The following is a 57671-nucleotide window of genomic DNA, read 5'->3' as shown; positions in this document are numbered from 1 at the left end:
ATTTTTTTCGTATTGATTTTTTCCGTATTATAAAGTAGGAGATGGTTTTTTTGAAAAGAGGAGTATTTGCAGTAATCAGTGTTGTTATTTTGTCATTTGGAATTGGAACAGCAGCTTATGCTGCCGGGTTTGCTCCAAGCACTTTTAAAGAGATGTTGCCCTTTATGAAAGAAAGACATCCTAACTTAGGTGATTCCGAGCTAGAACAAATGTATAAGAGCTGTCATCAACAAGAGGGCATTTCTAGTACTCGTGGAATGATGTAAGGCTATGCTGATATAGTGTCAACTATAAACAACGCCTTTTAAAAAGAACCCTTTGTTGCATACAACAAAGGGTTCTTTTTTTAACTTTATCATCCCATAAGTATCCTATTACAATCTTAAGTTACCGGGTTCAATGCTCCTTGATACTCATACATTAAATTGTCGATAATCTGCTGTACGGACAATATCTCTTTAATCTCATGAACTCTGGACCCGGCAAACACTAATCCGTTCTTAACATCTCCTCTAAGCGAAGTTAGCAGGGATTCCATGGTACAGAAGCGATGCGAACATACCTTTAGACAATTAGAGCATTTTGCTATTTTTAATTTGGCATCATCACTAATACGTTCTGTGAATTCATTACGAATCGCTCTGCCATCTAGCCCAACTGTAGACTTAATTAGAATAGTATCACCTTGCTGAGCATCTACATATTTTTGTTTAAAGGCCAAAGGAGCATCACATTCATGGCTCGCCACGAAACGAGTCCCCATCTGAACACCAGAAGCGCCAATCCGAAGGGCTTTTGCGATATCATTTCCCGTCAGAATCCCACCAGCAGCAATAACCGGAATCGAAACGGCTTCTACAACCTCAGGAAGAATTTCGAACATGGATCTCTCTGTGCCCAAATGGCCTCCGGCTTCAAATCCTTCCACTACGACTGCAGAGGCACCAAGTCTTTCGGATATTCTGGCTAATTTGGCGGAGGAAACAATAGACACCACAGGAGTACCATACTCTTTACCCCAAGCATAAATATCTCTGGAAATCCCGGCTCCAGAAATAATAAAGTCCACTTTTTCTTCCAAAGCGACCTTCATTTTATCAGCAAAATCCTTCATCGCGAATAGAACATTCACACCGATATATCCAATCCCTTTTGAGAGCTCTCTTGTTTTGCGAATATGCATTCTCAGTTCATCAGTGGTGATTCCTGTACCGGAAATGGTGCCGATCCCGCCTGCATTGGCTACAGCAGCAGCTAAGCCACTTAAGGATATGCCTACGCCCATACCCCCTTGAATTACAGGAACCTTGGATTTAATATGCCCAAATTGGATTGTTGGCAGTTTCATATACGCACCTCTTTCACTAGTTGTAGACCGTTATAAAATGTCTACTGGAGTAACAGTTATAAAGGTATCACAGTTAAATCTTTGCAGATGTGACTGTGCGCATGCTCAAACTATGTTAAATATCATGTTCATATTATAGGAGGGAGAAATATAGAAATCCGTTTATGATACAATAAATAGCAATATTATAAGGAGAGAAGGACTATGTATGGAGTTTGAATATTTGCTTCGTGTAGTTGGAGCTGGAATTTGTGGTGTTTTAGTTGGCTTTGAACGAAAAAGTCGGATGAAAGAAGCGGGAGTTAGAACGCATTTTATTGTTGCTTTAGGTGCTGCACTTATGATGATCATTTCAAAATATGGATTTCAGGATCAAGCTGATTGGTCCTATGTTAAGCTCGATCCCGCACGTATAGCTGCCCAGGTAGTAAGTGGAGTGGGATTTCTTGGTGCAGGAATGATTTTCATGCATAGACACACTGTGAAGGGCCTGACAACTGCAGCGGGGATTTGGGCAACGGCGGGACTAGGGCTGGCGATTGGATCGGGCCTATATATTCTTGGTGGAGGAGCAACAATTATTATCTTACTTGGACAAAAGATTTTGCATGGCCGATACAGTTGGCTGGCCTCACCGAAAACGCAACAGATTGTGATCTGTCTGACTAATTCAGAAGGAGCCGTGAGTAGAATTCAACAGCTCCTTGAAGAAAAAAATATTACCATTTTAAGCTTTCACGCTGAAAATAATAGTCTTGCCTCCGAATTGAATTTAGAAATTATCGTAAAATTTCCTGAATCGTTTAATGCTGTGAAATTGTTGTCACTGATACAAGAGGACGCGTCTGTTAAGGCAGTAGAGTTTCAATAATTTTTTTAACATTCCGCATCAAAAGTTGGTTTCTATATGAAGAACTTACTTTTGATGCGGGTGCAATTTCCATTTCACTATCAATCCGCGCACGATTCTACCTTTTTTCCAATATTCAGATCCACAAAACTTCTGCATCGACCCCAAACCTCTTTTGTTTTTAAGATATTTCCTCCACCTCTAAATTAAGTTTTTCCTATTTATAGTTTCCGCTCGGTCTATTATGAGAGCGGTTTTGGTCTTTTATGTTATGTTTGTGTTATGTATTTATTGGAGATTGTTATAAAAATCACATATTAAACGCTTTCATTTATTTCGAATAAAAAAATATGTCATTTATATTGACATACAATCAATGAGCCTTTATTATTAATCCCATCACTGGAGAAACTAAACTGAAATTTAATCAAATAATACATTAGCGTAGCTTAATTGGCAAATTTTTTCTTATTTTTATAGTTTTATTAGTTTGATTAATGCACTGAAGAAAATAATTAGGAGAATGTCTGTGAAAAAGCACGATCAGGATTTTATGAAGCGGCAAAATCGTTTGACGGTCTTCGAAATCATAAAAAATCAACAACCAATTTCTCGCGCTTCCATCGCCAAACAAACGGGTATGAGTCCTACAACTGTAAGTCGAATTGTTGGGGAATTAACTGAACAGGGCTATCTACTGGATTCGGATCAGGTATCGTCAGGATTAGGTCGGAAATCAACGTTGCTAGCTATGGTTGACGCTTCTGTATTGTCGGTTGGGGTTGAGCTGGATCGCAGTCTTATGATTGTAGGTATCGTAGATTTGCAAGGTAAGCTTCTCTGCAGCAGGCAATACCCGCGTACTCCGGACGAGAGTCCAGACAAGACACTGGAACGAATCAATGAAGCGATTGAACAACTGACGCAGCAGCATGTGATTGACAGAACGCGTATCGTCGGTATTGGCGTTGGACTTCCTGGAATTGTGAATAACGAAGAAGGTATTGTTGTCTTCTCTGTTCAGCTTGGATGGAAGAATGTTGCCTTAGCAAAACGCCTAAAGGAACTAACCGGTTTTGAAATTGCTGTAGATAATGAGTTGAAAGTTAGAGCTCTTGCTGAACACCTCAAAGGCGCTGCTGTTGGATCTGTCCGTACCGCACTATTGGGCTTCGGGCAAGGCGTTGGCTCGGCGATGATCCTTGAGGGAGAGATTTATCGCGGGGTGATGAACAGTGCTGGTGAAATAGGGCATACGACAGTGGATCCTAACGGAATGATGTGCGAGTGCGGTAAGGCGGGTTGCTTACAGACCTATATAAATATCAGTTCATTGTTGTTGGAAGCCAATCGGATTCGTCCGATTCGCACGATCGAGGAGTTATTTGAAGCAAAGGATGCAGGAGAGCATTGGGCGGTTCATTTGATCGAGCGTGCGCTCATGTATATGGCGATTACAATCAACAATGTCGTATGCATGTATAACCCCGATAGTGTGATCCTGAGTGGAGAACTCGTAGACAAATTTCCGGATATTTATGAAGCAGTCGAGAATCTATATCTTTCACGCTTCACATGGGAACCCCTTCGTGGGTCTTTCTCCATTCATCGTTCGATGTTGAACGAGAATGGTGTAATTATCGGATCTGGATTACTATCGCAAAATCGTTTTTTCGCATTGGATTAAAATAATTACATCGAAGGAGGTTGTACAGATGGGGTTTACAACATTAGTAGAAGAATATCGCGGTGGCTTACTGGAGAATGTCCATTATGGTGCAGTTAGTGTGGTCGATGAGAAAGGTAATATTTTGTATAAAGCAGGTAATCCGGAGCATATGACCTATCTTCGTTCAGCTGCTAAACCATTCCAAGCTTTACCGGTTATGAAGCGTCGGATCGATGAGGTTTACGGTTTGACAAGTAAGGAAGCCTCACTCTTTACTGCTTCGCATCGGGGAGAGGCCTTTCATATTGAAGCGCTTGAATCTCTTTTTCAGAAAATGGGATTAAAAGAAGAGGGACTTCATTGTTGTTCTACATACCCACTGAATGAGGAAGCCAAGGCAGAACGCTATCGGGCGAATGAGCCCACTCGTAAAATCTTTCATAATTGCTCAGGTAAACATGCAGGGTTAATGGGCCTTAGCAAATATATGGGTTGGGATATAGATACTTATTATGATCCTAACCATCCCGTGCAACAGGAGATCATTGATATCATGGCTTATATCGCAGAAGTATCGAAGGAATCCATTCCTCAAGGGATTGATGGTTGTGGTCTTCCTATCTTCGCACTCCCTCTTCATAAAATCGCTTATTCATATTTAAAGCTAGCCTGTCCTGATTTGATTGAGAATACGGAAATACGTAACGCAGCTGCTGCGACTGCAAAGCTTATGAACGATAATCCGGTGATGATTGCAGATACGAAATTCGTCTGCTCAGAGCTTCTAAAGGATGATAATCTGACGGCAAAGGGCGGCGCTAAAGGTGTATATGGGATTGGACTCCGAAAGGAACGAATCGGTATCTCGCTAAAAGTATCCGATGGCTCCGAGCAAGTATGGCCTTGTATCATCGCATCGATTCTGGAACGTTTAGGCTATAGCAATCAAGATACGATTGATCGTTTATATGCACTCGTGCCGAACACTATTGTTAATGATGGCGGCACAGTTGTAGGCGAACGCCGTGCTGTATTCCAATGGGAAGTCTGATTATAAAGATCGAGAATAATCTTCAAGTCTCATGAATAATTGGACTGGGAGCTTTTCTAATACATCGTTTCTAAAGGGGAGTGTATAACATGAAAGCAAAAGGAAAAGTATGGTCAATGTTCATGCTGCTGCTTATTACAGTAGTAGTGACTGCAGGGTGCGGCAACAAAGCGAACAACGAGGGACAAGGCGGCAATACCGCTGGTGGAACGGAAACTAGCACCCCAACTACAAAAAATGATAAAGACATTGTAATTGCCATCAATGCTAACTTTATTACGCTGGACCCTCATAACGCAAGCGATACACATTCAATCAGCGCTGCCAGAACGATGTACGAAGGTCTAATGGGTTTTGATGAGAATATGAACGTAGTTCCTGTCCTTGCTGCTAGCCATTCCATAAGTGAAGACGGGTTGGTCTACACGTTCAACTTACAAGAGAACGTTAAATTCCAAGACGGTACTGACTTCAATGCTGAAGCGGTTAAAGTAAACATCGCCCGTATTCAAGATGAGAAGAATAATCTGAGACTGCGCAAAAGCTTTGCAAAGGTAGCAAAAGTGGAGACTCCTGATGCCAAAACCGTGGTTATTACACTCAGCGAGCCATACAACGCATTTTTAAATAAAGTTGCTATGGCACCTATTATTAGCCCGAAAGCTTTAGAAGAAAACGGAGCTGATATTTCGAAAAAACCTGTAGGAACGGGTCCGTTTAAGTTCAAAGAATGGGTGCAAGGTGATCGTCTAGTTGTTGAGAAGAATACGGATTACTGGCAAAAGGACTTGCCGAAAGTGGATAGTATAACCTTTAGACCCGTACCAGAAAATGGATCACGGATTGCGATGCTGAAGACTGGTGAGGCTGATTTCATTTATCCAATGCCTACCGAGCAAGTATCCGAGGTTGAAGGCCTTGAAGGAATTACTATAGATACCATCGATTCAACCATTGTTCGTTATGTTACTTTGAATACGATGAAGAAACCTTTCGATGATGTAAAGGTACGTCAAGCCATTAACTATGCTATCAACAAAGATGCGTATATCAAGGTGGTGAAATCGGGTCTTGGCGCTAAGCTTGATTCCACGATGTCATCCAAAACACAATATTATTCCCCACAAACAGGTTATGACTATGACATTGAAAAAGCTAAACAATTGCTTGCTGAAGCGGGATATCCTGACGGATTCGAAACCGAAATTTGGGGTGAGAATGAATCTGAAACTATGAAGGGTATGCAATTTATCCAACAACAGCTAGCGCTTGTAGGCATTAAAGTAGAAGTGAAGTCCATGGAAGGCGGTACTTTATCCGACCAAATTAACGCTGCTAAAACACCTGAAGAAGCAAAAATTCAAATGTGGTATGTCAGCTGGTCTCCATCCTCCGGTGATGCAGATGGTGCTACTAGAGGTTTGTTCAGTAGTGAAATGTTCCCACCAGCTGGCTCGAATACAGCTTATTATAAAAATGAAAATGTAGATAAATGGATTGCTGAAGCAAACAAATCTGTTGATCCGGAAGCGGCTAAATCCATTTATGCAAATATTCAAAAAACAGTATGGGAAGATGCTCCGTGGGCATTCATGGGCGTTGACCAAATCATCTCAGGCAAACGATCGAATCTGGAAGGTGTCAAAGTCTTCCCGGATGGTTCCATTAATGTCCTAAATGCAGAAGTGAAATAATTCAAGTCAAACGCAAGATTTAATTTCCCAAGAATTGAACGAGGCCGCTTCTTAAGAATGGTAGGAAGCGGCCTCAACTAAATCATTTGTCGATACTGAAGGGGGCTTATGAGTTGGGTAGATATGCTTTACAAAGACTCCTCGGGGTTATTCCGTTGCTATTCATTGTATCGGTATTAGTCTTTCTGTTTATTCACTTAATTCCGGGCGATCCGGCCCGGCTTATTGCGGGTAAAGACGCCACACTTGAAGAGATTCATGGCATTCAAGAGCAACTAGGTCTCAATCTACCGCTGTGGAATCAATACATAAACTACATGAGCGATCTACTAAGTGGTAATCTGGGCAATTCGATTCGATCAGGGATTCCAGTAACCGATATGCTAGAAAGTAGAATAATGCCTACCTTGTGGTTAACGTTTCTCAGCATGGCTTGGGCGCTTGTCATTGGTCTTCTAATTGGTGTTATTTCAGCGGTTTATCGTAATAGATGGCCTGATCACTTAGGCACATTGACAGCCATTTCGGGGATGTCGATTCCTGGATTCTGGTTAGGTTTGGTACTCATTCAAATTTTCTCGGTAGAGCTTGGATGGTTTCCGACCGGTGGTGTAGATTCCTGGAAGTCGTATATTCTTCCTTCCATTACACTTGGAATGGGAATTATGTCGATGCTGGCTCGTTACTCACGGTCATCGATGCTAGAAACGTTACGGGAGGATTATATCCGTACTGGACGTGCGAAAGGCTTACGCGAGTATGTTGTTATTAGCAGGCATGCGCTGCGCAATTCTCTTATACAGGTCGTTACTGTAGCTGGACTTCAATTTGGATTCTTGCTTGGTGGATCGGTTATGGTTGAGACAGTTTTCAGTATTCCTGGTCTGGGTAGACTGCTGGTGGATTCCATTTTGTTCCGGGATTATACAGTTATTCAAGCTTTGCTGCTGCTGTTTTCAACACAATTTATTCTTATCAATTTAATTGTAGATTTATTGTATGGCGTACTCAATCCGAAAATCAGGTTTTCTCAGTAAGCTAGAGTAACTGAGAGGCAGAATTACGATAGTTTTCTATAGGGTGAATATAGGATTAGGAGGGATATCATGAGCGACAATTCGGCGGTAATGGGAACCAATTCTCCTATACCCGGAGAGGTAATAGCCCCGGAGAAAACAAAAGGCCGCGCGGGTGTTTTTATTCGCAAGTTCAGCAAACAAAAGATGCCCCTTGTGGCTGCATTTTTTATCATATTGCTTTTTTTAATTGCCATTTTCGGGCCATTTCTGACCCCTTATAATCCTGATGAACCGAACTATGATGCGCTAATGCAGGGTCCGTCTGCCAAGCATTGGGCGGGAACGGATGAATACGGCCGTGATATTCTAAGTCGCTTAATTGATGGTACAAGGTTGACTTTGGCGGTCAGTCTGAGCTCCGTATTGATAGCAGGTGTACTTGGAACCATCCTTGGTCTTGTCAGTGGATATTATGGCGGTTGGCTGGATCGGATTATTATGCGTGGCAGTGACGTATTGTTCTCATTCCCTGATTTACTGCTTGCCATTGGGATCGTCGCTATACTTGGGCCTGGTTTATCCAACGTTGTGATTGCCGTTGCAGTCTTCGGTACACCCTCGTTCGCCCGCATTATTCGGAGCGTAACATTGTCTGCGAAGGAAACATTGTTTGTTGAAGCTGCCCGTTCAATGGGTGCAAAGAATCGTCGAATCATTTGGCGACATATTTTTCCTGAAACAGTCCCTAGTATCATCGTTAATCTATCCATGAAAATTGGTGGGGCAATCTTAGCCGCTGCGTCACTGAGCTTTCTTGGAATGGGTGCGAAGCCAACGGAGCCCGATTGGGGGGCAATGTTAAGCATGGGGCGCGATTATTTAAGTATAGCTCCACATATCGTTTATTTTCCGGGTTTAGCTATATTTTTGACAGTACTTGCATTTAACCTGGTCGGGGACGGACTGCGCGATGCTCTTGATCCCAAAATGAAAAACTAAGGAGGGACAAGACATGACTCAAAATTTGCTGGAAGTACAAGGGCTGAAAACGGAGTTTAAACGCGGCGATGGAAGTATAACGGCAGTTGCAGGTGTTGACTTTGTGATTAAGAAAGGTGAAGTGCTGGGTCTAGTTGGAGAATCCGGCTGTGGCAAAAGCGTTACCTCACTGTCGATTATGCGGCTCCTTAAGGATACGCCAGGCAGAATTTCTGGCGGTTCTGTTCGTTTCGAGGGAACGGATCTGACAAAGGTTACGGACAAAGAGATGCGCCAGATACGGGGAAATGAAATGGCGATGATTTTTCAGGAGCCGATGACTTCACTTAATCCTGTGCTGAAGATTGGTTTGCAATTGATGGAGCCGATCATGTTGCATTTGGGTTATGGTCGGAAGAAGGCTCGTGAACATGCCATTCATATGTTGCGGTTAGTTGGTATACCACGTGCGGAAGACTTGGTGGATGAATATCCGCATCAGCTCTCTGGCGGTATGAGGCAGCGTGTAATGATTGCGATGGCGATGTCTTGCCACCCGAAACTACTGATTGCAGATGAACCAACAACGGCGCTTGATGTAACGATTCAAGCTCAAATCCTTGATCTAATGAAGCACCTGAAAGAAGAACAGGATATGGGAATGCTGCTCATAACCCATGACCTTGGTGTAGTAGCAGAACTATGCGACCGTGTAGTCGTTATGTATGCTGGTCGTGTAGTGGAGGAAGCTTCCGTTCATGAGCTATTTGCAAGACCGCAGCATCCATATACGAAGGGATTAATTCAATCCGTTCCTAAGCTGCGTCAAAACGTACGTCGCTTGGATTCCATTAAAGGGAATGTACCTGATCTATCACAAATGCCAGCAGGTTGTAAGTTTGCGCCACGCTGCGATTATGTCACAGAGCGTTGTCTCTCGCAGGAGCCAGAGTTACTCCCTATTGAGGGACTAGAGCGAAAGAGTCGTTGTTGGCTTACACAGCAGGAGAACACGGAAGGAGGGGAACGTTTGTGAAGGAGACTCCACTCATTGAAGTTAAAAGTCTGAAGAAGTTTTTTTCGGTGAAAAAGGGCTTTTTCGGAACTACTAGATATTTGCACGCAGTTGATGGGATCTCATTCGCTATACGTAAAGGAGAAACGTTCAGCCTTGTGGGTGAAAGTGGCTGTGGTAAATCTACTACGGGTAGATTAGTGACTCGCTTGCTGGAGCCGAATGACGGTGAAGTGTGGTTTAAGGGTCAAAATATTAGCCATATCTCAGACAATCAAATGCGGCCTATTCGTAAAGATATACAAATGGTGTTCCAAGACCCTTATGCTTCGCTTAATCCACGGATGAAGGTGAAGGATCTTGTGGCTGAACCTCTGCTCATTCATACAAAGCTCTCGTCCAAAGAACGGGATAAACTAGCATGCGAGTTACTAGAGACAGTAGGATTGAATAGTATCCACGCCGAGCGCTACGCTTTTGAATTCAGCGGTGGGCAGCGACAGCGGATTGGAATCGCCCGGGCGTTGTCTGTTCGCCCAAGCTTAATCGTAGCAGATGAGCCTGTGTCAGCACTGGATGTTTCGATTCAGTCACAAGTGCTAAATCTGTTGCAGGATCTGCAGGAAGAGTATGGCCTGACATATTTATTCATTTCACATGATCTAAGTGTTGTTGAGCATATTAGTGATCGAATTGGAGTTATGTATCTTGGTTCGCTCGTAGAGACGGCGGATAAGGATACCTTGTATGATCGTCCAATGCATCCATACACACAAGCACTGCTATCTTCTGTACCTGTACCCGATCCTACCTTAAAGAAGGAGCGCATTATTCTGAAGGGAGATCTTCCAAGTCCGGTTGACCCACCGTCGGGATGCCGTTTTCATACAAGATGTCCCTCCTGCATGGAAATCTGTAAGCAGCATGTACCGATATTCCGAGAAGTCGAACCAGGTCATGAGGTTGCGTGTCATTTATTTGATGAAGAAATGCTGAAATTAGAGCGGTAGCTGAAATTGTGAGATAACTTTACGGAAAAGAAGGGACAACGATGAATATCTTATTCGATTCCGCTAATGTGGCGGATACTATTGTCTATTTAGCTTATGACGAGGAGTCTTTTCCTTTTAAGCTGGGATCGCCCCACAAACAGTGCAGCAGTGTGACTTGGTTACATGCTCGCACTGAGGAAGAGTCTGATGTGTTAGCGGTAGGAATGGGAAAGCGCAAGGATATTACGCTTGAGAGGATTCGCCGAGCGGGTGGAGCTGCTGCTCGTGCAATTCTGAAGGAAGGACGCAGTAGTGCTTCGCTTGTTCGCTTAGCATCGGAGGCTATAAATAGGAATAAGGATATTACTGCTGCTGATGAATTACAAGCTTGGATGGAAGGCTGGATTCTCGGCTTGTACCGTTTCCAAACTTATCGGGGAACTACCAAGGTGGAAGGCTCTGTTGAATTACAGCTTCAATCGATAGATTGGCCTGAGCTGTCATCGATTGAATTGGAAGCTGTACGGGTTTCTGCGCAGATACGCGCTGAAGGAGCCGTAGTTGCTCGCGATCTTGTGAATGAGGTACCTGGGACACTGAACCCTGATCGTTTTGCGGAATGGATGGCAGAATTTTTCGACCGTGATGATGCTGCTTTGAAAGTCCATATCTATCGAGGACAGGAGCTCGTGGAACTTCAGATGAATGGATTGCTCGCAGTTGGAGCGGGGAGTAAGCACGCTCCAGCCCTAGTTGAAATTCGTTACAAGAGTAACCCTGAATTACCGATGTTAGCACTGGTAGGTAAAGGTGTAACCTTTGACTTAGGCGGCATGAATGTGAAGACGGCTAGCGATATCAGCGATGCACGCATGGATATGGGCGGTGCGGCTGCTGTTATTGGGGCTATGGATATTTTGATACGGAAGCGTGCAAATGTAAATGTGACCGCACTTATTCCAGTCGTTGATAATGTGCCAGATGCTGAGGCGATGTTACCTTCGTCTGTTATCCGCTACCCTAACGGGCTAACCGTTCAGGTTGCGAATACGGATGGCGAGGGTCGACTTATCATAGCGGATGCGCTTATTCATGCCGCGAATATCGGAGCAACCCAAGCTATTGATATCGCTACCTTAACTGGAAATGTCGGTGCGGCGCTCGGATTAGGCATCGCGGGCATATGGGGCGATGCAGATATAACGCAGAGTCTAGTTGAGATTGGTGAGCGCAATGGAGAACGACTGTGGCCCATGCCGTTAATGGATGAATATGAAGCAGATCTTCGGAGTAATTACGCCGATCTCCGCAATGTTAGTACTTCCCCTTTTGCAGGTGCGATTACAGCAGCCCTATTTATTCGGCGCTTTGTAGCAGAATCTATGAGCTGGGTTCATATTGATATGGCTGGGACGGTACAGTACAAACAGGATGTGGGGTACTCTGAAGCTGGAGCGACGGGATATGGTGCACGTCTGCTCGCCGATTATGTCATGAAGCAAGTGCATCATTAACAACTGGAAGAGTGGGTGAAAGTTATGAGATTGGAAATCATCGCTACTTGTATGGATGATGCTCTGACGGCTGAGGCGAATGGCGCAGATCGTCTTGAGCTTATTACTGCCATTACGGAAGGTGGATTAACACCAGGAATAGGGTTGGTGGAGCAGGTAGCCAAATCGGTTAGCATTCCTGTCTTTGTTATGGTCCGTCCGCACAGTCGATCATTTAACTATTCCAAGGATGATATTTTGACCATGGCTGCAGAGATCAGGCAGATTGCAGCCAGTGGTGCTTCGGGAGTTGTTCTTGGCGCATTAACACCGGAAAAAAAGATCGATGAGCATGCGCTTGAAATATTATTGCCATTGACAGATGGCTTACAAGTAACCTTCCATCGTGCTTTTGATGAGCTGGAGGACCAAATTGCAGGTTATCGGACGCTTTGTAATTACCCGCAAATCACTCGTATACTTACCTCTGCTGGACCAGGTCCGGCACCTGAAGCCATTCCCGCTATGCGTAGGCTAGTAGAGGAATCAAGAGGTAGTTCGATAAGTATTTTGGCTGGAAGTGGTTTGAAGCCAGAAGGTATTACATCGTTTATTCAACAGACCGGAGTCACAGAAGTACATTTTGGATCGGCTGTTCGTCATGGCAAAGATGCTTTGTCGCCAATCGATCCAGTAGCCCTGCGGGCGTTAGCTAAGAATATTCATTCGAACGGCTAATAATAGATAGTGAAAAGGTGAATGGTTATGCATAAGGCTGAGAGCTATGTAGTAGGAATTGATTTAGGCGGAACAAAAATTGCCGCAGCATTATTCGATTCAAAGGGTACCATGTTGAATCGGGAATTAATGGAGACAGCTGGCGCGCGCACCGCTGAAGAGGTGGTGCAGCGAATGATCGGAATGATCCGCTCTGTATCCGAAGGGCGACCGCTGATTGGAGTCGGACTGGCTTCACCTGGAGCTGTGAATAGCCAGGATGGAATCGTAATTCACGGTACCAATCTTCCTGAATGGGATAATGTTCCACTGAAACATTGGATGGAGTCAGAACTTGGCATAGAAGTGAAGGTGGTAAACGATGCGAACGCTGCGGCTTGGGGCGAGTATGTAAGAGGGGCTGGTAAAGGCTCGAACAACATGGTGTATGTTACCTTCAGCACAGGAATTGGAGCTGGAATTGTTATGGATGGTGAGCTACTGCTCGGAACGAACTCATTTGCAGGAGAACTCGGTCATAATATTATTGACCCGAACGGAACGGAATGTAGCTGTGGAAGATATGGATGCTGGGAAGTATTTGCTTCGGGTACAGCGATTCGGGATATGGCACTGCGGAGTATGGAGAGCAGAACGTCGATGATTACAGAGCTGGCTAGTAGAAGTGGTGAAAAGATTAATTCTCGACACGTCTTCGAAGCGATGGCACTAAAAGATCCGGTGGCTGTCGAGGTGATTGAGCGAACGATTCATTATATGGCGATTGGATTAGCTAACGCGGTACATACGTTTAATCCTGATCGTATTGTAATTGGTGGAGGCGTAAGCAAAGCTGGTGAACTACTGTTTCCAGCGCTGAGAGAGAAAACAGAGGAACTTGTCATGAAGCCGTATAAAGGAACTTATACTATTGAATCAGCAGGTCTGAGGGATGATGTAGGTCTTATAGGCGCTGCAGCATTATTTCATACCGTCTAGACTATCTGAACTATTTATCAAAGCTAGCGAAAACGGAGGGGCTGAAGAGATGGGTGCAAGAGAAGAAAGAACGAGATGGTTCTTACAGGATAGATTCGGTATGTTCATTCATTGGGGATTATATTCCATTCCAGCACGAGGTGAGTGGATTCGTGGAAACGAGCGAATGAGTAGAGAGCATTATATGACGTATTTCGATGAATTTGACGCATCTCGATATGACCCGAAGAAGTGGGCCAGCGCAGCAAAAGCAGCGGGGCAGAAATATGCGGTTCTTACGACCAAGCACCACGACGGATTCTGCTTGTTTGATAGCAAGCTAACAGATTTTAAAGCGACTAACACGCCTGCTGGACGTGATCTCGTTCGAGAATATGTAGACGCTTTCCGGGCGGAAGGTATTGCTGTAGGTCTGTATTACTCTATTATTGATTGGCATCATGATGACTACCCTGGATATGGTGATAAAGCGCATCCTGATCGGGATAACGAAGCGGCTAAAGACAAGCCGATTGATTTTGATCGATACTTGGAGTATATGCATGGACAAGTGAAGGAACTGTTGACGAATTACGGCAAAATCGACATCATGTGGTTTGACTTCTCCTACGACAATATGACCGGAGAGAAATGGAAAGCAACGGAGCTAATCCGTATGATTCGCTCTATCCAGCCGGATATTATTATTGACAATCGTTTGGGGGGGGATATCCGCGCGGCCGAGCCAGAAGAATATGCTGGAGATTTCTTTTCTCCAGAGCAGATCATTCCTCCCGGTGGCATTGTTGACGTGAATGGTCAATCCATTCCATGGGAAGCATGCATTACGCTTAATGATAACTGGGGTTACCATTCCGAAGATAAAAATTATAAATCAACCCAGCAGGTCATTCGCTCAATGGTCGAATGTATCAGTAAGAATGGCAACCTCCTCCTTAATGTTGGACCAGATGCTAAGGGTGAAATGACACGGGAATCACTGGTTATCCTTGACGAAGTTGGGGAGTGGATGCGCCTTAATGGCGAAAGTATTTATGGATGCGGGAAGTCTTCGCTGCCTAAGCCAGAGTGGGGACGTTATACGCAAAAGGGCAACAAGTTGTATGCGCACGTCTACGACCGTGGAATTGGCCCGATCTATTTCCAAGGCTTGAAAGGGAAGATTAAAAAGGCTAGATTACTACGTGATGGTACCGAGCTAAAGGTGGAGGTGCCGTGGATGGCTGAGGAATATTCGGATGTTGACGGTGGAGCGTTTATTACATTAAAAGGGGCTAAGCTTCCCGACGAGATGGATACGGTTATTGAGCTTGAGCTTCTTTAATTAAACCAGATAGAGTGTCCCATAAGTCATGAATGGCTGCTGGGGCACTCTATTGTTTTTTGATTGATTCCTATAATAATTACGACATATACAAAGTACCTATCAAGCACAGATGACTCTAATCGAAGTATTATTGCATTTTGGGATGTTAACGGACCGGTGCTGACTGACACTGTGAAAGCTGTTGAAGCAGGCAGCCAACGAATCAGAATACAAAGCGGCGATTCTCCAAATAACAGGAGAATCGCCGCTTTGTGAATACTAAAGGCGAGCCTTGCGGAAGCCTTCATATATATTGAGGACCGCAATTAAAATCAAGACCGCTATTCCTCCACCTACTAGCCCCGTTTCAAACTGGTTAGCTGTAGTAGTTAATAAATTAGACATGTAGTTAATGAATTCTTGGTTAAATACATTCGGATTTATAAGGATAATAGCGAATACAATAAGCACAATGAGCTCGAGGGCCGTATTACATAATGCTAATTCTCTAGTCCATTGTCTCTTGATTAATTTATATATAGTTAATGCGACTTCTAATCCGATCACAATAAGAATAATAGGCCAATAATCAAGTAACACATGCTGATTAAAAGCTGGGGCTACGAAGTTAAGTGCGCCTTCACCGCCTCTATAGACTCTGATCAGGTGTTCAGCATTAAAATAAACAGTAGCCCAAATGGCAGTCCACAGTAAACTTCCGAACACTTCGAAGCTTGTAATTGCTTTTTTCTTATGGACAAGCGCGATATCCTTCAAATCATCAGGAGTCCATTTCCTTAATTTTGTAGTAAGTGGATGACCTTCCTTTCCTTTATCCGCCCGTTCGATAATAGCGAACACAACAGTTATCCAAAAAAAGACTTGGATTCCTACTTCAAGGAAGGTTCCAATTCCTCTACTTATAACTGCAGTAACAATATCCGCAACTGTTTTATCTCCGCTATAGCCAATCAAGTAATCAGCAACCAGAGCGATTAAAGAAACAACTACAGCGATTGGTATAATCATTTTTAACAACGTAACATATAAATCGAAATAGCGTGGGCCGATGAGATACATGGGCTGATCGCGATACTCACTAGCTAAAATAGCGGGATTGCCCAATTTTGTAAGGACGGCTTTTACCTCTTTTTCGTCATAATCATCCGGTAACATATCCTCGATGGTAGATCGTAATTCGAGAGCGATATCCTCCCGATTTTGTTCCGGTAACCTCCGAGTCACTTCATGAATGTAAATCTCAATTAGATTCATGGTCATCCTCCCCTTGTAATAGGCCGTAGAGCTCTTTCGAATTCTTAAGCCATTCTTCCTTTAGCTGTAAAAAAATTTCTACGCCATAGTCACTTAGAACATAATACTTACGGGGTCTGCTCTCGGATGTGTCCCAGCTGCTCGTCACTAATTCCTGTTTCTCTAATCGGCGAAGTAATGGATATAGGGTGCTTTGATCGATGATGATGCTGGATTCCTCCAACAATTGAACGAGCGAATATCCATACTGGGGTGTTCGTAATTGACTTAAAACGGCTAGTGTTAACGTACCTCTCCTAAGCTCTGTGATTAAAGAATTTAATAAAGTACTCATTCACCCACCTCATTATTTAAAATATAAGGATTTATAATTGCTTATAAATTGTTCTTATATTTTTGGTTTAAACGCTCGCTGTCCTTGAGAGGACGTCGAAGCCGCTTATACTTACTATGTGTCATACAGTATTTGATCTATACTATGCATCATACACTATTGTTGTTCTAACATCAATTGAATAAAATAATCTTCTAAGAAATAAATAAGAAAATTTTTCTATTTTGTGAAGCAGTTTGATTAAAAGGAGGTTGTGAAATGATTCCATTTTTTAGTGACATCCCGAATGCTTCTACACGGGAGGTAGTTAAACCGGTTCATAAGGGTTGGTCAAAGGGAAGTTACTAATATGCTGAGCCGAGCGGAGAGTGTTCTGGAGTAGTATGATGATTTTCAAACCTATATTCCGAAGTGGTATTTGGCAAGCGTGTAGGATTTCTACTGAGCTTGACTACTCGTCAGTTTACTAGTATACTCATATTAACAAATCAAATAACACATAAAATAAACAAACGATGGACGTGACCAAATGAGAAACAATGGATTCACTGAAGATAACCAATTAAGCTTATTGATCTGGTTGCGGCTGGTTAGGGTATATGAGAATAGTAACGATCTTTCCAATGAATTCTTGAAGCAATTTAATTTAACAGTTAATCAATTCGATACCTTGGTACAAATATTATTACATCAGCCTGTAACACAGATGGAAATTGCCGAGCATCTAACCATTACTAAAGGTGGGGTATCCCATATGCTTGGCAGATTAGAGAAGGAAGGATGGATTGAACGCAAACAGGATTGGAAAGTGAAGTACATTACTTTAACGGAAAAGGGCCAAACACTTATTGAGAAGGTACTGCCCTTGCAATCGGATTTCCAAGCCTCGTTATTCGATCCACTGACAGATGAGGAGAAGAAAGTGTTTTACAGCATGCTTAAAAAGATTCATCGCCATAGCCAAGATGAGAATCGACTCCCGCGAGGTGTTCAGTAGTGTCGCAAAAGCTTTATTGATAATAAAGCTTACTTTTTTCCTCATCAGTATACTAGTAAACTTAAATTCGACAAAACTCATTAGGAGGTTTTTAAAATGAAACAACAACCCATAAACGGACAACATCATGTGTCTATGCTTACTAAGGACGCTAAACAAAACTTATGGTTTTATACAGAGGTACTGGGACTGAGACTTGTAAAGAAAACGGTCAATCAAGATGATCCATCCATGTACCATCTATTTTATGGAAATCGTAATGGTGCTCCTGGAACCGAAGTATCTTTCTTTGAAATGCCAAATGCAGGTCAGACCCGCAAAGGGACGAACAGTATTAGCTCTTTCTCCCTTCTTGTTCCTAGCGATGAAGCCTTGTCGTATTGGGCTAGTCGATTAGATTCTTTTGAAGTTCCTCATGAAGCGATTGTAAGTATCGGGGAACGTAAGTCGCTTACTTTTTATGATAGAGATGAATTGACGGTCCATTTAGTATCGGCTGAAAAAGATAATGGTATCGAGCTAGTTGAACCGTGGATTACAGAAGACATCCCTCCAAAGTATGCCATCGTTGGGTTAGGACCCGTTGAATTGACTGTACGTGAGGCTGGCCGCACAAAGACGGTTTTGGAAGATATCTTGGGCTATACACAAGTTCGGACAGTACCATCGATGGATGATTCCAAGATTATGGTAGATATATATGAAACGGGGAAGGGTGGTTTATACACCGAGCTCCAGGTCAAAGAAGTAAATGACAAAGATCGGGAGAGACCGGGTAAAGGGAGCATCCATCATGTGGCTATAAGAGTGAAGGATATCGAAGAACTAACCGCATGGGCCGCCAAGATCACTGCTGCAGGCTTTAAAAATACAGGGGTCATTGATCGTTATTACTTCCATTCCTTGTATTTCCGGGATCCGAACCATATTCTTTTTGAGCTTGCTACAGATGGCCCGGGATTTGAGATTGATGAAACTTTTGACGCGCTAGGAGAGAATTTGACCTTACCTTCATTTCTGGAAGAACGTCGTGAAGAGATTGAATCGAAGCTTCATCCTATCCGCTAAACCTAATACAACTATGAAAAGAGGACATAATCATGATGGAACAATATAGAATCGATGAGAAAAAAGGGTTGGAGCTAGGTTTATACACGTTAGGTGATCACACCACAGACGCCTTAACAGGAAAAGCAATTAGTGAACGACAACGGATTCAAGAGATCGTAGCGGCTGCCAAATTAGCTGAGGATGCTGGATTAGATGTATTTGGGGTAGGCGAGAGTCATCAACCGAAATTCATTACCTCAGCTGCCTCGGTTGTCCTTGGAGCCATTGCAAATGCAACCGAACGTATAAAGCTTGTCAGTTCAGCAACTGTACTAAGTACAGCAGATCCTGTACGTGTATATGAGGACTTTGCAACATTGGATTTGTTATCAGGCGGTAGAGCAGAGATTGTTGCTGGACGTGGATCGCGTCTCGGGGCCTATGAACTTTTTGGTTATGACGTAAGAGATTATGAAGAATTGTTCGAAGAGAAAATTGAATTGCTCATGAAAATAAATGAGTCCGATCGTATAACGTGGGAAGGGAAATTCCGTCCTGCATTAAATGATATGGAAATCTTCCCTAAGCCCTTAAATGGAAAGTTGCCAATTTGGCGAGCGGTTGGGGGACCTCCAGCAAGTGCAATTAAGGCGGGAAGAATGGGGATCCCGATGATGCTGACCACCCTTGGTGGCCCGTCATCTGCCTTTAAGGGTTCTGTAGACGCGTATCGTATGGTTGCTGCAGAGTCAGGGTTTAATCCAGCAGACCTTCCCATCAGCACAACTTCTTTAATGTATATTGATCCGGACTCACAAAAAGCATTCCGCGATTATTATCCATATATCAATCACTTGATGAAAGAGATTCGTGGGTCTTACTATCCGAAAGAACAATTTGCGGAAGCGATGAGTGTGCGAAATGCACTGCTCGTGGGAAGCCCGCAACAAATTGTGGAGAAGATCCTCTATCAACATGAGATGTATGGTCATAATCGTTTTTTAGCTCAGATTGATGTCGGTGGGTTACCTTATGCTCAAGTGGAACAAATGATTGACCTGTTCGCATCTGAAGTAGCACCAGCCGTAAGACGTGCTACAGCTAAGAAATAAGAAAGAGGGGATAGTATGAAGATCATTGGGATTTCAGGATCCATTGTTGGATCGAAGACTAGAATTGCTGTACAGCAAGCACTTAACAACATCACAGAAAAGCATCCGGATTTCGACGTAGAACTAATTGATCTAGGAGATTATAGGCTGGAATTTAGTGATGGACGCAGCTACATGGATTATACAGGTGATACCAAAGTTGTTCTGGAGAAAATCATGGCCGCCGACGCGTATATCATTGGCACCCCAGTTTTTCAAGCTTCGATTCCAGGAACACTTAAGAATCTATTTGATTTACTCCCGGTTAATGGGTTTAAGGATAAAGTTATCGGTATTGTAGTAACTGCAGGTTCTTCAAAACATTACTTAGTGGCAGAACAACAACTGAAACCGATCCTCTCTTATATGAGAGCGGTGGTGGTTCCTAAGTATGTTTTTATTGAAGAGAAACAATATGACCGGAAAGTAATTGTGGATGATGATATTATTTTTAGACTGAATCGACTAGCTAATGAATTGGTGAATACCACGAATGCGATGCAGCAAGTGAAGCAAGCGGAAGAAGCAGCGTTTTTCTTTTAAAAAGAAGGGCTCTGTTTAAGAAAATACCTTCAGTCTGTAATATAAAAGGGTATTTTATCCCTAACGTTGTATTTCGTGCAACAGAATGGATCCAAAAGAAAGGGGATCTGAATTCTGTTGCATTTTTTACAATTAAATATAGGTTAAAACTCTTTTTTGAAGGTTTTCAGCAAATTCTAATGTACGAAGTGCAATAGAAACCTTTTTTTGAGGTCTGTATATGACTTTCTATTGCACATTATGCAATGGAATGGAGTTCATATTCTAATTTAATCTCGTATTTCAATAGAATCAATAGTAATATCGACATAGACATGAGCAAGGACTTAACCATTTTGTTAAATAACTGGAAGTATATAATTTGAGGATTCATTTCTGAAAAGGGGGAGTAGTGTGACGAATAACCTTATTGCAAATAGTAGGTTGTATAATCAAATGATTGCAGGCTCTTTACATCACACACCAGAGCAGGTCGTGAAAAAAATGGGGGCTATGCAAGCGCAAGACTATATGCAGGCGGTTTGGGCCATCGGACTACGTTCTCCTGCTACGAAATTAGCTGATATAGAGCGTGCAATCGCTGACCGTAAGATTATACTTACTTGGACGCTGCGAGGTACGCTTCATTTCGTCCCAGCAGAAGATGTAAAATGGATGCTACAGCTCTCTGCACCGCGTTTAGCATCACAAACGAAGCGGCGAATGGCTGAGCTTGGACTTGATGATCAGACACTGGAGCGCTGTAGAGAAATTATTGTGGATGCTCTAAAGGGCGGGAAGCACATGGATCGTTCGGTCCTACTTCAGCTAATAGAAGAGGAAGGCATCCACACGGGGAATCAACGCGGTTATCACATGCTCTGGAATAGTGCCTATCAAGGACTGATTTGTTTTGGTCCGATGAATGGTAAACAGCAAACGATTGTATTGTTAGAGGAATGGGTGCCAGATTGCCGTGAGCTATCTTACGAACAATCGTTGCAAGAACTCGCCTTGCGGTATTTTACAGCCCGTGGATTAGCGACCGTTCAGGACTTCGCTTGGTGGGCAGGCATAACCCTTACAGATGCCAGACGAGGGCTGGAATCTGTGAAAAAAGAACTTCAATCGACAGATATAAATGGCAATGAGAATTGGATGTCTAACCATCGAGTAGTTTCAGCGGAAGAAGAGTCAGGTATCTATTTACTTCCAGGTTTCGATGAGTACATTCTTGGTTATAAAGACCGGAGTGCTGTACTTGAACCTGAGACGACTCCTTTAATTGTTCCTGGCAACAACGGTGTTTTCATGCCTATGATTGTTGTTGGTGGCCAAGTTATAGGTACATGGAAACGTTCGATTAAGAAAAAAGGAATTGAGATAGTCATTCATCCATTTAGAGAACTTGGAAATGCTGAAGAAGCTGTGTTTAAAGCTGCTGAAAGATATGCTGCTTTTATCGGGCTGCCGATACTCAATTTTAGCGTGTCTTCTACATTGACATGAGAATGAAAATATCGTTCAGGGGTGAAGATCAAGTTCATGAATGAGGGCGAGTTAAGGTGCTTTATAGAAGACGAATACATATGGAACAGGTGCAGGCACTAACGCACTTATTAGCCCCTGAAAGTTGATTTTTCAGATAGTTCTGATAAGAACGTAACCCGGCAGGTGCGACCTGCCGGGTTTATTCATAAATCTAATTGACTATATGAACTAAATTCGTCTAGCTAATTCTGCACCCTCCCAAATAGCATTAAGCGCTCTGCGAGCTTGTACTGCATCCCCAATTACATGATAAGGAATGGAGCTGTCCTCCAAGAAGTTCTGAAGGGATTGCTTGTTTAGGGCGCGTGATCCTACTGCGATTACTACATAATCGGCTGGCAGGCTGAGAAGCTCCCCATCTTTTTCAACCATCACGCTATTCTTTTGGATCGTCATGCACTTGCTGTTGGTCATTAATCTAACACCGTGGCCATATAAGCTTTCCATTACACAGATTTTACGAAGGATACCCAGATCATTTGCTACATCGGCTTGCATTTCTACAACAGTGATTTGATTTCCGCGTTCGACCAGGAGCTCAGCGACCTCGAGACCGACCAAACCCCCTCCAATAATAACAACTCGACCTTCAGGATGAGCTGTTCCCCATAATACATCATGTGAATTTACTACATGACTACTCAGAACACCTTCTACTGGAGGAATAATCGGGGCTGATCCGATTGCAAGAATGACTTCATCCGGACTGATTTCTTGAATAAGCTCTGGAGTAACCTCCGTATTCATTCGGATTTCTACACCTTCACGTTTAGCCGTCTCTCCCATATTCAGAGCAGCCGTGGCCATTTCTTCTTTACGCGGTGCGGCACCAGCGATATAAAGCTGTCCGCCTAGAATGTCATTCTTTTCGCATAAGATTGGAGAATGCCCACGACGTTTCAGCGTGATTGCTGCTTCTAATCCGGCTGGCCCACCACCGGCTATAAGTACTTTTTTTGGTGTGCTCGCTCGCTGTAATTCATATTCACTTTCTCTTCCGGTAGCAGGATTAAATACACAGCTGATGAAAGGCACCTTCGGATTTACGAATCCATCGAAGCAACCTTGATCACAACCCACACATTTAACAATAGTGTCCGCGCGTCCAGCTAATGCTTTGTTACAGAATTCAGGATCTGCCAATTGAGCGCGGCCAATAGCTACGAAATCAGCCAGTCCTTCGGCAATAATTCGATTAGCAATAGCTGGATCATTAATACGTCCTACAGCTATAACTGGAATGTTAACCACGGATTTAATTTGTGCTGCGTTATCTACATTGAAGCCCACAGGTAGATCGATAGGTGGTACTTCATATTTAATAGCTGAGCCTGCTGGAACTCCGCGCGATACATTAATCGCATCAATACCAGCATCCTCAGCGAGCTTCGAGAAGAGCTTCATATCTTCCAGTGTAAGTCCGCCGGGAAGATCCTCGATAGCAGAGATTCTCATCAAGATAGGGAACCTAGGTCCAACGGCTTCTCGAATGGCACGGATACAAGCGAGCGGAAAGCGACAACGATTCTCCCAGGAACCGCCGTACTCATCCTGACGGAAGTTCATCGCTGGGCTTAGAAATTGTTGTGGCAAATAACCATGACCAGCATGGAATTCTACACTGTCAAATCCAGCTTTTTTCGCACGTGAAGCAGCATCTGCGTAAGCTTGAACCATCTCACTAACTTCGTGATTCTCCAGCTCTCGGGGGGTATGTGTTACACCCTCGAAAGGGACAGGGGAGGAGGAGACTTGAATCAGGTTGGGAGTTACTTTCCCTCCATGCCATAACTGAAGACAGCTTTTGCCGCCTGCATCACGAATAGCATGAGCCAATTGGGTCATACCAGGAATGAATTTATCATCAAATATGGCTGGAGCATCCTCAGAAGCAGCCGTTGGGTGAACGGTTGTTACTTCAACTGTATTTAAGCCGTTACCTCCTTTTGCGCGTGCTACATGGTAATCAATCAAGCGCTCGCTGACATACCCACCCGGAGCATTCATTTTTGTTCCCATGGCAGGCAAAATGACCCGGTTCTTAAGCTCCATATTTCCTATCGTACCTTTGCTGAACAAATGTGCGAATTCCATGCTATAACTTCCTCTCTATACATAGGTTAAAAATAACTAGGTTATTTTAACCTATACTATCGAACGGAACGATAAAAGTATGTGCATAAAATCACGAAGTATTTGGCACAAATGCAGTCCTTGAGGTAAGATAAGAAAATGACCGGAAATGAAGTCCGGTAGTTCGGAGGATGAATATGGATATTGAAGTCTTGATTCTGGCTCAATTAATGAAAGGGTCAAAACATGGTTATGAGATTAAAAAAAATATCATTTTCGTAATGAGTAACGATAAAATCGTTAATAATAATTCGCTGTATCCGAAGCTGAAATTGTTTGAAAAGCGAGGTTGGGTGATTAAAAAAACGGAAATGCAGGAAAACCGGCCTAAACGGTATGTGTATTCCATCACAGCCGAGGGTGAGGAGCGGTTTCATATCTGCTTGAACGAATTTTCACTGGAGACTATTCGTATTGATAATGAATGGTCTATTCGTCTTGCTTATTATGAGCTACTGGATCAGGAGGCCCGCCGAAGATTACTTGATTACAGAGAGACTTACATGAAAGAGAAGCTGGAACATTTACAACAGTTATCCCTAGTGGTTGGGAACGGTGAAGATTTGGATTACTCTGAAGAGCTATATTTTTATACCCGAAGTATGGTATTACATGAGCTAGAGTTAATCCATGAGCTTTCCCATAAACTGGGCGCCTTGGATATGCATTGATCCGTATCTCGCTGTCGATCATCATTGTAACTGAAATTAATGAAGAAGGGGGTTTTCCTTGAGAAAAGTATACTTATTAACCCTTGGTCTTGTACTCCTGTTTATTTTTTCAGCCTGCGATCAAGAACAGGCAAGTGATTCTGTAATTAAGGAAGTAACGGTTACAACCAAGGGGAGAGTCATTCAATCTGTCTTAAAGCCACTTGAAAGGAACACTAATTCAGAAGAAGTTAATGTATCTTTCCAAAGCCTTATGACTGAACCGGATGTTTCAATTCCCTATGTGAAGCTTGGAGAAATCATAGAAATCGAATTTAGCAATACAGCCCCAAACAGCTACAAATTGACAGATTATATTTTGAAAGATAATGGTACTTTAAAGTATAAAAAAGAAACAGCAGAGCCGGTAAATGTTGAATGGGCGGATAAGACAGCTACTTTTAAGCTCGATTCGAATATGGCGGCTTTTCTTAGTTCAGATAGTAAGGATTATGAATCAGGGGCAACTATACGGGGATTTCGACTGACAGGCGAGTGGCTAGACCAGACTAAGGAAATCACGTTTGTTATTCGAACAGATGCTAAGTAGGTATGGAGATCATCATAGTGAGAACCCGGGATTGCGATTCATCAATCAAAAAGACTAACCAGAAAGTCTGGTTAGTCTTTTATGTTGTTCGATCTTTTTATTTCACTTTAATGCCCATGGCTTGCGCAACCTTAGTGAATACTTCGGTATTTTCGTATACTCCTGTAAACAACTGAGCGTTTTTGCCCATGGCCGTAATTGGAATATCCACTGCTGTATGACCTGAAGTCGTCCAGTCTACAACGAAATTCTGTTTGGAGTTAGCGATGGCAAACGGACCATCTTCTTTGGAAATGCCGTCACCTGATTCATCTTCAGCGTCTACGGCTTCAATAGAGAATCCACCTGTTTCATGGTCGGCGAGAACTAGGACAAGGGTATCCGGATTCTTTTTAGCGAAATCTTTGGCAATCTGTACGGACTTATCTAACTCTTGTCCCGCTTTAATCGTCATCTTGGCATTGTTTTGGTGTGCAAATTCGTCAGTACCCTCTTCTTCAACCATCAGGAAAAATCCTTTTTTATTTGCTGCAAGCGTGTCTATCGCTTTTTTCGTCATTTCAGGCAGGGATACAACCGGGTTGTAGATATCTCCTTCACCCTCTGGCTTTTGCTGGAACATTTCCTCATTTGCAAATAACCCGAGAAGCTTGCCGCTTTTCGCCTTTTGCATATCGGTTTTGTTCGTTACGTAGGAGTATCCAAGCTGTTTAGCTTTGTCTACAAGGTTCCCTTGCGTTCCTTTGCTCTTCTCTGAAGGATCTTCAGCTGGCTCATCTGCGAATTTACCTGGATTCCCAGCAGGATACCAGAAGTCTTCGCCTCCACCGAGAAGAACGTCAACTTTGCTCTTGGTCAGAAGCTGCAGAGCGATATCACTTTGTTTGGAGCGATCTTCAACATGAGCACCAAAGGCGGCGCCTGTAGCATCAGTAACTTGGCTGGTAGTTACAACGCCTGTAGATTTCCCTGCTGATTTTGCATATTCCATAATGGTTTGTACGGACTTTTTATCTGCATTCATCCCAATGGCACCGTTATAAGTCTTGACTCCGCTGGCATAGGCTGTGGCTGAAGCAGCTGAATCTGTAACAGGGACAGTGGAGCTTGTATGAATTAGTCCAGCATATGGCATAGAATCCATCGCTAGATTTCCTTTTTCACCTACTGTAGCTAGGCGGATGGCATTGCGCTGGGCAGTACCCATTCCGTCACCGACAAACAGAATCACATTTCTTGTGTTTGATGAAGCTGCATTGGCCTGATTTGGTGCTTGTGTAGTGACTACGTTGGAAACGAAGAGAGCAGTTGCTGCAGTCGCTACAATTGCCGTCTTAACGCCGTACTTTTTCGGTGATTTCATAATTTCCCTCCTAATGTATGTTTACAACCTCATACTATAGTAATTACATTAAGAGAATGTTTTCGGATATTGTAAAAAATGTAAATTGTAGCGTGCTTGAAAGCATAGGATTTACAGTAGGCAAGATTTCAAAATAAAATATATCTAGGTGTATTATTACAATATTGAATATATTCATCTCCGAATACAGATTTTAAATGCTGCTCTTCCTGAAGAATAAGTAAATGAATGGCTACAATGTTAAGAAAGAATATAATTAGTGTTAATGAATTTGGATACATAAGATACAATCCAAGAAACATGAGATCAAAACCGACAAATGCGGCGTTTCTACTAAATTTATATATACCGTGCGTGATGAGTTTTGTTACAGTAGACTTATCAATCCCAACTCTCCACGAAGTACGCATGGCAATCATTGCTTGTATGAAAATGGAACATCCGAGGGCTACTACACCAACACCGATAAAGTGAATCGCCGGATGATTAAAATGTTCTCCTACTAGTGTAACTATGTATGACTCCGCTAAGGAAAACATAAACCACGCTGCTCCCCACACAAAAGTAGTAGTCTTAACGAACAGCTCGGTATAATGGATCATAGATCGTTTATTTCCTTTAGCTAATACGTTACCTTTAATGTGGTTCTTTTTGTAAAGTATAAGGAGCTTCAAAAGGTAAGAAATAAGGAATATGAAGAAAAGAATTAGGGATAGGATATTTTTTAGATTACTCATTGTAATTTCCTCCTCACTAATACATATGAATGATTGCTCATATGTTTGCTTATATCTTATTTCCTGATGCTGTGCATGTCAACTAAATATTGATTTAGGGGGATAATGTGAAAACGTCAACGTATAAAAGATGGTGGTTAGGGGTCCTGATTATTGCGGCTATTGCATTAGTAAGTGGAATCGGAATGCTGGTTAAGCCATCGGGGTTGTCAACATATACTTCAAAAGAGTATAAGGTCACTTTGAAGTATCCCTCCGAGTGGGAAGTAAATCCAGAATATGCTGAGAGGTATCAGGGGAACGACGGATTTTTTCAATTATCCGCTATTTCTGGAGAGGGGTTATCCATCGATGAAGTAGCAAACAAGGATGCATTTCATCAACTGAAGCCTTATGGCTCTGATCCACAAATCATTGAACTGACACTAGAGGGGTTAAAAGCGGAAGAGAAAGCACGATTGATTGTGCCTTCTGCTGATCAGGAAGAGGAATGGAATCATCAGGCTGCTATTATTTTGAAATATCCAGAAGCGGTGAAAATAGGAGATTCTTTGTTCAATTATTTTATTTTATGGGCGGATATAAAGCATGTGGAGGACATAGGTCAGACTGTTCGATTTACTGGAAAACCGTAAAGTGTTTGCACACGAAGAAAGTCTGCTGGCTTAATTACCGGTATTTCTAGGGAATATTCCAACTGCCATTTTTGTGTTTTTTGAGCTTGACGACTCGTGGGATTATCCCATGGGGGGTACACTCGTAGTGCTCTTTTGCCACCGTCACCTTTATTGGATAATATATCTTGTTTACCTAGCACAGCTTTTGGAAATACAAATTGACCAAAGTGATTCTCATTGCGCGTACTTATAACGAAGAGATCAGCAGGATCTGATATATCATAGGGTTGGATGGGGCCATCTCCAATTCTCTCCCATAACGTGACAAACTGCCCGATCTTTGTAGGTGTGATTTTTGCAACACGGAATCTAATGGATAGCACGTTTATATTAAATATATACGCCCCATAATCAGCATTGTGTGGTTCATGAATGAGGTCAGAGCAATCAAGATTGCACGGGTTATATACAAGCTCTTGGGTAGCAAGCAGATCACTATGAATGATACCTGAAAAGCTGTGATTCTTAAATTTCATCTGTTCAAATCTCCCGGTTGAGTTCCTTAGAAACTCCTAATGTTCTCTATCTTAATGCAAGAATAGGGAGTTCACAACCGTGAACAGAGCACCTTTCCCTTGAGACTGGAGGTAGTCGTATGAAATCCATACATAAATTAATTGAAATTTTTAAGCTGAGTGTTTTGAATATAGAGTCTGTTCCAGAGTCGTTTAGTTCTGAAGTGTATAAACTTACTCTTAATAATCTAGACAACGTATACGTGAAAATTCCATACTACAGGGATAAACTGGTTCGCGAATTTGAGATGCTTGAAAGACTAAAGGGTGTTATACCTGTTCCAAAAGTATTGGATTTCTGGGACGGAGATAATAGAAGTGTCGGTGCATTGCTTCTCTCCGCTATAGATGGGGTGCCTTGTACGAGTAACATTGATCAGAGTCTGGCGTTTCAAATCGGTAATTATCATGCCATGCTTCATAAAGTTACCATGCCAGCGTATGGATGTTATGGATCCGATGGTTTTCAGATGGTAGAGAACAATAGCTGGAGATTATACCTGAAAAATAATTTTGAAAAGTGGAAAGAACCTTGTAAGGAACTCCTTCATCCTGATTTATTTGAGGAATGTATTACTCACTTTGATAGCGTATATTCGGCGTTACCTGAACCTGATGGGCCTTGTGTTGTTCATATGGATTTTCGACCAGGCAATATATTAATAAAAGATAATGTAGTCGTTGGTATAATTGATTACGAGAGCGCTCGTGGTGGTTCCTCTGAAATTGATTTTACAAAAATAAACCGATACGTCTGGGAAGTAAACCCGCTAACACGGCTCCCTTATGTGCAAGGCTACGAATCGGTTCGTCCTTTACCTGATCTCGAAAATATTATACCGTTTTATAATTTTTATGATGCTTTTAGTGCGGTAGTTTGGTGTAAAACCAGAGGGATTGAGAACAATAAGGCATTTCTTCAGGAAAGTATAGAGGTATTGCAAAGATCTATAGAAGGAATGAATTGATGGGAAAAATTTGAAATGACTTCATTGCATGCTAGGAAGTGCTGTGCTTGCTTAATTTAATAATCCTATGCTTGGTAAGTAAATAGAAGTGAAATGTTTAATCGTATGGGGGAGTAGAAGCTTTGGAAATAAAAAATAAACAAGTTGAACAACGGTATTGTCCTTTATGTAAAGAATTAAATCATTGTGGTGCTAATAGTGATGATTGTTGGTGTTTTCATACGGAAATTCCTGCAGAACTACTAGAAAGGGTACCTTTGGAACTGAGTGGTAAAGCCTGTATCTGTCAAAGATGCGTAGAGGCGTTTAAAAAACATTAAATAGAAATTTAACTAACTCAAGACGAAAACAGTAATTATATTGTGTATACTTAAATAGTAATATAAAAAAACATATGGGGGACACAGATGAGAAAGCCTGTAATTGCAGTTGATATGGATGACACGATATGCCATCTAGTCAAACGAGCTATATACCATAACAACAATGATTTCCCCACTCATGTACTGAAGTACGAGGAGATGCTTGATTGGAATACGGATCATTTACGTCATCCAGATTGTACACAAGATGTATTCTATGGGCGGCCTGGTTTATATGAGGAGCTTGAATTATTCGACGAGCATGTTGTAGGTGAAATGGAGAAGCTGCACAATGCTTATGATGTTATTATTGTTACGGCGGCCCAGCCCAATGCAGTTGTTGAAAAATGGAACTGGCTGCAGAAGCATATGCCGTTTATTCCCATCGAAAATTTCTTCCCATGCAAACGAAAGAATCTTATTAATTATGATCTTCTGATCGATGACGGGGTTCACAACTTGGTTCCTGCATTGCAGGACGGAAGGAAAGTACTCTGTATTCCGCATCCATGGAATTTGAGAGCTCGTGAACAATATGGATTTCCATTATTGACCTCCTGGGAAGGTGCGAAAGAGAAGATTGATCAGATTTTTGAAAATTCAAGAGACTAACTGATTTGAGGAGAGTTGCTCACATAGAGCAATTCTCTTTTTTTATGCTTTTTAGATTTTTTTGCCTATTTTTTCGTAACTACTTCATCTGTCGTAGTAATTATGGTATACTGCAACTACTACGACAGATGAAGTAATCATAGGGGGTACCATTTTTGATCAGCAGTGATGTTATACGTGGTTACAATGATACGATGATCCTCTACATGCTGCTCGATGGGGAATCCTACGGGTACGAGATTTCTAAGAATATCAGGCAGCTGACTCAGGAGAAGTATGTCATGAAGGAAACAACGCTGTATTCCGCCTTTACCCGGCTGGAGAAGAACGGGTACATTGAATCCTTTTATCTGGATGAGAGTCTTGGCAAGCGGCGCACATATTACCGGATTACCCCGCTGGGTCTCGCCTATTACCGAGAAAAATGTGAGGAATGGAAGGTTACGCAGGAAGTTGTAAACCAATTTATCAAGGAGTGGTGATAGTGCATGGAGACGATCATAGTATATCTGGATAATATGTTTGCGGGTCTGCCGAAGACTCCGGAACTGGAGCATTTGAAGCAGGAGCTGCTGTCCGGGATGGAAGATAAGTACCTGGAGCTGAAGCGGGATGGCAAGTCTGAGAATGAGGCGATCGGTATCGTTATTTCGGAATTCGGCAATATTGAGGAGCTGACTGCTGAGCTAGGCATCCGTCCAACCGGACGGGAGAAGACTGTGCCCATGCTTAGTGAAGAAGAGGTTTATGCTTATGCGGCTGCTAAACGTAGCTCTGGATTATGGACCGGTCTCGGTGTTTTTCTCTGCGCATGCGGGGTGGCGCTGTTGATTACTCTTAGTACATTGTTTGAAAATAATGCTGATATGGCTGATAAAGGTTCGATGCTGGGGATGGTCGGAATGTTCGTGCTGGTCGCTGTGGCCGTTGGGATGTTCATTTATAGCGGCATGAAACTCGAGCGCTTCGAAAGTCTAGAGCAAGGCTTTCAGCTACCTTATGCGCTCAAAACGGCGCTTCAGCGCAGTCAAGCCCTTTATGCTCCGACTTATCGCCTTGCTTTGATTGTGGGCGTCTGTCTTTGTGTGCTGTCGCCGACCTTTATCTTCGCAACTTCGTATTTCAACGATGATTTCGCTGCTTATGGAGTTTCTGCCTTTCTGGTGATTGCAGCAACTGCGGTGTTCTTGTTCGTCTATTATGGAAATATCCAAGAAACTTATACGAAGCTACTGAATGAGCCACATATCGATGCAAAGTAGAAGGGAAAAGAACAATTTGTGAGAGGGCTGTGTTGTGGCCGTTGGCGACGGCGATTTTTCTGTTTACGGGCTTTGTCTATGGACGCTGGGACGTCAACTGGGCAGTATTTTCAATTACTGGAATCTTGTCCGGCATGTTCAGCAATGTGTATCATATTCTAAAGCGCAAAAATGTCTCCTGATTATACTGACTGCACATTAAGGTAACCTCATTGTTTGGAGGTTACCTTTTTTCTTTTGTCCAATTTGCTGGAACATCATTGACATGATGTATTAAATGTATTTAAATGGAATAGACCGACGGTCGGTCTATAAAAAGGAGGACTCAAAATAAATGAGAATTTCCAAAGAAGCGGAAGAACGCAGAAATGAAATATTAGATAAAGCAGAAATGCTTTTTTTTACGAAAGGTTATGCGAGAACTACAGTGAACGACATCTTGCAGGAGATCGGGATTGCCAAGGGCACGTTCTACTATTATTTCAAGTCGAAGGAGGAGGTTATGGAAGCAGTGGTCACACGATTCATCGATGCTGGAGTGGACATTGCGAAGATCATTGCTGCTGATTCAAAGCTCTCCGTACATGAAAAGCTACTACAAATCATAATGGCACAGAAACCTGATTCGGAGAGAAAAGGTCACATGATTGAACAGTTTCATCAAGCTGAGAATGCACTAATCCATCAGAAAAGCTTGGCTGAAACTATTTTGAAGCTAACACCTGTGTTGACAGAGGTGATTGAGCAGGGAATCGAGGAGAGCTTGTTCCACTGTCCTTATCCTAAAGAAACGATGGAATTTCTGTTGGTCGCCTCACAATTTCTATTGGATGAAGGGATTTTCAAGTGGCAACCGGAAGAGATCATTCTCAAAATTCAGAGCTTTATTTATATTATGGAGACTACGTTGGGAGCTGAAAAAGGAAGCTTTTCCTACGTAACGCAAATGTTTGAGTAAGGTCCGTGCAGGGAGGATGAATGAGACGTAGGGGAGAGATCGTCAATGCTGCTACAAATTGTGAAAAAAGATTTTCAAAGAAATAAAATCATAACGATCGTCTTATTTATTTTTATGATGTTATCGGCGTTGCTTGCTGCTTGTGCTTCTCAAGTCATTATGGAATTGTCCGGTTCTTTAAGTCATTTGCTGGATAAATCAAAGGCTCCCCATTTTGTTCAAATGCATGCTGGTCCAATAGATAACGCAGGTATTCAAAAATTTGCTTCTACAAATCCACTTGTTAAGAATCAACAAACAGTAGAAATGCTAAGGATAGATGGTTCGCAGATTGTCTTAGGTAACAGCAATAAGTCGGAAGAGAACAGCGTAATGGATATAGGTTTTGTTAAGCAGAACCCATCATTTGATTTGCTGCTGAATTTAGAGAATCAAGTGATTAGGGTAGCTGAAGGAGAAATCGCAGTTCCTATTTATTATATGAAGCAGAATGATCTGAAGATTGGTGATCAGGTTACCCTTTCCAATGGACAGTTAGATCAAAAATTTATGGTTACGGATTTTGTTCGAGACATCCAAATGAATCCAGCTATTGTTAGCTCTAAGCGCTTTGTCGTAAATGACACGGATTATAATGTACTTAAGAAGAACCATGGAGAAGTTGAGTACTTAATTGAATTTCAAATCACCGATTTAAGTAGACTTAGCGAGTTCCGGAATACCTATCAATCCTCAGATATGCCCGGTAAAGGACCAATGATAGACTATCCTTTGTTTAAGACGCTGAATGCGCTGACAGATGGGATTATTGCAGTTGTCATTATTTTGGTAAGTATCCTTCTTATGATTATTGCCGTCCTATGTTTAAGGTTTACGATGATCGCGACCTTAGAGGAGGATTATAGAGAGATTGGCGTCATGAAAGCAATTGGGATTTCACAGCGAGATATTAGAAGGATCTATTTGGCAAAATATATGGTTATGGCAGCATGCGCTTCACTGCTAGGATATTTATTATCTTTGGGTGTGGTGCGATTGTTTACAGCGAATATCACATTGTACTTGGGGACTGCTCCAAAAACGATCCTTCAGCCTATTGTTCCAGTCTTAGCGGTCGGTTTGATCTTCGGCATGATTGTATTCTTTTGCAGAGTTATTCTTAGAAGGTTTAATCGTATAACAGTAGTAGAGGCTTTAAGGTCAGGGACTGTGGGGGAGTTGAAAGGCAATAAAAGTAGAGTAGTGCTGAGTAAGCGCAGGCATATAAATGTGAATGTTTTTCTAGGCCTAAAGGATGTTTATGGACGCTTCACCATGTTCGGATTGCTATTCTTCGTATTTGTGATCTGTCTGTTTATCATTCTTGTGCCAGTGAATATATTGAATACCCTTCAGTCCCCTCGGTTTATTTCTTATATGGGTGTAGGTCAGAGTGACATGAGAATCGATTTGCAGCCATCTGATCAAATAGAGAAGCGATTTAATAAACTGATAACGACGCTAAATAAGGACTCCGATATAGCTAAATTCTCACCATTAATTACTTCTCGATTTAAAGTGCAAGGCAGCGATGGCGTATGGGAGAATATCAATGTTGAAACAGGAGATTTCTCTATTTTTCCGCTCACTTATGTTAACGGAGGAACCCCTGAAAGTGGGGATGAGATTGCCCTTTCTGATCTGAATGCCAAGGAATGGAACAAAAGGGTAGGGGATAGCGTTCTTTTGGAGGTAGATGGCACTTCGAAAAAATTGACGGTTAGCGGGATCTACCAAGATATAACGAATGGAGGTCGAACTGCAAAAGCCCGATTACCGTATGACCCGAAGTCCGTGCTATGGTATATCGTAGCTTTAGATGTGAATCCGAATGTTTCCGTTCAGGAGAAAATGGATCAATATGCAAAGTTATTTTATCCAGCCAAAGTTACTCATCTAGAAAGCTATTTATCTCAGACGCTCGGGAATACGATTCGCCAATTAAAGCTGGTCACTGGCTTATCCATTGCTATCTCGATATCAATTTCAGTATTGATTACAGCTTTATTTCTAAAAATGCTGCTAGCGAAGGACGTCTCGCAAATTGCAATTTTGAGAAGCATTGGCTTTACGTTAGAAGATATTCGAAAGCAATATCAGGTAAGGCTGCTACTGGTTTCTGGTCTTGGAATCATTCTCGGAACCTTTGCAGCGAATACCATCGGTCAAAAATCCACTCAATTACTCGGATCCTTTATGGGAGCATCCCAAATACAGTTTGTAGTTAATCCGGTAATAGCTTATCTTGTTCTCCCTCTTTTTTTCATGCTCATTGTAGCACTCACAACCGTAGTAAGCACGATATCGATGAAGAAATCCAATTTATCTAAACTGATTGTCGAATGAGGGTGAGGTGGTAGTATGTTCATATTAGAGACGAAGGGTTTAAATAAAACCTTTGTAACCGGGCAAGGAACCCCGCAGACGGTATTAAAAGATGTTCATCTACAGGTATCAAAGGGAGAATTCGTAGCTATAATGGGGCCTTCTGGCTCAGGGAAATCAACATTGCTCTATACGATCAGCGGCATGGACCGGATGACTTCAGGAAGTGTTGTTTTTAAAGGGCAGGACATCAGTGGTCTTTCTGAGAGTGAATTAGCTGAACTGCGTTTAAATCAAATGGGATTTATTTTTCAGCAGATGCATCTTTTAAAAAACCTGACTATTCGGGACAATATCATCTTATCCGCTTATCGAGCTAAAATCGTTAGTCGTAGAACCATCAATAACAGAGCCGCTGAGTTAATGAAAAAAACCGGAATCTCCGCACTCGCTGAGCGTAATATTACACAAGTGTCGGGTGGACAACTGCAAAGAGCAGCGATCTGCAGGTCAATCATCAATGAGCCTGATATTCTATTTGGTGATGAGCCAACAGGTGCACTGAACTCTAAAGCTGCTAGTGAAATTATGGAGATATTAATAGATATTAATCAGACGGGTACAACGATTCTACTGGCTACACATGATGCGAAAGTCGCTGCTCAGGCAGAACGTGTCCTGTATATGCTGGATGGCAGCATAGCTTCTGAGCACTGGCTTGGTAAATTCAATCGCATAAATGGGGACTTAAAAGAGCGGGAAGAGAAGTTGTCGGCTTGGTTATTGAAGTTGGGATTCTGATTCATAGGAAAGGGATACATAACATGGGAAATCTGAATTATAACTTAAATTTCGAAATGCTATGTGCAAAATACGGATTAGGTCATTTAAAAAATGAACCAGAACAGGTAACAGGTGGTCTTCTGCACAGAATGTATCGTCTACAAACGGACAAAGCGCTCTATGCAGTGAAAGCTTTAAATCCTCAAATTATGCAGCGGGATACTGCTATGTACAACTATATTCTTTCTGAAAAGGTTGCAAATATGGCTTATCGAAATGGGATAAATGCAGTACCGGCCATCGTATCCAATGATAGTTTTATGCATGAATTCGAGGGTCAATTCTATTTATTATTTCCATGGGTCGAAGGTAAGGCATTGCCATCAGGAGGTATTAATATAGGGTGTTGTAAAAAGATTGGCGAAAACCTTGCTAAAATTCATAAGATCGATTTCGCTACACTTCTTGATCATCATCCTAATGAAAATCTTGAGGCAGTAAATACATCCACTGTTCGTTGGAATGAATATGCACTAAAAGCAAAACAGGATGGTTTGGAATGGTCTAGCTTGCTATTAGATAACCTGAACCAAATAAATTATTGGGAACAACTTGTAGATTCTTCAGCGGAACAATTATTGAATCATATGGTGATCAGCCATCGGGATTTAGATCAAAAAAATGTACTATGGGATGAGCATCAGATACCCATTATTATTGACTGGGAAGCAGCAGGACCTATCCATCCAACCCAAGAGTTAATAGATGTAGCCCTTTATTGGTCAGGCTTTGAATCGGGAAGTGTAAGCAAAGATGCTTTCTGCACGCTTATTAATGCATACCGCGATCATGGCGGCGAGATTTATGCTAACTGGTCCGATGTGCTCAACTATGGTTTTCATGGGAAGCTAGAATGGTTAGCTTATAATATCAGACGGTCACTTGGAATAGAGAGTACGGATGATACAGAGCGAGAACTTGGAACCCGTGAAGTAATAAATACAATCACTGCTTTAAATGACTATGATAACTTTATTCCTCAGTGTATCGAATGGTGTAACCAAGACTACTAAAGGAGAACTTATATATGAATGTAGTAAAAGCTACTATGGAGGATATAAGAGGATGGCTGGAGCTGGCGGCAGAGGTGGAGTCCCTTTTTGGGCCGATGGTAGATGATCCGAATTTCACTTTAGCGTTAGAAAAAAATATCAGGCGACAAAGCGCTTTTTGTGTACGAGAAAACAATGGTTCGCCAGGTTCAAGATTACTTGGAGCTGTGTTATTCTCTTCATCCAATACCCCTAATTACAAGATTGGGTGGTTATCTGTTTCAGCAATAGAGAGAAATAAGGGTGTAGCGACAGTACTTCTTAACTATATTATCGAAAGTATCGAAACCCCAGCAGAGATATTCGTTACTACTTTTGGTGAGGATCATCCAGAGGGCCAACCTGCTAGAAGATTTTATCAGAAGTTTGGTTTCTTTCCTTTGCAGGATGGGGTTCCAAATGGCCTCGAAGGTGGCTCAAGACAAAATTTCAAGCTGAAGATCGCTCACAAGGATTCATTATGAAAAAAATAATTTATTTATCGGTGATTTCATTTTTCTTGCTATCGATTTCTTTCAGCCCATTGTTCAACTATATCCGTGAGTATATGATTTCAGATCAAATCAATCAGCGTTATGAGATCAACCATGCTGAGAAAGGGTATAACACGTTAAACGTTCAAGAACTAACGGTTGATGATAAGCAAATTAAGATCCAAGAAGAAAATACAGGCAGGAAAGCAGAATTGACCCTTTGGGATGAAGAGGAGAGTGTCCCGCCTGGAGATATTGTGAAAGTTCAGTTTTTGTTAAATGGTCAAAAAATCTCAACTCCTGATGAAATATGGCTGTCTAATCGGGAACGAGGAAGCAGATATTTCTCATGGATAGATATTCTCACTGTTACGGATCGAAAGACTGGCGAGAAAGAAATTAATATAGTCCAAAGACTTACAGATGATAGTCAGCCGATGGAAAAGAGAAAATGGAAAATAATCACGATCTCACATGATGGCAGTATAGAAGAAAAGGTGCTGAGTTATGCTCAAAGAAGTGACAATCATCTAGGGGTGAAGCTTATCGAGTTCTCTGGTACATCACTTATGGGTATGGGCTACTATTCGGATATTACTAAAAGTTATCCAAGTGTATTTTTCCCTCTAATTTATCCATTTTTAACAGGTGTCGTGGGAATCTTTCTATTGATCATTATAGTTGTTCAATTACTGATCGAGCTTCATAATAGGCGCGTTATTAGGAAAAACGGGCGATAACGGTCATAAGATATGTTCTAAAATTACTTATAATTTCGAATCACCTTTAACTTGGTCAAGGTTAATAAAGCAAATAGTAGTAGCAGGACTCCGATGGAACCCATGACAGGGGCTGGACTGAAGTGATCGGACAGGAATGAAACGGCTGTAAGACCAAGTGAGGGTGCTACACTCATAATGGACCCAAGTACACCGAAGACTCTACCTTGTATATCCTCCGAAACTTCCAGCCTGAGGATGGTATTTATCAGCAATGTACAGAATGAGAACATAAAGCCAATAAGAAGAATGATGGGAATAGCTAAGGCAGCAGTAGTGACGAACGATAACAGGAGGTACAGGGGACCCAGACATAGCAGTCCAGTCATGATAAAGAAGCCGCGATTCTTTAATTTGGAGCTGAGAAACAAGATCATGCTGGAACCAATCATATAACCTAGTGGAATACAGGCTTCCATGAGTCCAAACTGAAAGGGACTAGAATTCCATACTTTGACGGCCATAACTTGCGTTAGCATCAGTGAAGGCATAAAGAACAAAGTGAGCGTGGGGAGCATGATGATTATTGCTCGGGCGAAGGGGTATCTCCAAATATAACGAACGCCATCCGCAAGATCCTGTGTGAATTTTCTTTCTTCTTTAGGTCCGGTATTCACTCGGTTTGGGAGTGGAAGGGAGCGGACAACAAGAACTAGTAGAAAGGAAACGAAAAATGTAGCTCCATCAAATAAAATGGCATCTGCCGCTCCAAAACTTGCTACAAAAATACCTCCAGCCGAATACCCAATCGTCCTACAGATGTTCTCCGACAAGTTCAGAATCCCGACCGCTTTTTGTACATGTTCTTTACCAACAACAGTAGTAATAGAAGCTTGATACGCAGGAGATTGGAATAATGCTGAGACTGTCGTAAGTCCCGTTAATATAGCCACGATAATGAATGATGTAGAAGACATGGAAATGGCCAGAGCAAGCGTAACTGCTAGACCGCAGCTTATCAAATCAGTGATTAACATAATGGTTCTGCGATTGATCCTGTCTGCGAGTGTGCCTCCTATCGATCCGAGTAAAGAACTGAGCAATAGATTGATTATGGTAATAATGGCAATCATTTTAGCGCTTCCGGTCGTCTGAAGTACCCATAAACTTAAAGCAATGCTGTGAAAGGTATTTCCAAACAAAGAAATGGAATAGGAGCTGAGTAGCAGCATAAATCTCCGGTTTCCCCAAAGGGTTGGATAGAATTGAGCGGTGGTGGATGCATGTTTTGCTAATACAGGATCTGTCATGGGAAACTCTCCTCTCGACTTAAACGCTTAAGTGAATATCGAAAAAAAATTAATCAACAAAATAACGATTATTCTCTTGTTTGGAGTAGTCAGGACGATGTAACAACTCCTGCATTAGTTCAAAAGCAGTGGCTGATTTATCCCCAGTGAATATGAATTTCTGAACGTCTTCTCCAAGCATTTCTGGGCAATTACAGGTACATAGAACAGAAAGACGTGCGAATACCCCGGATTTTTCAACACAACTTCCGATAAAATCATTAATAACTATGGCCTCTTTGTAAATCCCCTCCGATAAGATTGTATTCAATTCCTCCATATTTTGAACTTTGAATATTGCTTTCTCAGGTAAAGGAAGATTGTCTTGGATAAAGCTAGTGAGTAGGGAGTTATTGAAGCTCTCCATAATTAAACAAACCTGTGAAAGATCCTCCGGCATTACCTTTTGTAGAGCTGAACGATAATTGTAAAGAACTTGCTTAAACAGCTTATCTTCAATCATGCTGTCGATCAAAATCAAAGGGATGCCTTCTACAAAATGTTTGGAAATCGAATAGAAGGATTCATCGTGTACATCGATCAGAAAGACGGCTTCGAGCTTTCTTTCGACGATGATATTCAGAGAAGGATGGTCAGTACCAAGAGAATATAACAGCGTATGATATCCGGCATCCGTTAAACGCTGTTCCAAAGCACGGATAAAGGTGAACTGGTCATAGAGTTTCCAAGGTGGCATATAAGCAGAATGATTGACAAGTATCCCTACTAATCCCGTTTTTTTATTGGCAAGTGAACGGGCTGCTAGATTAGGAATGTAATGAAGTTCTTCGGCAAGTGACAGAATTTGATTGCGGGTCTTCTCAGGAATGGTTTGGTTATCGACGCGGTTCAGAACATAGCTTACAGTCGCAACGGAGACATTAGCTTGTAGCGCGATGTCTTTCATTGTAGTCTTTTTCACCAGTAAACTTCTCCCTTGCTGAGATATTTATTTCCAAATATTATCATTAACACTTGAAAAGAGTCAACGATTGACTTTATACCAAGAAGCAAATGATGCTTGTGTTCATTTTTATAATTTGGGTAAATAGATGTAAGAACCTAAATCAGTCAGCGAGAAGAGGCGTGACTCATGGGAACAAATCTTAATCGGGAAGAGAGAACGCTGTGAAACCGCTTTAGATACTGACACAAATTTGTGAAATTATTCACTTAATTATTAAGAATTTTAATATATAATTAATTCATAATCAAAATTAGGGGGAATCGAAAATGAGACTATTTAAAATGATTTTAGTGGCTGGGGTTTCGGTAGCAGTATTGGCAGGTTGTGGAGCAAATGAGGATAAAGCAAACAATTCGGCGGCAACTTCAGCTCCGGCTGCTGAGCAGACAGATGCTGTCACTACAGCTTCGATTGTGAATCAAGCAGATGCATTTACTAAGGCTGTTAGCAAAGATGGAAACTGGATTGTTGCGATTCTAAATGATGTAACGATTCCTGATGAGGTTGTTGTAGCTGGAGAATTCCGTAATAAAGGAGCCGCAGATGGCGACATCTACCGTAAGATTGCCCTTTATTCGCAAGATGCTGATCACAAGATCACTGCTACTTATACACTAACCGTACCAAAGTTTACAGTACAAAGTGAGAATTTGAAAGTTGAAGGCGGAACGATTAAAGGCGATGTTTATGTAGAAGCGAAAGGCTTTACTCTGCCTGAAACCGCCACTATTGATGGTAACCTCTATTTCGCAAGCGAAGATCTGAAAACATCAGCTGTTATTGATGGAAAAGTGACTGGAACAACAGAAGTTAAATAATTTCGTAATCAACTTATATAGTAGAAGCCAATCCATAGACTATGGGTTGGCTTTTTTCTTTTTGTGATTATGTGATCTTCGGTTGATTTTCTTAATATTGAACTTATAATATTACTACCACTACTAGGAGGAACACATATGTCTAAGGAGTATTCACGCACATATATCGAAAGTGTAAAGCTTGAAATGTTAAATAGATTGGGACTTAAGCAAGTGTTCTTTAAGGAGCAAATAGGTGACGGCCTGATTTTTGAAGCAGTTGGTTTTGATAAAGGGAGCAAGCATCGTTTTTGTGTTAGACCGAAGACGAAAACAATTGACGAATTTATTTCAGGAAAATGGATGAAGGTTCGCAGCTTTACAATCAAAAGTGTGGAAATTTAAAATTGAAGTCTAAAAAGGGAACCCCATTTAAATCGGAGTTTCCTTTTTTATTTTTGAGAAGGATTCATTGATAATGTGAAGTATCGCCGTACAGATCGATAGTTGTATTGTTGTCAGTTAGGGTTACTTTACACAATGCTGTAGAGAGAATATCCGGTAGTTCCCCTAATTCCTGCAATGATTTATTGAGAAAATGAGCCATAATGACTTTCAGGGTCATCCGATGCGTGACAATAAGTACCTCATGTCCTTCATTATCGTTAATGATACGCTCCATAGTTGGCGTTACTCTTTGTTCAAGCTGACTATAGGTCTCACCTGGGGCTAGAGGAATAAAAAGATCAGGTCTGGTGAAAAAATGGGTGTACTGTAATGGATATTCTTGTTCAATCTGATCTGTGTTCATTCCTTCCCAAATGCCCATGTTAATTTCCATTAATGAAGCTTGCTGTTGAATCGGTAAACTCCGATTTCCTCGTAAAATCTGCGCAGTATGCAATGCTCTTGGACTAGTACTAGAATAAATGGCTCCTAAATTCTCACCTTCCAAACGTTCTCTCAACCATTCCGCTTGCTGTTCACCCAAGGCTGTTAACGCTGAATTTTGATGTCCTTGCATTCTTTTCTGCAAATTCCATTCGGTCTGCCCGTGACGGGTTAGAAATAATACTGTCTCTTTCATTAACGAAACCTCCCTTTTGAATAGTTGTAAGTATAAGATAAATAATTATAAATAAACAATATATAATAGTTAATATTCATAATGTATAGTTATAATAAGAAAGCCGAAGGTCCGTTAAATATGATTATATTTTATATAGTTAGGAAGAAATCAGGATGAACTATCATGTATTAAAATTGTTTTATTATGTTGCGATAACAGGGAGTGTGACCAAAGCCTCCGAACGTTTGCACATTAGTCAACCCGCTATATCAGCGCAGATCCGCAAATTTGAACGGGAGAATAATATCGTATTATTAGAGGTCATAGGAAAGAGAATGGTGCTAACACCGATTGGGAGAAAACTGATCGAACCACTTGAAAAGTTATTTGCTATGGGTGAACAGGTACAGCAGATTATTGAGGATTATCATAAATTTCCTGCGGGTCATATTCGGATTGCAGGTAATTACCTGGCCACAAGCATACTCATCCCCCGGTGGGCATCATTATACAAACAATCTTTTCCGAAGGTTAAAATTCAGATCTCTACTGCTAATTCTCATGAAGTCATGGAACAATTAAATAACTTTGAAGCAGACGTGGCGATTTATAGTGATATGGCGTTTCCTTCTCATCATACAGGGGTGTTCGAACATCGGGAGTTGTACAAGGACGAGTATGTGTTCGTAGTTTCTTCAAATCATTCTTTAGCCAAGCAGGAGGTTAGCTTTGAGGAAGTGATGGCTGAGGCATTTATTATGAGGGAGGAAGGTAGTGCAGCCAGAGAGAAAATTGTACAATTATGTGAAGAAAGAAAGGTACAACAACCGAAGATCGAACTGCAATTTAATGGAGTAAATGAGGTTATTCAAGCCGTGATTGCCGGTTATGGGATTAGCTTTGTATCTGCGTTGTTAGCAAAGCCTTATCTTGATCAGGGTATGTTAGCCAAGGTCGAAGTGGAAAATGTAGTCTCTAAGCATTCGATATGGATGAGCCACAGAAAGAAAGAGCTTCAAGAAAGCTATATCCAGTCATTTATTAAGCTCGTCATGAAACAATTAAAAGAAGCGGATAATTTATACTCGGTTCCAACGCATACACCTTAATTAAAATAACTTATGAATTACGATGTATGCATTGAACTGAGATCAAAGGTTGGAATGTAATTGAAGCAACTCAGGTGCACTAATGTCTTCTGCTTCAGAAGATTTAAATTGAATGTTATATAATTGTGAGTATAGCCCATTCATTTCTAATAAGGAATCATGTGTACCTTCCTCAACAATCGAACCCTGATTTAACACGATAATTCTAGATGCTTCACGTATGGTGGATAGTCTGTGTGCAATAACCAATGTGGTTCGATTCTTCATTAACAAATCAAGCGATTGCTGAATCATTCGCTCAGATTCGTTATCGAGTGCGGAAGTTGCTTCATCTAGAAGAAGGAGTGGAGCATCACGAAGAAAAGCTCTGGCAATGGCTATGCGTTGTCTTTGTCCACCAGATAAAGTCGATCCATGTTCACCTAGAATAGTGTCATAACCATGGGGCATCTTCGTAATAAACTCTTCTGCACCTGCGAGCCGAGCGGCTTCTCGAATATCCTCTTCGCTAGCTGTATTAGTACTGAAGGCGATATTATCTCGTATAGTTCCTGAGAACAAATAAGGGGTTTGGGGAACATAAGTAATCATTGCTCGTGCTTCTTCAAGCTGATCATGTACAGACTTTCCATAAACCGTGATGCTTCCTGAAGTAGGCTCATAAAGTCCATTACATAATCGAACGAGCGTCGTCTTCCCTGACCCGCTTGGCCCGACTACCGCGATAGTTTCTCCATGTTGTATATGAATATTAAGCCCTGTAAATAGGGAGGCTTCATTATCCGGTTTACCCGAATAGTTGTAGTGGACATCCTCTATTTGTAATGCAGCTACCTCTACGGAAGCAAATGTTGATGAGCTGGATTCTGGCAAAGGATGAGTAGCTCCTTCATCAGGTGCATCAAGTATAGCGAATACGCGGTCAGCTGCACCTAAAGCCTCCTGGACACCTCCCCATGTTTGAGACATATGGACAAAAGGCCATTGAACTCTACCCATCAAAATAATAAAAGCGAGTACTTCACCTGCTGATGTTCCGCCACTTAGAGCTGATAACGCAATTAAAGCGGCGCATGTCACCATTACGAGATTGTTGATAAAGGCAGAAGATTGCCATAAGAGACCATTTAGAAGCGATTTTCGCAGCTGCATTCTTCTTAACTTCTCACGTTCTAACGCATATTTATTTAAGAGAGTTTCTTCAAGCGAAAAGGCTCTGACGACCTTCATTCCTTGAAGCGTTTCTTGTAAGATTCCTCGCAATTCCGCCTCTTTTGCATATATTTGAGTAGATAATTTTCGTAATCTGCGATCAAAGAAACGTCCGGAAAGAAAAACAAGGGGGCCTGATCCAAGAGCTAACAGGGCGATCCAGACATCCATTTTAGCCAAATATAGAAAGGAAATGAAACAGAGAAGTAGATTATAGCCTAGATCGTATACGATGCTGTTTATCATCCCCATGGCCATCCCTGCATCCTTAGTGTTACGCGAAGTCAAATCACCTGAATGCATGGACTGAAGGTAACGAAATGGAAGTCGGTGACTTTTGTCAAACAGCTTCGCACGAATATCCCAAGCCATCCGACTTTGCATAACAAAACGGAAGTAATGCTGCACCATAAGACAACAGATAATGATGACACATGCAATGGCACAGATTACAGTTATACGTGTTAATGCATCCATATTGGCGTTGTTGATCGTATCAATAAATACTTGCTGAATGGCTGCAAATCCTATGTCCATTACGAGTTTAGCAGAGAGCAGGAGTACAGCCACAATAAATCCAATTCGATAAGGGCTAGCGTAAGAGATTAATCTACGCAGAGCATACCCCAGTTTTAGATTCTTGGATTCCATCTCATTCATATCTCTACCTCCCTGACCAGAGCAGAGATATCAGCCTTCTTCATTGAGGTCTCAACCATATTGTAATACCGTCCTTGTAAAGTCATTAACTCCAGATGAGTCCCCGCTTCAACAATAGAACCCGCTTCCATATAATAAATGTGATCTGCATTTCTGATGGTAGATAATCTATGTGCGATAACAACCGTTGTACGATCATGCATGAGTTCTTGCAGGGCCTGGCCGACAATCTCCTCATTATGGCTATCAAGTGCAGCTGTGGGTTCATCAAGAAGGAGAAGCTTAGGCGCTCGGACAAACGCTCTGGCAATAGATAGCCGCTGCCTTTCACCGCCAGATAAGGTATGGCCCCGTTCCCCAATGGAAGTCTGATATTGAAGGGGGGTTCTCATAATAAATTCATGTATCCCCGCACTTTTTGCTGCTTTAATAATTTCTTCATAGGTTGCGTCAGGTCTTCCCCATGCAATATTTTCATATAGGGTTCCAGTGAACAGATAAGGCTCTTGAGAAACATAAGCCAAATGATTGCGCCAAGACCGAGGGGGAATGCTACTTAACGGCAACTTACCAGATTGGATGACCCCTACATTAGGTTCATAGGTTGCGAGTATTAATTGAAGGAGGGTGCTTTTTCCACTGCCACTAGGACCGGCAAACGCAGTTACTTTACCTGGTTCTATGGTTAGATTTACGTTAGTTAATACTTGATGATTACCATAAAGAAAACCTACATTCTCAAAGGTGATAGGGTACAAGCCACTAATTGCTTGGTTGTTATTCATCGGCGTTTCTTTATGAGAATCTTCCTGATTACATTCAAGGCTTGCGTCTTCTTCTGGTAAATCAAGGACTTCAAACAATCGTTTACCTTGCGCCAGCGAGGCTTGTAATTCTGTCCATAGATTAGCCAGCTTTGATACAGGATTTGTAATTTGCTCGAAACAAATCAGAAATGCCGCCACTGCTCCCACATCCAATCTCCCTTGGATAACTAGATATCCGCCGTAGGAGAGAACATATAGCAATCCACTAAGAATAACGGCAAAGGGCATATTATAGCCCACAGCTTCTAAGCGTGTGACAGGTAAATGAATGTTGAAATATTGCCTAACACGTTGTGTGAATTGATTATGCAGCTTAGGTGCAAGGGAGAAGGCACGCACAACCTCAGCACCCTGTACCGTATCTTGAATAAACATTTGTTGAGCGGTTTCAATTTGCTGTCTTTGTTCGTGCATGGAACGTAGGCGGGAAGTGAAGGGAATCATCACAAGTGGAACAAGCGAGCAAATCAATATAGTTCCGAGCGTTAAGACATATTGGAGTGAGAGCAGATAAGTTAGGAGAAATGTAATTTGCATCAGATTACTGAATAGTTCAATGGTCTTCTGATTGATACCTTGCTGAGCAGCTGGGGCAGAATCATTGATACGACTAATAAGATCAGCAGAATGATAACGATCCAAATCTTTCATCTGTACGTTTAATAATCTAGCTAGCAGTGATACCTGAAGCTTGGAGGTCGACTTGAATTCAAGCACACCTGATAAGTAAGTCAATAAGAAGCTGGCTAAAGCATCTACAATAACGATTATTAGAGCAAAGATAGCACCAGACATTAAAAAGGACATGTTCTGATTCGTAGCAGCGTTGATTATACGTCGTAAAGATTCGGCTATCCCAACTGTTGCAAGGGAAACGACGGCAGCTAAGAGACATAATATGAGGTACCAGCCTAAATAGGGTTTTCCAAGTTTCAGTAAACGCATAAAAGTGTTAGAAACTACTTTGGATTTTTTGATCGAGTCTGCTTCTATGTTTGTAGATCCATTCAATTTAGACCCTCCCCACTATGGTTTTTATTGCTGTGGTTCACTTAAAAGATAGGAGGTTCCTCATCGAGCATTACTTTTGTGGTGACGGCAAGTAATTCTCTCAATTTATCCATTCGAAGATGGTAATATAATCGATGGTCGGTTCTTTTTAGTTCGATAAGGTCTAAAAAGAATAGGAAGTTGGCATGATAAGTTACTGCCGCAGGCGTTATGCCAAGTGCTGATGCAATTTCTTGTCCATAGTGAGGGCGATTCCTTAAGAGCAGCAAGAAGTCTAAACGTCGTTTATCCGAGAATGCTTTTAAAAAAAGTTCGGTTTTCTCTCGATCAGCAGCCGGTCCGAATACATGATCATTAAAAATGCCGAATATAACCCAAGCGATACGGGAACTTCCTGCGTAAAAGAAGAGCACATGATTGCCAACTTGTGAGAAAAAGCTGACATGAAAAGTAGTGGGAACATCATAAACTGCAGGTTCATTTTTGTTGATATCACGAATGAATCTTTCAGGATTCGCTAGGAACAAACCTTCATAACGCTGAGAGGCTTGTTCAGACTCCCTTTTTAACTCCTCTTTCCAAAGTGAAAAGACATCCTTGTAGAACTGGTTTAAAAGCTGCATATAACGTAGCTTAGTTTCTTCGGGATAAGCAAGACACTCTAGTAATGGCCCCTGCGCTTCAATCACATCCAGCTGTGGTTTTGTTCTTGCCACAAGCTCAGCCATTAAGCGGGTATCCTTCTTGACGATTTCCCAATCGTTTCCTTCTAGCAATTCATCTAATTTATCGTAATACACACCATATACCATTTCAGCGACTACCTTTTCTGCAGGTCTCTTTTCCAGTCGATTTATCCATGCTTCAGCTGTTTGTGGTTCTGAACAGGTGCAAATGGATTCATAGAAAGCAAAATCGAGTGCTTTATGAAAAAAGTTGTACTGGAAAAAAAACTGAAGTTCTCGGTAGGAGTGAGGTGACAACCGTGCTCGTGCATCTTTATGATAAGACAACACTTGTGGGTCCATTTCAAGTTTGTAATCCTCTGCTGCCTTAAGCAACTGCTCTTCACAAGCAATCATTCCCATAGAAACAATGAATTCCAAAGCTTCGTTATATGCAAATTTTATGTTCGATAGTAAGGTATCTTTCATGTTATCTTCCATCATAACCTCCGATATTTCTTGTTATAGAATTTAAATGTTGGGATAATACAAGTAATATTTAATGATTACTTAATGTTAAAATAAACCATTCGCTTTCTTTTGTAAAGGGATATTTTACAATTCGTACTAACTGCTGGGATTCGGTTGTCGCGCATGGTAAACTATGGATAAAAAATAGGAGGGGCTATGATGGAGCAAATCGTGTTCAAACAAATTGAATTTGTACGTAGTGTTACTGTTCGTGCAGTTGAAGAACTTTCCGAGGAAATACTAGATATCATTCCACAGGGCCTTAATAACAACATTAGATGGAACTTGGGACATATTTATTTGGTGCAAGAGAAGTTCGCTTTTCATTCCGCTAGGGAGCTTATGCAATTGCCAGAAAGCTTTGAACGATTATTTGCAAAAGGTACTAAACCTGCAGAGTGGAGCGAGAAACCACCAACACTTGAAGTGTTAATTGAGATGCTTTCGGAGCAACCCAAACGTATTCAGGAAGCAATGCACAATCGCTTAAGTGAGCAAGCAACACCTCTTACAACCGGAAGTGGATTAACCTTAAATACAATCGGAGAATTCATAAATTTCACGCTTTACCATGAAGGGATGCATTTTAATACAATCAAACTATTAAATCGATTTGCTGATAAAAGTCTTTAGAGATCTTTAGTAGACAAAAGTCTAAGGTCAAGGAGGTATTCGATGGAAGTTGGAAGAATTTTAGGTATTGCATATAATGTGATCCCAGTTAAAGACTTGGAGAAATCTGCAGCTTGGTTTGTGAAACATTTTGGTTTTAATATTAGGGATCGAAGAGAAGGCAATCTAAGCTTATTTAGAGAGAATAGACCGATCCTATGTTTAACACAAAGTGATCATGATTCAAGAGCTGTGTTCGAGGTAAGGGATAAGAAAAGATGGGTGATCACTTTCTTTACTAATGATGTCGTATCACTTCATAACAATTTGAGTTGTGAAGATGTGAAAGTCGGAAACATTAGTGACGAAGGTGAGTATGGTAAGTTTTTTGTATTTGAAGATCTGGATGGTAATTTATTTGATGTTTGGGAACACCATGATTGTGAACTGGTTTATTAGCCTCACTAAGGATATCGAATTCAATCGATATCTTTTGTTATATATTGGAACGAAAAAAGATTTGTAATGAAAACGGTTTTATGATAATCTAATTAATGTAATACATGTAACCGGTTACACATTGGGGGATGAAATGAATCATGATGACAATTAAAGATGTTGCAAAAATAGCTGGAGTGTCGGTAGCAACCGTTTCTAGGGTGTTAAATGAATCTGGTTATGTGAATATCGATACTCGAAAAAAAGTTGAGGCAGCTATCAAAGAAATGAATTATACCCCTAATGAGGTTGCAAGGTCATTGTATAAACGGAAATCCAAATTAATAGGACTTCTATTGCCTGACATTACGAACCCATTCTTCCCGCAATTAGCACGTGGGATAGAAGATCGGATGCAGGAGCATGGTTATCGAATAATCTTTGGTAATAGTGATGAGAACGAGGAAAAGGAATTGGATTATATTCAAACCTTTATCCAAAATAATGTCATTGGCATGATCTCATCAACCAATTTTCCCGAGAAAGATATTTATTCTAATTTGAAAATTCCGGTTGTATTTCTTGACCGTACTTCTAATGACAGTCCCTCCGTATATGCAGATGGCAGAAAAGGCGGACGCCTTGCTGCTCAAGAAATCATTGCACGGGGAAGCACCAAAATTACAGTTATGCAAGGACCGGCGCATATTAAACCGGCGCAAGATCGATTTCAAGGTGCGATTGAAGTACTTGATGAAATGGGAATCACTTATCAAGTGATCCAGACTTCATCCTTCTCCCACACGGAAGCGGAACAATGGGCTGTAGAGTTGTTTGATAAATATATAGATACAGATGGTGTAATTGCCAGTAATGATATCGTGGCGACAGCTGTTATTCATGAAGCACATCGCTTAGGTAAAAGAGTGCCACAGGATCTCCAAATCATTGGATTCGATGATATCCCACTCAGCAGCCTGTTGTCGCCTTCGTTATCCACTATCCGTCAGCCTGCACATGACATGGGCCGTGAAGCAGCTGGTTTACTTATTAAGTTAATTGAGCAAGATAAAGTAGAAGATAAAATCATTCAATTACCCGTTAGCTTTGTGGAGCGGGAAACAACAAGAAGAAAAGAATAGATGACAACATAAGAAAGGTTGATGGACATGGCTAAAATTTGTGTAATCGGAAGTTGTTCAATGGATTTGGTGGTGACCTCATCCAAGCGACCTCACGCAGGGGAAACTGTTCTTGGAGAGAGCTTCGCTACCGTTCCAGGAGGCAAGGGAGCGAATCAAGCTGTAGCTGCTTCACGTTTGGGCGCAGAAGTTACGATGGTTGGTTGTGTAGGTGAAGATTTCTATGGTACGGAAATCATGGAGAATCTTAAGAGAAATCGGGTTCTTACAACCAATGTGGAACCGGTTACACATATCGAAAGCGGGACAGCTCACATCATTTTAGCAGAAGGTGATAACAGCATTATCGTTGTAAAAGGAGCTAATGATTTAGTCACTCCTGAGTTGGTTGAGCGAGCACTTGATGCTATAAAAGGGTCTGATATGGTGCTAATCCAACAAGAGATACCTGAAGAAACGGTGTCTTATGTAAGTGAGCTTTGCCATAAATTCAATGTACCTATGCTGCTTAATCCAGCTCCTGCTCGTCCCATCAGTGACACGATTATAGAAAATGCCACCTATCTGACACCGAACGAACATGAATGTACGATTTTATTCCCTGGGATGAGTACAACAGATGCTTTACGGAAGTATCCCAACAAGCTGTTTATAACAGAAGGAAGCAATGGCGTACGATTTTACGATGGAGAACAAGAAATTCTGGTTCCTACTTACAAAGTGAACGCTATAGATACGACCGGAGCTGGAGATACTTTTAATGCGGCATTTGCAGTTGCTTTAGCTGAAGGCAGCTCCATTCTGGATAGTGTAAAGTTTGCCAATCGAGCAGCATCTTTATCCGTTACTAAATTTGGTGCTCAAGGTGGTATGCCAACAAGAGCAGAGGTGGAGGCGAATCTGTAATTATGAAAAAACACGGAGTATTAAATAGTCATATTTCTAAAGTGCTTGCGGACTTAGGTCACACCGATACGATTGTCATCGCAGATGTGGGGCTTCCAGTTCCACCAGGTGTTCCGAAGATTGATTTGGCGGTTAAACTAGGGGTTCCTAGCTTCCAAGATATCGTTGATATCATTTCGGAGGATATGGTCATCGAAAAGGTGATCGTTGCAGAGGAATTAGAGACTGATAATAAAGTCACCTCTCAATACTTGAATAATAAATTTAAGGAAATACCGATAGAAGCATATTCACATGAGCAATTTAAGCAGCTGACCCAGCAGGCTAAGGTTATAATTCGCACGGGTGAAGCAAAGCCATATGCAAACTGTATTCTACAAGCTGGGGTCTATTTTGGATAAAAAGGGGGTTCTAAGTGTATGCACATTACGATGAAAGATATTCATAAGTCTTTTGGCGCTAACCGTGTATTGACCGGTGTGGATTTTGAACTTAAGGATGGTGAAGTTCATGCCCTGATGGGTGAGAATGGTGCAGGTAAGTCTACGCTGATGAATATTCTGATCGGTCTGCACCAACGTGACCAAGGGACCATTCGTATAGATGATCAGGAGAAATACTTTACGAATCCCAAAGAGGCAGAACAATATGGAATCGCATTTATCCATCAGGAGCTGAATGTATGGCCAGATATGACGGTTCTGGATAATCTGTTTATTGGCAAGGAACGAACATCCAAATTTGGCCTGTTAAATAGGAAAGAGATGAAAGCGTTAGCAAATGAACAGTTTGCTAAGCTCTCTGTGACCATTCCTTTGAACCAAGAGGCGGGGGAATGTTCAGTAGGTGAAAAACAGATGATTGAGATCGCTAAAGCGCTTATGACTCATGCGAAAGTTATTGTTATGGACGAACCTACCGCTGCATTAACCGAGAGAGAAATACAGAAACTATTTGAAGTCATTGCATCGCTAAAGAAAGAAGGCGTCTCTATCGTCTATATTTCGCATCGGATGGAAGAAATTTTTACGATATGTGATCGAATCACCGTGATGCGAGATGGGAAAACCGTAGACACGAAGCCCATTCCTGAAACTAATTTTGACGATGTAGTTCGGAAGATGGTAGGTCGTGAATTAACGGATCGGTTCCCTGAGCGGACTTCTAAACCCGGAGAAGTGGTTCTTGAAGTAAAGAATGCTTCAAAGAAAGGGCAATTTAAAAATGCTAATTTCTCTGTGCGAGCTGGCGAAATCATAGGATTCTCTGGATTAATGGGATCTGGACGTACAGAGATGATGAGAACCTTATTTGGATTAGAATCATTAGACCAAGGTGAGATTTGGGTGAAGGGACAGAAGATTACCATTCGGAATCCCAATGACGCTATGCAAGCTGGAATCGGCTTTGTTACAGAAGACCGTAAAGATGAGGGGTTAATCCTAGATTTCTCTATTCGAGATAATATGGTACTGACGAATTTATACGACTTTGCCCCTAAGGGTGTAATTAATGCTAAGAAGGAACAAGAATTCGTGGACATGCTTATTAAACGGCTACACATTAAGACACAATCATCATCCACTTTGGTCCGGAATTTATCTGGGGGTAATCAACAAAAAGTAGTTATCGCCAAATGGATTGGTATTGGCCTCAGTGTTCTTATCCTTGATGAGCCTACACGCGGCGTCGATGTTGGGGCAAAACGGGAAATTTATCAGCTTATGAACGAATTAACTGAACGAGGTGTCGCCATTATTATGGTATCCTCAGAACTTCCTGAAGTCTTAGGGATGAGTGACCGCATCGTAGTTGTTCATGAAGGGGAAATCAGTGGAGAACTTTCACAACAAGAAGCTACGCAAGAAAAAATCATGACGTTAGCTACAGGGGGGCAATAGTAATGACTACTATCAAAGATGAGAGTGTAAAGAAAGGTTTCCAAATCGGGCAAATCACGCAGAAATTAGGGCCATTACTAGGGTTAATCATTCTAATTATTATCGTAACCGTGCTGAACCCAAGCTTTATGGAACCCCTTAATATACTGAACTTGCTTAGACAAGTCGCAATTAATGCGCTTATCGCTTTTGGGATGACCTTTGTTATTCTAACGGGTGGTATCGATTTATCTGTAGGGTCTATTCTAGCTTTATCCAGTGCCTTCACAGCCAACTTGATGTTGTCAGGCTGGGATCCAATCTTAGCTATTGTTGTGGGTTGTTTAGCGGGTGGACTGATGGGGATGGTCAACGGACTGATGATTACGAAAGGCAGAATGGCGCCTTTTATTGCTACACTGGCGACCATGACTATTTTCCGCGGATTAACGCTTGTATACACGGACGGTAATCCGATCACAGGTCTTGGTGACAGCATGACGTTCCAATTGTTTGGCCGTGGATATTTACTAGGAATACCTGTACCTGCTATCACGATGATTATCGTATTCGCTGTGTTGTGGATTGTACTGCATAAAACGCCATTTGGCCGTAAAACGTATGCTATTGGGGGTAATGAGAAAGCTTCCATTATTTCAGGGATCAAAGTAGACCGCATCAAAATAATGATCTATTCCTTAACGGGTATGTTATCAGCATTGGCTGGCGCCATCTTGACCTCTAGATTGAACTCAGCGCAACCAACAGCAGGTACATCCTATGAGTTGGATGCGATCGCGGCAGTAGTATTAGGGGGGACGAGCTTAACAGGTGGCCGTGGACGTATCGTAGGCACATTAATTGGTGCTCTTATTATCGGGATTCTGAACAATGGCTTGAACTTGCTCGGCGTATCATCATTTTACCAAATGGTAGTTAAAGGGATCGTTATTGCGATTGCTGTACTCATAGACCGTAAGAAAGCCGTATAAGGGGGATTCCACATGAAAAAGCTCACATTAATTTTTACTTCCTTACTCTTGATTCTTATGACGGGCTGTTCCTTAGAGCCTCCAGAGTGGGCAAAGCCGAACAGCGGCGGGGGCCCAGGGAATATGAAGATTGGATTATCCATATCTACCTTGAACAATCCGTTCTTTGTATCTGTTAAAGATGGAGTTTTGGCAGAAGCTAAGAAGCTTGGTATGGAGGTTCTCGTTATCGATGCGCAGAATGATTCAGCCAAGCAAAGTAATGACGTTGAAGATTTAATGCAAAAAGGTGTAAATGCGCTGTTAATCAATCCAGTAGACTCTTCAGCGATCTCGACGGTTGTTCAGACAGCTAACAGTCTAGATATTCCAGTCGTTACTTTGGACCGTTCTGCAGATAAGGGAGACATTAAAGCCCTTGTTGCCTCTGATAATGTAAAAGGTGGATCAATGGCAGCTGAATATATTGTAGAGCAGCTTGGAAAAGGTGCAAAGGTTATAGAACTAGAAGGATCACCGGGAGCATCAGCTACCCGTGAACGCGGGAAAGGATTCCATGAAATTGCCGACACGCAGCTTGAGGTGATTGCGAAGCAAACTGCTGATTTTGACCGTACGAAAGGGTTGACCGTTATGGAGAACCTTCTCCAAGGAAATCCAGATGTACAAGCGGTTTTCGCTCATAATGATGAAATGGCTCTTGGTGCTATAGAAGCGATTCAGAGTTCAGGTAAGAATATTCCTGTCATCGGTTTTGATGGAAATGACGATGCACTTAAATCCATTGAGGCGGGTAAACTCACAGGAACCGTTGCTCAGCAGCCTGCATTAATTGGGCAGTTAGCGATTCAAGCAGCGAAAGACGTATTAGATGGCAAGACGGTTGAGAAGCTGATTGCCGCACCTCTAAAACTGGTCGTAAAAGAATAAGTAAATGACTATAGAAAAACACTGCATTCGCCGATTTGGTGAGTGCAGTGTTTTTGATATATATATAAGCTTATTTTTCCTCAAATACTCTATCCGGTAACTGTGTTACATAACTATCTGATAGATGGAGAAGCTCTAAAGCACGATCGAACTCATCCTCGGTCGTTTGTTGCGTGTGGTTACCATCTCCAGATAAGGTATAATGCTGACCATCCTCGAAGCCACTGCCAGATAGGAAGAGCTCTTCATTATTTACGAAAGATCCTGTTGGCAAATAATAGCGCTGAGGAAGTAGGTTATAAGTTGATTGATTCAATAAATCTTGTCCGAAATGAATATGATCCGCAAGAGAAACACCCAATAAATTAGATACAGTAGGCAAAATATCCACTTGACCGCCCAACTGTTCTTTTACACTTGGCGTTGTAATCCCCGTCGCTGATAGGACCAACGGAATATTAATTAATTCGCGTTCCGTATATTCATGACCAAGGATTTCCTGTAATAAGACGTGATCGTCCTCTTTTAGAGAGAAGATAGGAAGTCCGCGGTGATCTCCGTACAATGCAATCAAGCTGTTATCCCATACCCCATTTTGTTTGAGCTCATCAATAAAAAGTCCAAGTGCATAGTCAGCATAATTTTGAGCACGAATATAATCCCCGACTAATGTTCCTTCGAATCGTTCTGGAAGGGCCATTTTGTATTTATCCTCAGGGATCGAGAACGGATTATGCGCTGACATCGAAATAACATGGGAGTAGAATGGCTGATCCTTCTGATCCATCCTTGCTAGCTCTGCAGCTGTTTTCTCATACAACACCTCATCAGAAGCTCCATAAAATACCGTGTCCTCTTCACCATAATATTCCTTATCGTAATATCGATTAAATCCTAAGGCAGTATAAAGCTCGCCACGGTTCCAAAAGTCGACTTCATTCGTATGGAATGTTGCCGTATCATAACCTTGCGCTTGAAGCAGCTTAGGTAAGCTTGGAAGCTCTTTAGGCGCATACATTTGAGTGGCTGGACCATCAGGTGGAACATAGAAAGAAGTATTTACAATGAATTCGGCGTCAGAAGTATTTCCTTGTCCAACCTGCTGGTAGAAACGCGGAAAGTAGTAACTGCTAGCCGCAAGCTTGTTCATATTCGGTGTGATTTCTATTCCATCAATCTTAAGGTTGATTAAGAAGTTCTGGAAAGACTCCATCTGAAGAATGACCAGGTTCTTTCCTTTGGCGGCTCCAAATTGAACCGGATTTGAGGTTGCTTGAATTCCTTTGGTCTCGTTAATCGCAGCTTGTGTAATCTTAGCGACGTCGATTTGTTCTTCTTCTTGATTGGCTAATAGAGAGTAAGCTTCATAATTGAGAATGCCCATTTGCTCGGCTTTAACAGTTTCGTTCATACTGGCTCGGTTTGGAAAAATATTCATTGCACAAATGACGATGGAAATACAGAACAAGATCGCAACCGCTTTCCGGTTACTTTTACGCGACATGGCTTTTTTCCAATTAAGTGCCTTCTGTTTTCTCAACATGACCAAACCAATGACAATGATATCCACGAAAATAAGCATATATTGCGGACGCATGACCGAGAAAATACTTTTCTTAACGGCTCCAACTTGCTTGACCTGATCTAATACTTGTGAAGTAGCAATAATGCCAAAATGATTATGATATACAATGAGTGAGAAAAATAGTGTAGTGATCAACACATTGACCAGCATGTAGATGGCAATTTTTCGTTTCGTTGCGAACCATTCAATCAAGCAAAAGACTAGAAGCACAAAAGGGATTTCCTTAAGCCATGTAGTCCACGTAGGCCCGTCTTCAAAGAGAAAATACCAAGCAAAATAACTTTTAACTAGCATAATGAGAGAGAAAAAAAATAGGGATCTTTTACTGAGTGTACGAGGTTCTTTAAACGGCATCTCTTATGCCCATCCTTTTCTTTTAGATTAGTTCATTCTATTACTTGAAGTGTTTAAAATCAACTAGATTGGGGTATAGAAGAGACTTATTTTCCTTAATATTACATTTAGGTGAATGAAACCATACATAGTATATAAAAATTATTTTATGGGAAATGAACTTTTTAAGTTACTCCTAACTCTTATAGGGGAGAGAGGTGAAGGCATGGATGTTGCTCGTTGGGTGAAAAAAGCCAAAAAGGGGAATAAAGAAGCATTGCTCCACTTAATCATGTCTGAAAAAGACGTTTATTATAGGCTAGCGTTCAGCTATATGGGGAATGCGC

General features: G+C 41.7%; 59 protein-coding genes (1 of these 59 cut by a window edge). 45 read left to right on the top strand and 14 right to left on the bottom strand.

The genetic code is table 11. From position 1 onward, the window contains the following. Positions 1 to 50: 50 nt before the first annotated feature. A complete protein-coding gene (locus tag MKX41_RS14490) occupies positions 51 to 266 on the top strand; it encodes a hypothetical protein (protein ID WP_340971384.1) in 216 nt (71 codons plus the stop codon). 116 nt (positions 267 to 382) lie between these two features. On the opposite strand, the gene MKX41_RS14485 is transcribed toward MKX41_RS14490, so the two are convergent. Further along, positions 383 to 1348: an NAD(P)H-dependent flavin oxidoreductase gene (locus MKX41_RS14485; RefSeq protein ID WP_339266035.1), complete on the bottom strand. Its 966-nt coding sequence runs from the start codon at positions 1346 to 1348 to the stop codon at positions 383 to 385. 208 nt (positions 1349 to 1556) lie between these two features. Between MKX41_RS14485 and MKX41_RS14480 the strand changes: the two genes are divergently transcribed. The 12 genes from MKX41_RS14480 to MKX41_RS14425 all read left to right on the top strand — a co-directional run bounded on the left by MKX41_RS14480 (position 1557) and on the right by MKX41_RS14425 (position 15149). Beyond that, positions 1557 to 2219 carry an MgtC/SapB family protein gene (locus MKX41_RS14480; RefSeq protein ID WP_042189928.1) on the top strand — a complete coding sequence of 221 codons (663 nt, stop codon included), beginning with the start codon at positions 1557 to 1559 and terminating at the stop codon, positions 2217 to 2219. A gap of 508 nt (positions 2220 to 2727) precedes the next feature. After that, entirely contained in the window at positions 2728 to 3885 is a 1158-nt protein-coding gene (locus tag MKX41_RS14475; RefSeq protein WP_339797254.1) for an ROK family transcriptional regulator, read from the top strand. Positions 3886 to 3913: 28 nt separating this feature from the next. Then, a complete protein-coding gene (locus MKX41_RS14470; RefSeq protein ID WP_340971380.1) occupies positions 3914 to 4918 on the top strand; it encodes an asparaginase in 1005 nt (334 codons plus the stop codon). An 89-nt stretch (positions 4919 to 5007) separates the two neighbouring features. Then, complete coding sequence (locus tag MKX41_RS14465) at positions 5008 to 6612, top strand: glutathione ABC transporter substrate-binding protein (protein ID WP_339266029.1); 1605 nt, start codon at positions 5008 to 5010, stop codon at positions 6610 to 6612. Positions 6613 to 6725: 113 nt separating this feature from the next. After that, entirely contained in the window at positions 6726 to 7649 is a 924-nt protein-coding gene (locus MKX41_RS14460; RefSeq protein ID WP_042189920.1) for an ABC transporter permease subunit, read from the top strand. 69 nt (positions 7650 to 7718) lie between these two features. Next, complete coding sequence (locus MKX41_RS14455) at positions 7719 to 8630, top strand: ABC transporter permease (RefSeq protein WP_042189918.1); 912 nt, start codon at positions 7719 to 7721, stop codon at positions 8628 to 8630. Between the two features lie 13 nt (positions 8631 to 8643). Then, positions 8644 to 9645 carry an ABC transporter ATP-binding protein gene (locus MKX41_RS14450; RefSeq protein WP_042189916.1) on the top strand — a complete coding sequence of 334 codons (1002 nt, stop codon included), beginning with the start codon at positions 8644 to 8646 and terminating at the stop codon, positions 9643 to 9645. After that, positions 9642 to 10634 (top strand): ABC transporter ATP-binding protein, encoded by a 993-nt coding sequence (locus MKX41_RS14445; protein WP_042189914.1) that lies wholly within the window; start codon positions 9642 to 9644, stop codon positions 10632 to 10634. The genes MKX41_RS14450 and MKX41_RS14445 overlap by 4 nt, the downstream gene beginning before the upstream one ends. 41 nt (positions 10635 to 10675) lie before the next feature. Then, positions 10676 to 12130 (top strand): leucyl aminopeptidase family protein, encoded by a 1455-nt coding sequence (locus MKX41_RS14440; RefSeq protein WP_340971375.1) that lies wholly within the window; start codon positions 10676 to 10678, stop codon positions 12128 to 12130. A 24-nt stretch (positions 12131 to 12154) separates the two neighbouring features. Next, positions 12155 to 12847: a copper homeostasis protein CutC gene (locus tag MKX41_RS14435; protein WP_076300524.1), complete on the top strand. Its 693-nt coding sequence runs from the start codon at positions 12155 to 12157 to the stop codon at positions 12845 to 12847. A 27-nt stretch (positions 12848 to 12874) separates the two neighbouring features. Continuing rightward, on the top strand, positions 12875 to 13825 hold the full coding sequence (locus tag MKX41_RS14430) for an ROK family protein (RefSeq protein WP_143764145.1): 951 nt from the start codon (positions 12875 to 12877) through the stop codon (positions 13823 to 13825). A gap of 49 nt (positions 13826 to 13874) precedes the next feature. Continuing rightward, positions 13875 to 15149 carry an alpha-L-fucosidase gene (locus tag MKX41_RS14425; protein WP_340971370.1) on the top strand — a complete coding sequence of 425 codons (1275 nt, stop codon included), beginning with the start codon at positions 13875 to 13877 and terminating at the stop codon, positions 15147 to 15149. A gap of 261 nt (positions 15150 to 15410) precedes the next feature. Here MKX41_RS14425 and MKX41_RS14420 read toward each other — a convergent pair whose 3' ends face one another. Together MKX41_RS14420 and MKX41_RS14415 are read right to left on the bottom strand one after the other, a co-directional pair. Continuing rightward, the gene (locus MKX41_RS14420) at positions 15411 to 16406 is read right to left on the bottom strand and encodes an HAAS signaling domain-containing protein (RefSeq protein WP_042189905.1); all 996 of its coding nucleotides are present in this window, start codon (positions 16404 to 16406) and stop codon (positions 15411 to 15413) included. Then, positions 16393 to 16740 (bottom strand): PadR family transcriptional regulator, encoded by a 348-nt coding sequence (locus tag MKX41_RS14415; RefSeq protein WP_042189902.1) that lies wholly within the window; start codon positions 16738 to 16740, stop codon positions 16393 to 16395. Before MKX41_RS14415 ends, MKX41_RS14420 begins: the two co-directional genes overlap by 14 nt. 529 nt (positions 16741 to 17269) lie before the next feature. On the opposite strand from MKX41_RS14415, the gene MKX41_RS14410 reads away from it, so the two are divergent. The 5 genes from MKX41_RS14410 (at position 17270) to MKX41_RS14390 (ending at position 21969) form a co-directional block, all read left to right on the top strand. Next, on the top strand, positions 17270 to 17737 hold the full coding sequence (locus tag MKX41_RS14410; protein WP_042189900.1) for a MarR family winged helix-turn-helix transcriptional regulator: 468 nt from the start codon (positions 17270 to 17272) through the stop codon (positions 17735 to 17737). 96 nt (positions 17738 to 17833) lie between these two features. Next, positions 17834 to 18805, top strand: coding sequence for a ring-cleaving dioxygenase (locus tag MKX41_RS14405; RefSeq protein ID WP_340971366.1), 972 nt, complete (start codon positions 17834 to 17836; stop codon positions 18803 to 18805). A 32-nt stretch (positions 18806 to 18837) separates the two neighbouring features. Then, positions 18838 to 19899 carry an LLM class flavin-dependent oxidoreductase gene (locus MKX41_RS14400; RefSeq protein WP_340971365.1) on the top strand — a complete coding sequence of 354 codons (1062 nt, stop codon included), beginning with the start codon at positions 18838 to 18840 and terminating at the stop codon, positions 19897 to 19899. A gap of 15 nt (positions 19900 to 19914) precedes the next feature. Then, on the top strand, positions 19915 to 20481 hold the full coding sequence (locus tag MKX41_RS14395) for an NADPH-dependent FMN reductase (protein WP_340971363.1): 567 nt from the start codon (positions 19915 to 19917) through the stop codon (positions 20479 to 20481). A 393-nt stretch (positions 20482 to 20874) separates the two neighbouring features. Beyond that, on the top strand, positions 20875 to 21969 hold the full coding sequence (locus MKX41_RS14390; protein ID WP_340971361.1) for a winged helix DNA-binding domain-containing protein: 1095 nt from the start codon (positions 20875 to 20877) through the stop codon (positions 21967 to 21969). A 210-nt stretch (positions 21970 to 22179) separates the two neighbouring features. Here the strand turns inward: MKX41_RS14390 and baiCD are convergent, their stop codons facing one another. Then, positions 22180 to 24105: a bile acid Fe-S flavoenzyme BaiCD gene (gene baiCD, locus MKX41_RS14385; RefSeq protein ID WP_340971359.1), complete on the bottom strand. Its 1926-nt coding sequence runs from the start codon at positions 24103 to 24105 to the stop codon at positions 22180 to 22182. 176 nt (positions 24106 to 24281) lie between these two features. On the opposite strand from baiCD, the gene MKX41_RS14380 reads away from it, so the two are divergent. Both MKX41_RS14380 and MKX41_RS14375 read left to right on the top strand, forming a co-directional pair. Next, positions 24282 to 24815 carry a PadR family transcriptional regulator gene (locus tag MKX41_RS14380; RefSeq protein ID WP_340971357.1) on the top strand — a complete coding sequence of 178 codons (534 nt, stop codon included), beginning with the start codon at positions 24282 to 24284 and terminating at the stop codon, positions 24813 to 24815. Between the two features lie 58 nt (positions 24816 to 24873). After that, positions 24874 to 25404 (top strand): hypothetical protein, encoded by a 531-nt coding sequence (locus MKX41_RS14375; RefSeq protein WP_340971354.1) that lies wholly within the window; start codon positions 24874 to 24876, stop codon positions 25402 to 25404. Between the two features lie 97 nt (positions 25405 to 25501). Here the strand turns inward: MKX41_RS14375 and MKX41_RS14370 are convergent, their stop codons facing one another. After that, on the bottom strand, positions 25502 to 26767 hold the full coding sequence (locus MKX41_RS14370; protein WP_339242497.1) for an alkaline phosphatase: 1266 nt from the start codon (positions 26765 to 26767) through the stop codon (positions 25502 to 25504). A gap of 128 nt (positions 26768 to 26895) precedes the next feature. Then, positions 26896 to 27504, bottom strand: coding sequence for a methyltransferase family protein (locus MKX41_RS14365; RefSeq protein WP_340971352.1), 609 nt, complete (start codon positions 27502 to 27504; stop codon positions 26896 to 26898). Positions 27505 to 27611: 107 nt separating this feature from the next. Between MKX41_RS14365 and MKX41_RS14360 the strand changes: the two genes are divergently transcribed. Beyond that, positions 27612 to 28139 (top strand): peptidase M56, encoded by a 528-nt coding sequence (locus MKX41_RS14360; RefSeq protein ID WP_340971351.1) that lies wholly within the window; start codon positions 27612 to 27614, stop codon positions 28137 to 28139. Here MKX41_RS14360 and MKX41_RS14355 read toward each other — a convergent pair. Continuing rightward, positions 28109 to 28657, bottom strand: coding sequence for a MepB family protein (locus MKX41_RS14355; RefSeq protein WP_340971349.1), 549 nt, complete (start codon positions 28655 to 28657; stop codon positions 28109 to 28111). The genes MKX41_RS14360 and MKX41_RS14355 overlap by 31 nt on opposite strands. Before the next feature lie 119 nt (positions 28658 to 28776). Here MKX41_RS14355 and MKX41_RS14350 point away from each other — a divergent pair, with 119 nt between their 5' ends. From MKX41_RS14350 to MKX41_RS14300, 12 genes are all read left to right on the top strand, one after another. Beyond that, the gene (locus MKX41_RS14350) at positions 28777 to 29664 is read left to right on the top strand and encodes a phosphotransferase family protein (RefSeq protein ID WP_340971347.1); all 888 of its coding nucleotides are present in this window, start codon (positions 28777 to 28779) and stop codon (positions 29662 to 29664) included. A gap of 122 nt (positions 29665 to 29786) precedes the next feature. Beyond that, on the top strand, positions 29787 to 29984 hold the full coding sequence (locus MKX41_RS32315) for a cysteine-rich CWC family protein (RefSeq protein WP_445671317.1): 198 nt from the start codon (positions 29787 to 29789) through the stop codon (positions 29982 to 29984). 87 nt (positions 29985 to 30071) lie between these two features. Then, positions 30072 to 30638, top strand: a complete 567-nt coding sequence (locus MKX41_RS14345; protein WP_340971344.1) for a 5' nucleotidase, NT5C type — start codon at positions 30072 to 30074, stop codon at positions 30636 to 30638. A gap of 155 nt (positions 30639 to 30793) precedes the next feature. Beyond that, positions 30794 to 31120 (top strand): PadR family transcriptional regulator, encoded by a 327-nt coding sequence (locus MKX41_RS14340; protein WP_042189881.1) that lies wholly within the window; start codon positions 30794 to 30796, stop codon positions 31118 to 31120. Between the two features lie 6 nt (positions 31121 to 31126). Beyond that, positions 31127 to 31900: a permease prefix domain 1-containing protein gene (locus MKX41_RS14335; RefSeq protein ID WP_339265994.1), complete on the top strand. Its 774-nt coding sequence runs from the start codon at positions 31127 to 31129 to the stop codon at positions 31898 to 31900. A 32-nt stretch (positions 31901 to 31932) separates the two neighbouring features. Further along, positions 31933 to 32082: a hypothetical protein gene (locus MKX41_RS14330; RefSeq protein ID WP_340971342.1), complete on the top strand. Its 150-nt coding sequence runs from the start codon at positions 31933 to 31935 to the stop codon at positions 32080 to 32082. Between the two features lie 152 nt (positions 32083 to 32234). Further along, positions 32235 to 32858 (top strand): TetR/AcrR family transcriptional regulator, encoded by a 624-nt coding sequence (locus MKX41_RS14325; RefSeq protein WP_340971341.1) that lies wholly within the window; start codon positions 32235 to 32237, stop codon positions 32856 to 32858. A gap of 45 nt (positions 32859 to 32903) precedes the next feature. Continuing rightward, positions 32904 to 35243 carry an ABC transporter permease gene (locus MKX41_RS14320; protein WP_340971339.1) on the top strand — a complete coding sequence of 780 codons (2340 nt, stop codon included), beginning with the start codon at positions 32904 to 32906 and terminating at the stop codon, positions 35241 to 35243. A gap of 15 nt (positions 35244 to 35258) precedes the next feature. After that, a complete protein-coding gene (locus MKX41_RS14315) occupies positions 35259 to 36023 on the top strand; it encodes an ABC transporter ATP-binding protein (protein ID WP_340971337.1) in 765 nt (254 codons plus the stop codon). Between the two features lie 23 nt (positions 36024 to 36046). Then, complete coding sequence (locus MKX41_RS14310; protein ID WP_340971336.1) at positions 36047 to 37078, top strand: aminoglycoside phosphotransferase family protein; 1032 nt, start codon at positions 36047 to 36049, stop codon at positions 37076 to 37078. A 14-nt stretch (positions 37079 to 37092) separates the two neighbouring features. Next, the gene (locus tag MKX41_RS14305; protein WP_340971335.1) at positions 37093 to 37581 is read left to right on the top strand and encodes a GNAT family N-acetyltransferase; all 489 of its coding nucleotides are present in this window, start codon (positions 37093 to 37095) and stop codon (positions 37579 to 37581) included. Continuing rightward, positions 37578 to 38330, top strand: a complete 753-nt coding sequence (locus tag MKX41_RS14300; protein ID WP_340971333.1) for a hypothetical protein — start codon at positions 37578 to 37580, stop codon at positions 38328 to 38330. The genes MKX41_RS14305 and MKX41_RS14300 overlap by 4 nt, the downstream gene beginning before the upstream one ends. 23 nt (positions 38331 to 38353) lie before the next feature. On the opposite strand, the gene MKX41_RS14295 is transcribed toward MKX41_RS14300, so the two are convergent. Together MKX41_RS14295 and MKX41_RS14290 are read right to left on the bottom strand one after the other, a co-directional pair. Continuing rightward, positions 38354 to 39619 (bottom strand): MFS transporter, encoded by a 1266-nt coding sequence (locus tag MKX41_RS14295; protein ID WP_340971331.1) that lies wholly within the window; start codon positions 39617 to 39619, stop codon positions 38354 to 38356. A gap of 49 nt (positions 39620 to 39668) precedes the next feature. Next, positions 39669 to 40580, bottom strand: coding sequence for a LacI family DNA-binding transcriptional regulator (locus MKX41_RS14290; RefSeq protein ID WP_340971329.1), 912 nt, complete (start codon positions 40578 to 40580; stop codon positions 39669 to 39671). A gap of 311 nt (positions 40581 to 40891) precedes the next feature. Between MKX41_RS14290 and MKX41_RS14285 the strand changes: the two genes are divergently transcribed. Then, entirely contained in the window at positions 40892 to 41443 is a 552-nt protein-coding gene (locus MKX41_RS14285) for a polymer-forming cytoskeletal protein (RefSeq protein WP_042189865.1), read from the top strand. Positions 41444 to 41581: 138 nt separating this feature from the next. Further along, positions 41582 to 41827: a hypothetical protein gene (locus MKX41_RS14280; protein ID WP_042189863.1), complete on the top strand. Its 246-nt coding sequence runs from the start codon at positions 41582 to 41584 to the stop codon at positions 41825 to 41827. A 64-nt stretch (positions 41828 to 41891) separates the two neighbouring features. On the opposite strand, the gene MKX41_RS14275 is transcribed toward MKX41_RS14280, so the two are convergent. Beyond that, on the bottom strand, positions 41892 to 42509 hold the full coding sequence (locus MKX41_RS14275; RefSeq protein ID WP_339797199.1) for a histidine phosphatase family protein: 618 nt from the start codon (positions 42507 to 42509) through the stop codon (positions 41892 to 41894). A gap of 155 nt (positions 42510 to 42664) precedes the next feature. On the opposite strand from MKX41_RS14275, the gene MKX41_RS14270 reads away from it, so the two are divergent. Continuing rightward, positions 42665 to 43600 carry a LysR family transcriptional regulator gene (locus tag MKX41_RS14270; RefSeq protein ID WP_340971325.1) on the top strand — a complete coding sequence of 312 codons (936 nt, stop codon included), beginning with the start codon at positions 42665 to 42667 and terminating at the stop codon, positions 43598 to 43600. A gap of 42 nt (positions 43601 to 43642) precedes the next feature. Here MKX41_RS14270 and MKX41_RS14265 read toward each other — a convergent pair whose 3' ends face one another. Genes MKX41_RS14265 through MKX41_RS14255 form a run of 3 tightly spaced genes read right to left on the bottom strand, consistent with a single transcriptional unit; the run spans position 43643 to position 48479 of the window. Further along, positions 43643 to 45472: an ABC transporter ATP-binding protein gene (locus MKX41_RS14265; protein ID WP_340971324.1), complete on the bottom strand. Its 1830-nt coding sequence runs from the start codon at positions 45470 to 45472 to the stop codon at positions 43643 to 43645. Continuing rightward, entirely contained in the window at positions 45469 to 47310 is a 1842-nt protein-coding gene (locus tag MKX41_RS14260) for an ABC transporter ATP-binding protein (protein WP_340971322.1), read from the bottom strand. Before MKX41_RS14260 ends, MKX41_RS14265 begins: the two co-directional genes overlap by 4 nt. A gap of 41 nt (positions 47311 to 47351) precedes the next feature. Then, positions 47352 to 48479: a helix-turn-helix domain-containing protein gene (locus MKX41_RS14255; protein ID WP_340971320.1), complete on the bottom strand. Its 1128-nt coding sequence runs from the start codon at positions 48477 to 48479 to the stop codon at positions 47352 to 47354. 183 nt (positions 48480 to 48662) lie between these two features. On the opposite strand from MKX41_RS14255, the gene MKX41_RS14250 reads away from it, so the two are divergent. The 8 genes from MKX41_RS14250 to rbsB all read left to right on the top strand — a co-directional run bounded on the left by MKX41_RS14250 (position 48663) and on the right by rbsB (position 55406). Then, positions 48663 to 49139 carry a DinB family protein gene (locus MKX41_RS14250; RefSeq protein ID WP_339265968.1) on the top strand — a complete coding sequence of 159 codons (477 nt, stop codon included), beginning with the start codon at positions 48663 to 48665 and terminating at the stop codon, positions 49137 to 49139. Positions 49140 to 49181: 42 nt separating this feature from the next. Continuing rightward, positions 49182 to 49577, top strand: a complete 396-nt coding sequence (locus tag MKX41_RS14245; RefSeq protein ID WP_042189851.1) for a VOC family protein — start codon at positions 49182 to 49184, stop codon at positions 49575 to 49577. Positions 49578 to 49717: 140 nt separating this feature from the next. Beyond that, positions 49718 to 50698: a LacI family DNA-binding transcriptional regulator gene (locus MKX41_RS14240; RefSeq protein WP_042189849.1), complete on the top strand. Its 981-nt coding sequence runs from the start codon at positions 49718 to 49720 to the stop codon at positions 50696 to 50698. Between the two features lie 27 nt (positions 50699 to 50725). Then, a complete protein-coding gene (rbsK, locus tag MKX41_RS14235) occupies positions 50726 to 51604 on the top strand; it encodes a ribokinase (protein ID WP_339271728.1) in 879 nt (292 codons plus the stop codon). A 2-nt stretch (positions 51605 to 51606) separates the two neighbouring features. Next, positions 51607 to 52005: a D-ribose pyranase gene (gene rbsD / locus MKX41_RS14230; protein WP_340971316.1), complete on the top strand. Its 399-nt coding sequence runs from the start codon at positions 51607 to 51609 to the stop codon at positions 52003 to 52005. Between the two features lie 18 nt (positions 52006 to 52023). Further along, on the top strand, positions 52024 to 53505 hold the full coding sequence (locus MKX41_RS14225; protein ID WP_076286606.1) for a sugar ABC transporter ATP-binding protein: 1482 nt from the start codon (positions 52024 to 52026) through the stop codon (positions 53503 to 53505). A 2-nt stretch (positions 53506 to 53507) separates the two neighbouring features. Next, positions 53508 to 54476, top strand: coding sequence for an ABC transporter permease subunit (locus MKX41_RS14220; RefSeq protein WP_042189841.1), 969 nt, complete (start codon positions 53508 to 53510; stop codon positions 54474 to 54476). A gap of 12 nt (positions 54477 to 54488) precedes the next feature. Further along, a complete protein-coding gene (gene rbsB / locus MKX41_RS14215; RefSeq protein ID WP_076300501.1) occupies positions 54489 to 55406 on the top strand; it encodes a ribose ABC transporter substrate-binding protein RbsB in 918 nt (305 codons plus the stop codon). A 70-nt stretch (positions 55407 to 55476) separates the two neighbouring features. On the opposite strand, the gene MKX41_RS14210 is transcribed toward rbsB, so the two are convergent. Further along, positions 55477 to 57345: an LTA synthase family protein gene (locus tag MKX41_RS14210; RefSeq protein ID WP_340971311.1), complete on the bottom strand. Its 1869-nt coding sequence runs from the start codon at positions 57343 to 57345 to the stop codon at positions 55477 to 55479. 205 nt (positions 57346 to 57550) lie between these two features. On the opposite strand from MKX41_RS14210, the gene MKX41_RS14205 reads away from it, so the two are divergent. Beyond that, on the top strand, positions 57551 to 57671 hold the start of the coding sequence (locus MKX41_RS14205; RefSeq protein ID WP_340971309.1) for a sigma-70 family RNA polymerase sigma factor. It continues 431 nt past the right edge of the window; 121 of the gene's 552 nt are visible here — the first part of the coding sequence; the start codon lies at positions 57551 to 57553; its stop codon lies off the right edge, out of view.

This window comes from Paenibacillus sp. FSL R5-0475, from assembly GCF_038004585.1.
Lineage (GTDB): Bacteria > Bacillota > Bacilli > Paenibacillales > Paenibacillaceae > Paenibacillus_AQ.
Note: the sequence above shows the minus strand (reverse complement) of the source record. Positions and strands in the feature narration are given on the sequence as shown.

Bases quoted from the DNA above. Each gene is read 5' to 3' on its own strand.
- MKX41_RS14395 (WP_340971363.1), top strand. From the start codon at position 19,915: ATGAAGATCATTGGGATTTCAGGATCCATTGTTGGATCGAAGACTAGA.
- rbsD (WP_340971316.1), top strand. From the start codon at position 51,607: ATGAAAAAACACGGAGTATTAAATAGTCATATTTCTAAAGTGCTTGCG.
- MKX41_RS14470 (WP_340971380.1), top strand. From the start codon at position 3,914: ATGGGGTTTACAACATTAGTAGAAGAATATCGCGGTGGCTTACTGGAG.
- MKX41_RS14295 (WP_340971331.1), bottom strand. From the start codon at position 39,619: ATGACAGATCCTGTATTAGCAAAACATGCATCCACCACCGCTCAATTC.
- MKX41_RS14270 (WP_340971325.1), top strand. From the start codon at position 42,665: ATGAACTATCATGTATTAAAATTGTTTTATTATGTTGCGATAACAGGG.
- MKX41_RS14250 (WP_339265968.1), top strand. From the start codon at position 48,663: ATGATGGAGCAAATCGTGTTCAAACAAATTGAATTTGTACGTAGTGTT.
- rbsB (WP_076300501.1), top strand. From the start codon at position 54,489: ATGAAAAAGCTCACATTAATTTTTACTTCCTTACTCTTGATTCTTATG.
- MKX41_RS14440 (WP_340971375.1), top strand. From the start codon at position 10,676: ATGAATATCTTATTCGATTCCGCTAATGTGGCGGATACTATTGTCTAT.
- MKX41_RS14310 (WP_340971336.1), top strand. From the start codon at position 36,047: ATGGGAAATCTGAATTATAACTTAAATTTCGAAATGCTATGTGCAAAA.
- MKX41_RS14335 (WP_339265994.1), top strand. From the start codon at position 31,127: ATGGAGACGATCATAGTATATCTGGATAATATGTTTGCGGGTCTGCCG.
- MKX41_RS14275 (WP_339797199.1), bottom strand. From the start codon at position 42,509: ATGAAAGAGACAGTATTATTTCTAACCCGTCACGGGCAGACCGAATGG.
- MKX41_RS14265 (WP_340971324.1), bottom strand. From the start codon at position 45,472: ATGAATGAGATGGAATCCAAGAATCTAAAACTGGGGTATGCTCTGCGT.
- baiCD (WP_340971359.1), bottom strand. From the start codon at position 24,105: ATGGAATTCGCACATTTGTTCAGCAAAGGTACGATAGGAAATATGGAG.
- MKX41_RS14410 (WP_042189900.1), top strand. From the start codon at position 17,270: ATGAGAAACAATGGATTCACTGAAGATAACCAATTAAGCTTATTGATC.
- MKX41_RS14400 (WP_340971365.1), top strand. From the start codon at position 18,838: ATGATGGAACAATATAGAATCGATGAGAAAAAAGGGTTGGAGCTAGGT.
- MKX41_RS14380 (WP_340971357.1), top strand. From the start codon at position 24,282: ATGGATATTGAAGTCTTGATTCTGGCTCAATTAATGAAAGGGTCAAAA.
- MKX41_RS14210 (WP_340971311.1), bottom strand. From the start codon at position 57,345: ATGCCGTTTAAAGAACCTCGTACACTCAGTAAAAGATCCCTATTTTTT.
- MKX41_RS14420 (WP_042189905.1), bottom strand. From the start codon at position 16,406: ATGAATCTAATTGAGATTTACATTCATGAAGTGACTCGGAGGTTACCG.
- MKX41_RS14240 (WP_042189849.1), top strand. From the start codon at position 49,718: ATGATGACAATTAAAGATGTTGCAAAAATAGCTGGAGTGTCGGTAGCA.
- MKX41_RS14355 (WP_340971349.1), bottom strand. From the start codon at position 28,657: ATGAAATTTAAGAATCACAGCTTTTCAGGTATCATTCATAGTGATCTG.
- MKX41_RS14280 (WP_042189863.1), top strand. From the start codon at position 41,582: ATGTCTAAGGAGTATTCACGCACATATATCGAAAGTGTAAAGCTTGAA.
- MKX41_RS14370 (WP_339242497.1), bottom strand. From the start codon at position 26,767: ATGAAATCACCGAAAAAGTACGGCGTTAAGACGGCAATTGTAGCGACT.
- MKX41_RS14415 (WP_042189902.1), bottom strand. From the start codon at position 16,740: ATGAGTACTTTATTAAATTCTTTAATCACAGAGCTTAGGAGAGGTACG.
- MKX41_RS14465 (WP_339266029.1), top strand. From the start codon at position 5,008: ATGAAAGCAAAAGGAAAAGTATGGTCAATGTTCATGCTGCTGCTTATT.
- MKX41_RS14255 (WP_340971320.1), bottom strand. From the start codon at position 48,479: ATGATGGAAGATAACATGAAAGATACCTTACTATCGAACATAAAATTT.
- MKX41_RS14245 (WP_042189851.1), top strand. From the start codon at position 49,182: ATGGAAGTTGGAAGAATTTTAGGTATTGCATATAATGTGATCCCAGTT.
- MKX41_RS14345 (WP_340971344.1), top strand. From the start codon at position 30,072: ATGAGAAAGCCTGTAATTGCAGTTGATATGGATGACACGATATGCCAT.
- MKX41_RS14350 (WP_340971347.1), top strand. From the start codon at position 28,777: ATGAAATCCATACATAAATTAATTGAAATTTTTAAGCTGAGTGTTTTG.
- MKX41_RS14480 (WP_042189928.1), top strand. From the start codon at position 1,557: ATGGAGTTTGAATATTTGCTTCGTGTAGTTGGAGCTGGAATTTGTGGT.
- MKX41_RS14320 (WP_340971339.1), top strand. From the start codon at position 32,904: ATGCTGCTACAAATTGTGAAAAAAGATTTTCAAAGAAATAAAATCATA.
- MKX41_RS14485 (WP_339266035.1), bottom strand. From the start codon at position 1,348: ATGAAACTGCCAACAATCCAATTTGGGCATATTAAATCCAAGGTTCCT.
- MKX41_RS14365 (WP_340971352.1), bottom strand. From the start codon at position 27,504: ATGAGTAATCTAAAAAATATCCTATCCCTAATTCTTTTCTTCATATTC.
- MKX41_RS14430 (WP_143764145.1), top strand. From the start codon at position 12,875: ATGCATAAGGCTGAGAGCTATGTAGTAGGAATTGATTTAGGCGGAACA.
- MKX41_RS14455 (WP_042189918.1), top strand. From the start codon at position 7,719: ATGAGCGACAATTCGGCGGTAATGGGAACCAATTCTCCTATACCCGGA.
- MKX41_RS14425 (WP_340971370.1), top strand. From the start codon at position 13,875: ATGGGTGCAAGAGAAGAAAGAACGAGATGGTTCTTACAGGATAGATTC.
- MKX41_RS14315 (WP_340971337.1), top strand. From the start codon at position 35,259: ATGTTCATATTAGAGACGAAGGGTTTAAATAAAACCTTTGTAACCGGG.
- MKX41_RS14405 (WP_340971366.1), top strand. From the start codon at position 17,834: ATGAAACAACAACCCATAAACGGACAACATCATGTGTCTATGCTTACT.
- MKX41_RS14220 (WP_042189841.1), top strand. From the start codon at position 53,508: ATGACTACTATCAAAGATGAGAGTGTAAAGAAAGGTTTCCAAATCGGG.
- MKX41_RS14450 (WP_042189916.1), top strand. From the start codon at position 8,644: ATGACTCAAAATTTGCTGGAAGTACAAGGGCTGAAAACGGAGTTTAAA.
- MKX41_RS14225 (WP_076286606.1), top strand. From the start codon at position 52,024: ATGCACATTACGATGAAAGATATTCATAAGTCTTTTGGCGCTAACCGT.
- MKX41_RS14305 (WP_340971335.1), top strand. From the start codon at position 37,093: ATGAATGTAGTAAAAGCTACTATGGAGGATATAAGAGGATGGCTGGAG.
- MKX41_RS14325 (WP_340971341.1), top strand. From the start codon at position 32,235: ATGAGAATTTCCAAAGAAGCGGAAGAACGCAGAAATGAAATATTAGAT.
- rbsK (WP_339271728.1), top strand. From the start codon at position 50,726: ATGGCTAAAATTTGTGTAATCGGAAGTTGTTCAATGGATTTGGTGGTG.
- MKX41_RS14300 (WP_340971333.1), top strand. From the start codon at position 37,578: ATGAAAAAAATAATTTATTTATCGGTGATTTCATTTTTCTTGCTATCG.
- MKX41_RS14285 (WP_042189865.1), top strand. From the start codon at position 40,892: ATGAGACTATTTAAAATGATTTTAGTGGCTGGGGTTTCGGTAGCAGTA.
- MKX41_RS14435 (WP_076300524.1), top strand. From the start codon at position 12,155: ATGAGATTGGAAATCATCGCTACTTGTATGGATGATGCTCTGACGGCT.